This is a genomic window from Bacillus sp. G16 (genome assembly GCF_021282335.1).
Taxonomy (GTDB): domain Bacteria; phylum Bacillota; class Bacilli; order Bacillales; family Bacillaceae; genus Bacillus; species Bacillus inaquosorum.
The window spans coordinates 1-57671 of the sequence record NZ_JAJSOZ010000015.1; the positions used below are offsets into that span (position 1 = coordinate 1).

The following is a 57671-nucleotide window of genomic DNA, read 5'->3' on the forward strand; positions in this document are numbered from 1 at the left end:
AATACATTCATTATTATAACAATATTCGTATTCAAACCAAACTAAACAACCAATCACCGATAAACTATCGGCAATTGGCTGTTTAAAAGGTGTTTTGACCCCTGTCTCAAAAACGGGGGTCAGTCCCTCCGCTCCGGGTTTTTCTAATTAATAGCTGTACGTATTATAATCGCTGAAAAGGCCGTCAGCAATCCCAAGCATTAAAAAGATGAAGAATGCGATAATCGCAAGAATGGATACAGCAATGCTCACGATTAAATAAATCCCTTGCATCTTTACAAACTTCGCATAATTCTCCAGCATTAAGTCTTCAGATTGTCCGCTATTGTGTTCAGCCATTTGGCCTGCTTCTTTAGCTGACCGCATCAAAAAGATTCCGGAAATAATTTGCAGTACGCCCGGCACGGCACCGATTAGAAAAAAGAACGCGCCTGACAGCGCGGTAATTGCGCCCATAATAATAAATAAAATGCCTGTTGCTTTTCCCCATTTTGAAATGCTAATGAGGGTTTTGTTCATGGTTTCAGGATTCATGTACACTGGCTCCCCTTTACAAAAAAATACTCACTTTTCTTTTATACACTATTTGTGAGAAGTTTTGTATATAGAAAATAATATTTTAGGGATTGACCCTGACGCAGCGTAATTGTTTACGATAAAAAAGGAGGAGGCGGCAGTTATGAAATACCAAGTCAAACAAGTGGCAGACATAGCGGGCGTCAGCATTCGGACGCTTCATCACTATGACCATATTCAGCTCCTGAATCCTTCAGCGCTTACTGACGCAGGGTATCGTTTATACAGTGATGCAGATCTAGAAAGGCTGCAACAGATTTTATTTTTCAAGGAAATCGGCTTTCGTTTGGAGGATATTAAAGAGATGCTTGATCATCCGAACTTTGACCGGAAAGCGGCACTTCAGTCGCAAAAGGATATATTAATGAAGAAAAAACAAAGAATGGAAGATATGATTCAAACGATTGACAGGACGCTTCAGTCCATCGAGGGAGGAGAACATATGAATAAGAGGGATTTATTTGCGGGATTCAGCATGAAAGACATTGAGGAGCACCAGCAGACATATGCTGATGAAGTCAGAAGGCTGTATGGAAGGAAAATCGCAGAAGAAACAGAGACAAGGACATCTGCATATACGGCAGACGATTGGCGCGTGATCATGGCTGAATTTGATTCGATTTACAGACGAATTGCGGCGAGAATGGAGCACGGGCCTGATGATGCAGAGGTCCAGGCCGCTGTGGGGGCGTTTCGCGACCATATTTGTCAATATCATTACGATTGCACACTCGACATTTTCAGAGGACTTGCGGAAGTGTATATCACTGACGAACGATTTACTCATTCAATTAATCAATATGGAGAAGGCCTTGCCGCTTTTTTGCGGGAGGCGATGATCATTTACTGTGATCATCAGGAAAAACCCCGGCCGTAAAGGCCGGGGTTTTGGCACATCTTATAAGATCGGCGACAACAGCCGCGAGACGGATTCTTTAATTCGAATCCACAAGGAGCGCTGCAGATATTCCTCATAGGTGTATTTTTTGGATACGAGCAAATCTTCTTTAAATGTAGAAACCAGTTTTTTAGCAATGGTGATATCGTAAATAAATGCATTAACCTCAAAATTCAGCCTGAAGCTACGGACATCGATGTTTGCTGTGCCGACTGATGCAATTTCGTCATCCACTACGATGGTTTTCGCGTGAATAAAGCCATTATCGTAAATATAGACAGTGGCTCCGGCTTTCAACAGATCGCCGATGTACGAAAGTGTTGCCCAGTATACAAAGGCATGATCAGGCTTGTTCGGGATCATAATGTTGACGTCAATGCCTGACAGGCACGCGATCCTTAAAGCATCCAGCAGGCTTGCGTCCGGAATAAAATAAGGCGTTTGGATCAAAATGGAACGCTTGGCATTCGAAATCATTTTAATGTAGCCATTTTTAATTTGTTCCCATTCGGAATCCGGTCCGCTCGTGACAATCTGCATCCCGACGTTGCCTTTCGGGCCATAATCAGGAAAGTGATTCGGAATATATGTCAGCGTATGGCGATGGGAAGCTTGGTTCCAGTCAAGGATGAATCGTGTCTGGATGGCGTGCACGGCCGTTCCCTGCAGTCTGATATGCGTATCACGCCAATAACCGAATTTCGGATTAAGCCCGAGATACTCATCTCCGACGTTAAATCCGCCGACATAACCGGTCATTCCGTCTATAATGACAAGCTTTCGGTGGTTCCGGTAATTCAGCCGCAAGTTAATCGGCCTGAGTTTTGAAGGGAAAAAGACCTCCACATGCCCGCCAGCCTCGCGGAGCTCTTTAAAAAACTTTTTTCGCAGCGTTCTGGACCCGAGTTCATCATAAAGCACTCTGACCTGAACGCCTTCTTTCGCTTTTTGGATGAGAGCGTCCCGTAATTTTTTGCCTAATTCATCACCTTTATAAATATAATATTGTAAGTGGATATGATCCTTAGCCTTTGAAATGTCATTCAGCAGCCGCTGAAACTTATCCCGTCCATCTGTGATCACGTCAACTGAATTATCCTCGGTGAACACAGCATGGTTATTCATGATAAGCATATAGATTAAATCTTTGTTATCAAAGGTTGCCCGGTTGTTGAACTGAAATTGCTTGGTTTCTAAATCTTCAAGCTGATGCTTCAGCAGCTTTTCGATGCCGATCTTTTTTCGGTCCTCCCATTGAAACAAATGCTTGCGCCTGAGATTATGGCCGAATAACAAGTATAAAATAAAGCCTAAAACGGGAATAAAGAAAAGAACAAGCAGCCACGCCCAAGATGCGCTGGCATCACGCCGTTCTTTGAAAATGACAATGATGGCCAAAAGAATATTCAAAATGAAAAAAAGTGATAAAAGGATGGAAGAAATACTCACTTTGTAACCCCGCTCATTCATATTTATCAAGAAGATTGCCATTAGTATTCCATGAATAACAGCGATCTGATTCCCATTACAAATTATAACACTCACATTTTAAAAGAATAAAGAGCGGCGAACCAGATTCTTCGTGAAAAATACGGGCAGATTTCTTTAAAACCAGCTTGCACCTGCGTTAAAATAAGCACATATGATAACGTTCGTGAAGCCTTGCAACATCAAATAAAGGGGGAGGATTACAATGAACTTTTACAGAGTCGAACAAATGCCGGGGTTCATTAAAACAGAAATGCAAAAAATCCAAAAGGCCGTACAGCCTTTCATGAAAAAAACTGTCATGTACCGTTTTCTTGCTTTTCCGCTTGCTGCATTCTCTCTCTTTAATTTGGCTGCTTTTCTATTTCACGCTTCTGCTGACAGGGAGTCCCTGATCAGCGCAGGCATATTTGCGCTTCTGGCAGCGCTCGGCCTGGCATTTTTCAAAGAAGCAGGCTATCAGCATAAACAAATCCAAAAAACGGTTCACATCTATATGCTGAACAGGATCAAAAAGAGCGAAATCCTTTCAGAAGAGCGGAAAGACTCCTATACGCGCCAGATTAAGGAAGAACCGTTTGCGATGCGGAGTTTTGTGGAATTTTTGACTGAGGAAGACAGACGCAAGAAAATGCAATTTTAAAAAAGAGCTGAACACCAGAACTGCACCCCGATTTGCTGGACAGATCAGGGTGCAGTTTTTTATGGCCTTCTATAGTTCTTTAAAGCGGAGAGGGCGAGTATGTTCACAAAGAGGCGGTATATAAACTATATAGAATCCCATCTCAGCGGTGTTCCTGCTGCAATATGTTTCTTAGCTGTTCTGCCGATAATGACATCATAGAATTTTGGTTCCAACCCATAACCGGGTCGTACGACCTTAATATTGTCTTTTGTGAAAATCTCTCCGGCTTTTATATCTTTTTTTACATAAATAGAGCGGCGGAATTTAAGCGAAGCTTTTTCCTCGTCAGTGGGTCCGTACGTTATCTGTCCTAATGCTTGCCACGCCCTTCCAGTTTCAACGACAAGCTCCTTCAGTTCGGAGGGTTCCAGTGAAAAGGCAGAATCTACGCCGCCATCAGCTCTTGATAAAGTGAAATGTTTCTCAATCACAGTTGCGCCTAGGGCGACACTAGCGACAGCAACTCCTGTTCCCATTGTGTGATCCGATAAGCCGACTTGGCAATTGAATAATTCTTTCATATGAGGAATCGTAGAAATATTGGTGTTTTCCGGTGATGCCGGGTAGGTGCTAGTGCATTTTAGAAGTATTAATTCTTTACAGCCGGCTTCTTTGGCGGCCCTTATTGATTCATCAATTTCTGCTACTGTAGCCATTCCGGTGGAAATGATAATAGGCTTACCAGTAGCAGCAACCTTTTTGATAAGAGGGATATCGGTATTTTCAAATGAAGCGATTTTATATATAGGAACACCCAAGTCCTCCAAAAAGTCGACAGACGATTCATCAAATGGCGTACTCAAAGGGATCATTCCAAGTTCCCGGCATTTATCGAAGATTGGTTTATGCCATTCCCATGGGGTGTACGCTTGTTGATATAATGTATAGAGCGTTCTGCCGGACCAGAGACTATTCTCATCCTCAATTTTAAAATCTTTCGTATTCATATTTAATGTCATCGTGTCAGCGGTATATGTTTGTATTTTCAGAGCATGTGCACCTGCTTTGGCCGCTTCTTCTATAATGTTAAAAGCGCGCTCTAATGATTGATTATGGTTCCCGGACATTTCAGCAATGATAAACGGAGGATGATGCGGCCCGATTTTTCTTCCTTCTATATTGATTTCGTTCATTTTGCACCTCCTTCTAGTTTACAGTAATACCGGCAAAGCAAAGGACTTAGATCAAGTGATTTTTTTCAGATCATCAGTTCATTAAAATTTGTATCAAGGTCTTTTTTATCTATTCCTCTTTCAGCTAATTTCTTCATCACTTTCGGTTTTTCCGCTATCCATTCTTCCTTTAAAAGACCGTATCTGATTACATCAAGATAGTTGTTATTCCTTACGATATGGTTTCGGAAATGACCTTCTTTGCTAAAACCAAGTGATTGGTGATATGACAAGCTTTTTTCGTTATTCGACAGGACTTCTCCGTATACTTTCTCAACCTCTAACTGTTGAAACGCCCATTCTAATGCTAAAAATCCCATGACAGAACCGGAGCCTTTTGGACTCTGGGCCTCTCCGATGTAAAAACCCCAATAGCAATGGTTATTTTTATGGTCAACATCTTTAAAACTCACAAAGCCAGTGTCTGTATGATCAATTGTAAAGATAAAATAATGTTCTGTTTTGGAGGAATTCACATTCTTGAACCATTGCTGATGCTGTTTTTCAGTAATGATTTGGTCGTTATACATTGATTGCCTGATTCTTTCATCGTTCCGCCAACGGAGAACTGTGTCTAAGTCTTTTTCTTTTAATGTCCTAAGGGAGTATTTGAACACAGATTTATCCCTTCCTTACTTTAAAATTTCGAATAAGAGATTTTGGCGCTTATCCATATTTCCTTCTAGAAGCATGCGGGCTTTTTTTGACATTTGTATTAATGACGAGGGGTTATTTATCATTTCGTTAATGGCGGAGGCGATATCGGATTCCTTGACTGATTCTTTAGGCCCCAGATATTGAATAGCACCTAATTGATCGAGCGTTTGAGCGATCAGTTCTTGATTTTCAGCGACGGTGATGACGATGGCTGGAAGGCCAAGAAAGCAGCGCTCCCAAGCGGCAGTTCCGCCCGCACCTATTGCAAGGTCGGCATTGTACATTAATTCTGCAATATGATTCACTTGGCAATGAAAGCTGCAGAAAGCATGTTTTTTGCAAATGGATTCAATTTCATTCTTATGGGTATTGGTATTTCCAATCACGATGTCCAGCTCAATATCATGGGAGGAAAGCTGCTTAAAGGCATTAATGGCCTTTTTCGTTTCATTGGTGGGATCAGTGCCTCCAAAAAAGACAAGAATCTTTTTTACACTTCCATCGCAGTTTTTGTTACTGGGATGAAATGAATAAAATTCGTCTCGCAATAAGACGTATTCCGGTCCTAAAAATTGTTTGCAGCTTTTGGGGACCAAATTGACATAACGGTCTTCATAATGAGGATAAAGATTCTGGTCTAATAAAATATCACAATCATGTAAACGATCAGCCAGGTCATCAACCACCATCATTTTTTTCACATGTTTTTTCACTTTCATCTCCCAATTGATATCAATTGCGTAGTGATCAATGATAAGGAGGGAGATTTCCTTGTTTATGTCTTTAATTGCACTAATGGTTTCAGCTGAGTCGACATGCCAAGGGACACCAAGCCAATCAGAGTGGGGAGTTGCTTTAGGAATGAAAACATTCTTTTTAGGTTCTGAGAGCATAATGAGATCAAACTGCTGATCGCGAATCACCTCAGCTAGATGACCCTGTAAGTTTCGGCAAACAAATGTAATATTAGCTCCCTTTTTACGCAAAGCATTAGCAAGCGTGAGGCACCTCATGACATGACCTGTGCCTATTTCAATTGAAGCATCTGTTCTGAAAAGAATGTTCATAACAGCACCTCATCATCACTTGTATTTGTCATTGTTGTCATTGAAGATTTCTTTTTGTTCTATTCGGGCGTTGAGTAAAGACCACTCCGGAAACGTGTTCAATAATGCTAAAGTATCCTCTAAGCTAAAGTCAGGTTTAGTTGGATATAGTTTTTCAATGATTTTTTTGATTAATAAAAAGTCTTCAGGTGTGTCCACAGTCCATCTATGTTGTTTCTGATTTTCGGTATAGGTGATATTAGCCAATTTGAACCGGCCGGGATTCAGGAAAATAAAGGGTGTCACGTGTTCCCGTTCATGTTCAAGACTGGACTCGGCATGAGCCTTCTCTAACGACGAAGCTGAAAAAACTTCTATGTCCATACCGCGGGGATATGTTCTATTTAAAGTGTTAGACACATAATCATATTGGCCATTTGAATCTAGATAAAATTTAATTACTTTGTCAATGACACGATGATCAATAATAGGGCAGTCAGAGGTTAAGCGGACGATCGTTTCCGCTTTGCTGATTTTTGCAGCTTCGTAATATCTTGATAAGACATCATTTTCTGACCCACAATAATAAGTAAGAGATAATCTCTTACTTAGCTCAACAATTGGTTTATCTATCGCATTTGTCGTTGTGGCGATCACAATATCATCAATAAGTGCCGCTCTTTTTATTCTTTCAATTTGATATTCAAGCAGAGGTTTATTCAGAACTTTTTTTAATACTTTGCCTGGCAATCTGCTGGACCCCATCCGTGCTTGGATAATAGCCGTTACTTTCAACTGATCACCTCCTACGAATAAAAATCTACTACTTTTTTTAATGCTTTGATCACGTCATCTGCATCTTTTTCGTTCATTGATTGAAACAGAGGTAAGGTGATAATTCCTTTATAAAGGTTTTCTGCATTTGGACATAGGCCGGCTTGATAACCTAAACGTTGATAGTAAGGGTGTAAATAAACAGGTATATAGTGAACGTTAACTCCTATATTTTCCTGTTGCATAGCGTTGAAAATATCATCGCGATTTCCTTTTAGCTGATCCAGCTTTAAGTTGATAATATAAAGGTGCCAGCTTGAAGTTGAGGCTGCATCTTGACTTGGGAGATGAATGTGGGAGATGGTTTTTAACTTTTCGTTATAGATCCTGGCAAGATGATTTCGTGTTTCAATAAAATCATCTACTTTTTTCAATTGGCTGATCCCTAATGAAGCTTGGATATCTGTCATCCGATAATTAAAACCAAGGAAGTGCATTTCATAGTACCACGATCCGTGGTCTTGTGATAATTTTTTAGAATCACGGGTTATACCGTGACTGCGGAATTGGAGCAGCTTCTCATAATAAGTTCTATTATTCGTCGTTATCATTCCGCCCTCGCCTGTTGTAATATGTTTAACAGGGTGGAAACTAAACATTGTCATATCACTGATTGAACCGATTTTTTCACCTTTATATGAAGCGCCTAATGCATGTGCACCATCTTCAATGACGATCAAGTTATTGGCTTTTGCGATTTTTTGAATCCGATCGTGATTCACCGGCTGTCCTGTGAAGTCTACTGGTATAATGGCCTTTGTTTTTGGAGTGATCAGCTTTTCGATAGAATCAGGGTCGATATTGTATGTGAGCGGGTCAATATCTGCGAAAACCGGTTTGGCGCCCATGTACAAAATACAATTGGCGCTTGCCGCAAATGTGATGGGTGTAGTAATGACTTCATCTCCCTGTGAAATTCCCGCAGCAAAGCAAGCTGCATGCAAAGCAGCAGTTCCGCTGGAAAATGCAACAGCATAGCTGCTGCCAGCATATTCAGCGACTTTTTGTTCGAATAAGTCAATTGTTGGTCCCGTCGTCAAATAGTCTCCTCGTAAAACATCGACTACCGATTGGATATCTTCTTCATCCAGCCATTGTCTGCCGTATGGAAGATAAGAATCTCTGACGGGCTTACCGCCTGTAATTGCCAATTTATTCTCACTTGTCATATTCAATTCTCCTATTAAATAAGATTCGTGCCCTTAATCCATTCTTCTGTTTTTCTTATTCCTTCCTCCAAACTGACCTGCGGGCTCCAATTAAGGATTTTCTTTGCTTTTTCGTAGTTGCATAACAATTTTGGAATTTCACTTTGAGGATGTATGTGCGCTACATGGCGAATGTTTTGTTTATCGCCTGCGATTAATTCTGCTAAATCATTAATAGAGATATCTCTTCCAAGGCCTGCGTTTATAATTTCACCGTTTGCTTTTTGGGAATAACCAGCCTGCACGACGAAATTAGCACAATCCTCTACATATAAAAGATCACGGGTTTGAGTGCCATCACCATATATATGCAGCTTTTTGCCGTCCAATTTATTTTTTATAAAAATAGCGACTACTCCGCCTTCACCACCTGTTTTCTGGAAAGGCCCATACGTATTAAACGGACGTATAACCACCGCTGGGAGACCATACGCGTGATAATAAGAGAGCACCATGTTTTCAGCCGCGATCTTTGCTCCTGCATAAGGAGAAGCGGGTTTAATAGGATCTGTTTCTTTGATGCCTTCAGCAAATGCAGCTCGGTCGTACACCATACAGGTACTCATAAAAACAACTTTCACATTATGCTTTTTACATAATTCTAAAATGTTAAAAGTACCGATTGTGTCATTTGCAAATGTGGTTTTCGGATCGTCAATGCTGTCTTGTACGTTTATGCTTGCACCCAAATGATAGCAAATGTCAAATTGTTTCAAGAAAAGATCTTCTAATGTGTTTAAATCCTTTATATCTCCATTAATAAACTCGATAAAACCCGGGGCGTTTTTCAGCTCTTCGAGATTTTCTAAACGCCCATTCGATAAATCATCCAGCACCCATACCTGATGACCGTCTTCTAATAACTTTTTCACAACCCATCTGCCAATAAAACCTGCTCCGCCGGTAACGAGAATATTCATGCCCATCTTCCTTCCCAGATTAAATTAGTTTTTGCGATTGTAATAATGTAAGGACTTCTCCTTTTGAAATTTGCTCCTGATCATTTGAACTATAGGTTCCTTCAGCTGCTTTTTTTGCTTGAGTATAATGATTTCTTTTCCCAAATGTTGAAGGGATCACAAACATTTCAGGCAGCTCAAAAGCCATTGTCGATTCATCATGCGTCATAAGTTCTTCATACATTTTTTCTCCGGGCCGCAGCCCGATTTCTTGTATTTCAATTTCATTAATATTCAAATTGTGTTTTTTGCATGTTTCTTCAACAACGACTGACACTAAGTCGCTCAGTGAGATAACCGGCATTTTTAATATGAAAATTTCTCCGCCCTGAGATTCTTTAAGCGCGCTAATTAATAATGACGTCGCCTGATCCAGTGTCATCATAAAGCGGTTCATGTTTAAATCCGTAACAGTCACTTTTTTTTGCTTTAAGATTTGTTCTGTAAACAAGGGAACTACGGAACCCCTTGAACCCATTACATTTCCAAACCGAACACAAGAAAAAACCGTCTCGGCTTTTCCCTTGCTGTACTCTGCTGCGGAAATTAATCTTTCAGCTGTGAGTTTTGTTGCTCCATATGCATTCGTTGGTGATATTGCCTTATCTGAACTTGTAAAAACGACTTTTTTCACGTTTTGGGCAACGGCTGCTTTAATGACATTATTGGTTCCTATAATATTTGTCAGGACCGCTTCATAGGGATTGTATTCGCAAGCGGGAACATGCTTCATGGCAGCAGTATGGAAGACGTAGTCAATGCTGTCCATTGCATTTAACACCCGGTCATAATCTCGCACATCTCCTATTAAAAATCTAATATTTTTTCTGGGCCCGATTTCGTTTTCTAGCATAAATTGTTTATATTCATCCCTGCTGAATATTCGAACAACCTTTGGTTGGTCCTTAAGAATTTGTTTTAGAAGGCTTTTTCCAATCGTACCTGTTCCACCAATTATGAGTATTTTTTTATCTTTGAAAAACACAAGTAACCCACTTCCTTTTTCTTGAATGGATAAAACAATGTCGGTTATTGGAGTATATGCTTGTTAGATAACTCTGTGTTTGCTCTAGCCTATTTGGATTCAACTATTATTTTGTCAATGGTGCGGCAGTAACAGTAGATCCTGTCGGCCGGAGAAAACAGTCTTTCTCTTAAGAATGAAATGGAGAGATTGCAGGGGAGAAACATCCTGATTGGAGAGCGTGTCATGGAGGAATGGCGATAACGCAGAGATACATAATAAAAAGGCATGAGCCTGGTTCATTCAATACCAAACTCATGCCTTTGCTATTTGTGTCTATCTTTTTGAATCTCTATTCGAACACCGGATCATCCTCATAATAGTAAGAATCCGGATCTTCATACGTATTGGTGTTTTCAAAAGCGGCAATGCCGATGATCACCAGCATGAAAATGACTAAAATGATCCCGATCAGGCCAGTGACAATGCTGGATGCTGCGTAAAACAGCTGCATTTTAATAAATTTCCCGTAATTCTCAAGCATTCTTTCGCCAGCAGTGCCGGTAAGATTTCCTTCAGCTTCCGCGGCTGCTTTTGCTGAACGCATCAGAAAGACGCCTGAAATAATCAGCAGTACGCCCGGAATGGCGCCGATCACTGTCATCAAAGCAGACAGAGTGAGCAGCGAGCCCATAATGATCAGCAAAATGCCTGAAATTTTGCCCCACTTGGCAATGTCTGATAGCGACTTGACAGCAGAGGCGCTCAGCTGGCGGCTCTCACTTTCCGCAGGCACAATCTCCTGTTCTGCGGTACTGCTTTCTTCATTATGATGTTCAATCTTGTTTTCATCTTTATCCAGACTAATCATGACAGCTCTCTCCCTAAAATTTTTAAATCGTATCTTTTGCCGTCCATTTCGGCAATGCCGGGGAATAGGCCCCATTCTGCAAACCCGTGCTTTTCAAACAGCTTCAGGCTTGGTTTATTATGTCCGAAAATGAAGGCCATAAGTGAGCGGATTCCAAGATTCGGCGCAATGCGAAGCGCTTCTTGGAGCAAATACGATCCGACGCCTTTGCCGCGGCATGCTTCGTCAATGTATATGCTGACTTCCGCTGTTTTATTATAGGCGGGTCTTCCGTAAAATGTTTCAAAGCTGATCCAGGCAGCAACGTTCCCGTTTTCGTCCTCGGCAACATAGAGCGGACGTGCCTCTGTATGCCCTAAAAACCATTCCATCCGGTCTTCAAGTGTTACCGGCTCGGTATCGGCTGTTACCATTCGAGAAGTAATCGTTGAATTATAAATCGCAACAACTGCCTCCAGATCTTTATGTTCAGCAAGACGCAATGTCATGTTCATAAGTATTTGGCACTCCTCTCAAAAAAAATGACATATTTTCGTATCAGTCTGCGCAAACTACATCTAAAAAAGTTTTTTGTATAGGTGTATATATTTTCAGAAAAGTGTTCAGAATGTTGCTGAGGTGATGAAACAATGAGAGAGGAAGAAAAGAAAACTTCTCAAGTCAAAAAACTTCAGCAGTTTTTTCGTAAACGCTGGGTGTTCCCTGCAATTTACTTAGTCAGTGCGGCCGTCATTTTAACAGCTGTCCTTTGGTATCAATCTGTATCAAATGATGATGTAAAGGATCAGTTGGCTGATAACGGCGGAAACTCCGCATATGACAACAACGACGATGCAGTTGAAGTAGGAAAGTCAATGGAAAATGTCGCAATGCCGGTTGTTGATTCTGAAAACGTTTCTGTTGTGAAAAAGTTCTATGAAACCGATGCCGCAAAAGAAGAGAAAGAAGCAGCACTCGTTACCTATAATAACACGTACAGCCTAAGCAAAGGAATTGACTTAGCTGAGAAAGACGGAAAAGATTTCGATGTTTCTGCTTCTCTGAGCGGTACGGTTGTCAAAGCTGAAAAAGATCCAGTGCTGGGATATGTTGTAGAAGTTGAACATGCCGACGGCTTATCAACTGTATATCAATCTCTTTCTGAAGTAAGTGTTGAGCAAGGTGACAAGGTGAAACAAAACCAAGTGATCGGAAAGTCTGGCAAGAACCTTTACAGCGAAGACAGCGGAAACCACGTGCATTTTGAAATCCGTAAAGACGGAGTCGCTATGAACCCGCTGAACTTTATGGACAAGCCGGTTTCTTCTATTGAAAAAGCAGCAGCTGCTGAAGAAAAAGCTGCAACTGAAGAAACAGAAGAATCCATTCAGCAATCTTCCGAGAAAAAGGATGGATCAACTGAAAAAGGAACAGAAGAAAAATCCGGTGAGAAAAAGGATGATTCAACTGACAAATCTGGTTCCAAAGAAAGCAGCACAACAGAAGACACTGAACAGTCTTAATGAAGAAAACGTCTATCCGTGTGATGGGCGTTTTTTTTGTTACTTTTTGCTTTGTTTCACCGTCTATGTAGTTACACAAAGGCACGTATGTTATAAAGGAGGTTATGGCATGAACCGCCTACTGCTCGCAGTCTGGATCTTTTTTATTCTGCTCTCTGTCTGTACGGAGAGCTTCAGCGGCATGGTCGTATCGCAATCGGTGGCTTTTCATTTTCAGCCGCACCCTGATCTGTCTCAGTTTTTAGACTTGGATTTTACTGAGCTTGCTGTACCTGTAGCGCTTATTCAAAAAATCGGGCACGCGTTTTCCTTCTTTGTGCTTACATATTTGCTGTGGAAACAGCGGGGCAGCATAAAATCAGCTGCAGCCGGCTCGTTTGCGTTTGCTTTTTTCACAGAAGTTCTTCAGCTCTTCTTCAGCAGGAACGGATGTATTCGGGATGTGCTCATCGATACTGTTGGAATTGTATTGTTTTGTGGTTTATATGTGTTGGCGAAGCGGAGAAAACATGAGATGTACGAAAAATTTTAAAGCCGGCTGTCTTGGATTCAGACGCCGGCTTTTGTCTTTTCTAGAAATTTTGATCGGTTGGTTTTTTCGTCAGTTTATTAATGATGGCTTCATAGATTTTCACAATCAATTCGACGAATGGGCGAAGCAGATCTGAAAATCTAAAGAATAGGAACCCGATAATGATGGCGACAACAAGGCTGCCTAATACATCTACCGGATAGTGATGCCCTACCCAAATTCTCGAAAAACCTGTCAAAAGCCCGAAAATAACAAGGGGCCAGCCGATTTTGCGGTTTCTGAAAAGCATCGCAATAGAAATCGCTAACGCACCTGTCGTGTGGTCACTCGGAAATGATGCATCCGCATCATGCGGAATCAGCGTATGCACTGTGTGCGCAACGAACGGGCGCGGTTCGAAATAAACTTGCGTAATCAAAAAGTTGATGACAAGACCCGCAATTCCTGTAAGGCCCGCGTAAAGCACATTTTTTCTGCTTTGCGTGTTCCCGAACAGCCAGATTGCCAATAGGATAAGGGCATAGGCGACAATGGCATATTCTGTTATGAAGACCATAATAGAATCGAGAACCGAATTGTGATGAGATAGTCCATGAATAGCTTTAAAAATTTCGTAATTCAAATAATCACCTTTTACATTTTTAATAATAGACTCATTATACTCATAAAAAGTTTCAAATCAAAAAAGACTTTGCTAAAATGCGTGACGCTTGAAGAGAATTCGAAGGGGAGACAGCGTTTCTGGGGGTTTTTTCTATACGCAAAAAAAAGAGATCCGGAGTTCCGAATCTCTTCTAAACAATTACAGTGCTTCAGGTCCTTCCTCGCCGGTGCGGATGTTGATCGTATTGCTGATTTCATAGACAAATATTTTTCCGTCACCAGGTGATCCTGTTTTCAGGACCCTTTTAGCGGTCTCAGTCACTTGATCAACAGGAACCTTGCTGACCACGATTTCAATTTTTAAACGTTCATATACATTGCTTTCTATTTTTACCCCTCGATAGAGCTCCGTATGTGCTTTTTGAAGGCCGCAGCCGTGAACATTGGAGAAGGTCAGAGAGGTGACCCCGATTTTTCCGAGTTCCTGCTTCAGCTTTTCAAAATTTGCCGGACGCGTTACAATTTCTACCTTGAACATTTGACCGCTCATAGCGTCACTCCTCACATAGAATCTTGATATGCTTTTTCCCCGTGCATCGTTAAGTCAAGCCCAAGTGATTCTTCTTCTTCGGTTGCGCGAAGGGGAAGGAAGAGGCCTACAATTTTAATAATAACGAAAGTGACAATAAATACAAAAACATAAGTGGCGGCGATGGCTACGATTTGTTTCCAGATTAAGCTTGCATCTCCGTAGAATAAGCCGTCCGCACCCGTTGAATTAACAGAGGTTGTCGCGAATAATCCTGTTGCGATTCCGCCCCATGTGCCGCCGATGCCGTGCAGGCCAAAGGCGTCGAGCGCATCATCGTATCCGAATTTCTTTTTAAGTGAGAATACGCCCCAGAAACAAACCGCTCCGCCAATGATGCCGATAATAATGGAAGAGAACGGTGTGACAAATCCGGCAGCCGGCGTAATCGCCACAAGCCCGGCGATTGCGCCGGATACCGCTCCGAGCATCGTCGGTTTTTTGTTAATGATCCATTCTACTAAGATCCAGCCGGCAATCCCAGCTGCTGCGGCAGTGTTTGTGTTGATGAAAGCGTACATGGCCACACCGTCTAAGGTCAGGGCGCTGCCGACGTTAAAACCGAACCAGCCGAACCAAATCAAAGCCCCGCCTAAGAACGTATAAATGAGGTTGTGCGGAGAAGACGCTGTGCCGTCTTTCCGTTTGCCGAGCACAATAGCGAGAACAAGACCTGCCACACCGGAGGAAATATGAACAACGTTGCCGCCGGCGAAATCGAGCGCGCCAAGCTGGCCGATCCAGCCGCCGCCCCATACCCAGTGCGCAACCGGCGTGTAAACCAAAGAAGCCCATAAAACCGAGAATAAAAGAAAAGCGCCGAATCGCATTCGCTCTGCGAAAGCCCCGGAAATAATTGCTGTTGTCAGAACAGCGAACGTCATTTGAAACATCATAAACAATGAGTGGGGAATGGTATCGCTATAATCTCCCGGATCAAATCCAACCCCTTTCAGACCGGCCCACTCCAGTCCGCCAATGATTGAATTGCCTGGTGCGAAGGCAAGTGTATATCCGAACAGCACCCAAACGATGGAAACGATGGCAATGGAAGAGAAACTGTGCATTGCAGTGCTCAGCACATTTTTGCTTTTTACCATTCCTCCATAAAATAACGCTAATCCCGGGGTCATCAGCCACACGAGTAAAGCGCAAAAGAACATAAAAACTGTATCGCCCATTTGCATGTCTCATTCCTCCGTATCTTTCAGAATTATTATATTTCTTCATTATAGAGAAAAAAGAATGATAAAACATTTTCATGTAAGATTTCCTAACATGGTTTTTTAGGGAATGTTATCGAGGGATGTAAAGAATGGAAAACGGCATTTTTTGTGATATAAGACTTTATATCTATAAAAGAAGCTGTCCATATGAGCAGAAAAGAGAATTGACAATTATTAGAATGTTTTATACTGTATTAAGTGTACTAACTCAAATGATACACTAGGGGGAGATGTGTTATGAATAAAGGGGGCAGGCTGAGGAGAGCGGTAAGTAAATCGATTCCGGCGACGTTCCGATTGTTTTTAGCCTTTAATTTTTTCGTGTACGGCCTGGCGAAAGTGGTGATAGGCCAGTTTGGCGAAGTAACGCCTGAAATTGAGGCAGCCGCTGGAAAGGGGTTTACCATTGTGTGGACATTTTTCGGTTATTCTCATGTTTACGAACTGTTTATAGGTTTCGGTGAAATCCTTGCAGCTGTTTTATTACTGATTCCGAGAACATCTGCATTAGGGGCAGTTGTTTTTATGCCGATTATTGTGAACATCGTCTTGATTAACTATTGTTTTAATATTGGTGTGCAGGATCTTAGCACGATATTAATGGTCATGTGTCTCATCCTGCTTTGGGTGGACCGCCGCAAATTCATGGGCATTTTCAGACAGGAGCCGTTAAACGGCGGGCAGGTGATGAAGCGATGACACCTCTTATGATTACAGTGCTTGCCGGTCTGTTCGTATGTACGACCTGTTACTATTACATAAAAGAAAAATCATAAGAAAAGCGCTCCTTCTGAGAATTTCACAACCATACTAAAAGAACTTAGGCAGAGTAAAATAAGCAATGTGAGAAACACTAACAGCATCAGGAGGAGACGTATGATGAATACACTCAACATTGATTTTCAAAAAACAGCATTGGTTATCATTGATTTGCAAAAAGGAATTGTGCCGATAGATCAAAGCGGACAGGTTGTCCCAAATGCGAAAAAGCTCGTAGATGAATTTCGAAAACATAACGGGTTCATCAGCTTTGTGAATGTAGCCTTTCATGACGGAGCGGATGCGCTGAAGCCGCAAACAGATGAGCCTGCGCAGGGAGGTTCAGGGGAAATGCCTGCGGACTGGGCCGAATTTGTTCCGGAAATCGGTGTGCAGGATGGAGATTACACTGTAACAAAACGGCAGTGGGGTGCATTCTTCGGCACGGATTTAGATTTACAGCTGAGGCGCCGCGGCATTGACACGATTGTATTGTGCGGCATCGCGACGAACATCGGGGTGGAAAGCACAGCACGCGAGGCATTCCAGCTTGGCTATCAGCAGATTTTTATTACAGATGCCATGTCCACGTTCAGCCAGGAAGAGCATGAAGCCACACTGCGCTTTATTTTTCCGAGAATCGGTAAATCGCGGACAACGGAAGAAATTCTAGCGCAAGTGAAATGATGATATCGAAAAAAAGCCGTGCTGTTTTTTTAACAGCGGTGGCTTCGGGAACGATGCTGAATCCGCTGAATTCGTCTATGATTTCTCTTGCGCTCCATAGCATCCAGCATGAGTTTCACCTGTCGTTTACAACGGTTTCCTGGCTGATTTCCTCGTTTTACCTGGCGAGTGCCGTGGCTCAGCCTGTAACGGGAAAGCTCGGCGATTTGATCGGGCGGAAACGCTTGTTTTTATTTGGGCTCATTCTTGTTGCGGTTTCTGCCATCGGGGCACCGTTTGCGCCAACATTTATGACATTATTGATCATGCGGCTGTTTCAATCGGTAGGAAGCAGTGCGATTTATCCGTCGGGAGTCGGGCTGATTCGAAGTCATATTCATGAGCGGCAGGCATCAGCCTTGGCTGTGCTCTCTATTTTTGCGTCTGCCATGACGGCGCTCGGGCCGACAGTCGGCGGTTTTTTGATTGTGTGGGGCGGCTGGCCGGCGATCTTTATCGTCAATTTGCCGTTTATTATCCTCAGCTTCTTATTGGGCATGTATATGTTCCCGAAAGATCAGAAAAAAGGGGCAGGAATCAAAACAATTATCCGGCAGCTCGACATTCTTGGCATTGTTTTATTTGCCGGAGGAATCATTTTGCTTCTATCCTTTCTGCTTTCGTTCAGCACGTCGCCGCATGCGGTTGAGGGTGTGCTTGGGATGCTTCTGCTCGGTGCTTTTGTCTGGCGTGAGCTGAAAACGGATAAACCGTTCATTGATGTCCGTCTGTTTAAAACGCAGCGAAACCTGTCAGCCGTATATGTTCAGTTTATTTTACTGAATGTTTTCTTCTATTGTTTATTTTTTGGGCTGCCGAGTTATTTTCAAGACGAAATGCATCTTTCTGTTCAAATGAGCGGTCTGTTTATGCTGTTTATGTCAGGAATGAGCATCGTTGTGTCACCTATTACGGGCAAATGGATCGACCGATCAGGCGTCGTCAAGCCGATCTTTGCGGGCGCGCTTTTGATGACGGCTGGAGCTGTACTCTTAACCATCTTTTTTATCAATGCTCAGGTCATCGGGAAAGGCTTTATACTGTCAATCTTGGGTATAGGGTACGGACTTGGAAATGTCGCGCTGCAGGCAGCAATGCTCAAAACGAGTCCTTCTAACATGGTAGGGACGACTTCAGGGCTGTTTCAAACCTGCCGTTACTTAGGGTCGATTTTGTCTTCGGTGATCCTTGGTCTTCTTTTTGGAAAGGAAATCACGGCAGCCCATTTTGATATGATGGGAATCATCATGATCATAGCGGGCGGAGCGAGCCTGTTTATGGCTGTGAGATTTGCTGCATTAATGAAAACTGCATCATGAGAAAAAGAGACAGACACTGCGTCTGTCTCTTTTTCTTGTTTAGACTGTTCAAATAGAAACGGGAAAATTGTATATCATAGCCAATGTTATTGTCTGACTTTTTAGTTATATTAAGTGACATCGAATGTCAGAAGACTGAACATGTGACGTAAAACAGACAATATTGAAAGGGGAGCCGGCTATGAAATTAAAAGAGAGCCAGCATCAATCCAACAAACTGAGCAATGAAGATCTGCTGCCTTTAGGACAGGAAAAACGGACATGGAAAGCAATGAACTTTGCCTCTATTTGGATGGGATGTATACATAATATACCGACCTACGCGACGGTGGGCGGGTTAATTGCGATCGGTCTTTCGCCTTGGCAGGTGCTGGCGATCATAATTACGGCATCGCTTATCTTGTTTGGTGCTCTGGCCTTAAACGGCCATGCAGGGACAAAATACGGGCTGCCGTTTCCTGTGATCATCCGGGCTTCTTACGGAATATATGGCGCGAATATCCCTGCGCTTCTAAGGGCGTTTACAGCGATCATGTGGCTTGGCATTCAGACCTTTGCGGGAAGCACGGCGCTGAACATTTTGCTTTTGAATATATGGCCGGGCTGGGGAGAAATTGGCGGCGGGTGGAACATTCTCGGCATTCACTTGTCAGGTTTGCTTTCTTTTGTATTCTTTTGGGCCATTCATTTACTCGTATTGCATCATGGCATGGAATCGATTAAGCGTTTTGAGGTGTGGGCAGGTCCTTTAGTGTATGTCGTCTTTGGCGGCATGGTATGGTGGGCCGTCGATATTGCCGGAGGGTTGGGGCCAATTTATTCTCAGCCAGGAAAGTTCCATACATTTTCAGAAACATTCTGGCCGTTTGCTGCCGGGGTTACCGGTATCATCGGCATCTGGGCGACATTGATCTTAAATATCCCTGATTTCACACGGTTTGCTGAAACGCAAAAAGAGCAAATCAAAGGGCAATTTTACGGTTTGCCGGGAACCTTCGCGCTGTTTGCGTTTGCCAGTATTACCGTGACTTCCGGATCGCAGGTCGCTTTCGGCGAGCCGATTTGGGATGTTGTCGATATTTTGGCGAGGTTTGATAACCCTTATATCATCGTATTGTCCGTGATTACGCTCTGCATCGCCACGATCTCTGTAAACGTCGCCGCGAACATCGTATCGCCGGCTTATGATATAGCGAATGCCCTGCCGAAATATATCAATTTCAAACGCGGCAGTTTTATCACTGCGTTGCTCGCTTTATTTACGGTTCCGTGGAAGCTGATGGAGAGCGCGACAAGCGTATATGCGTTTCTCGGCTTAATTGGAGGCATGCTTGGTCCGGTGGCAGGCGTGATGATGGCTGATTACTTTATCATTCGCAAACGGGAGCTCTCGGTAGATGACCTGTATTCCGAAACAGGGCGTTATGTGTATTTTAAAGGCTATAATTACCGTGCATTTGCAGCCACGATTTTGGGTGCGCTGGTCTCGCTGATTGGCATGTATGTTCCTGCATTGAAAAGCTTATACGATATTTCCTGGTTTGTCGGTGTGCTGATTTCATTTCTTTTCTATATTGTTCTGATGCGTGTTCACCCTCCGGCTTCATCGGTGATTGAGACGTTTGAATCTGAGCAGGTTCGTCAGGCTGAATAAGATCTATCTCACGGTATATTTTCATATTTTTGAAATGGTTTTCCATAAATAGAACATTTATAATTGTTTTAGACATCTATTCTAAAACGAAATGGGAATCGAATATGAGAAAATGGTATTTTATTCTTTTGGCAGGTGTGTTAACGTCCGTCATCCTTGCCTTTGTTTTTGATAAGACAAAAGCGAATGAGGAAGAGCAAGGGAACTGCATCTATGTTTCGCCAGAGGGCAGTGATCAAAATGAAGGCACGAAAGATAAGCCGTTTCGTACACTGGCACATGCTTCAGAGGAGGCTGCCGCCGGCACAACCGTCATGATTCGGGAAGGCACGTATCATGAAACCCTTGAGGTAAAGCACAGCGGTACGGACGGAAAGCCTATCACGTTCCGAAACTATGAAAATGAAAAAGTCGTGATTAGCGGAGGATCCGTTGCGGACGCAGAATATGAGACACCGCTCATTCATATTCACGATAAACATGACATTGCCATCAGCGGTTTAACGATTCAAAATCTTACTGTTTCATCTGAGGAAGCAACTGCTATGGGGATTTATGTATCAGGCTCCAGCAGTCATATTGCCATTAAGAACAATCATGTCCGGGATATAAAGACAACAGCAGATGAAGGAAATGCCCACGGAATCGCAGTCTATGGAACTGGCAGCATGAAAGACATTCAAATCAAGGACAATACGGTTGAGAATCTGACGCTTGGAGCAAGTGAAGCGGTTGTGCTAAACGGAAATATTGACGGCTTCACCGTTGCGGGCAATGTGGTCCGCAACAATAACAACATCGGGATTGACCTTATCGGTTATGAGGGAACCGCGGACAAAAATGATTACGTGCGAAATGGAGTCGTAGAAAACAATACGATTTATCAAAACTCGACTTACGGAAACCCTGCTTATGGAGATGATTACTCAGCAGGCGGGATTTATGTCGATGGCGGACACAGCATCGAGATTAAGAAAAACACAGTTTACGATAACGATATTGGGATTGAAGCAACGTCTGAACACAAAGGGAAATATGCAAATGATATTCAGATAACAGACAACAAAGTATACAACAATGCCTACACCGGTATTTCAATCGGAGGATACGACAAAAAGCGGGGCGGCACCAGCAATTCTCTGATTGCACACAACATTATGTACCGGAATGACACAAAGGGGCTGTATGGCGGACAGCTGCTGTTGCAGTACGATACGAAAAACAACACAATCGAAAAGAATATTTTGACGGCCAGTGATTCCAGATTATTTATCGGAAACGATTTTACTGCAAATGAAGGCAATACAGTCAACCATAACGTGTACCATAAGGAAGCGGATCAAGACGGTATATGGATGTGGAAAAAGAATGAATACGATTCATTTTCGTCGTATCGAAAAGCAACAAATAACGATCAGCAATCCATTTATGCCGATCCGATGTATCGTGATGAAGATTCCTATGACTTTACGTTAGATCCTGATTCACCTGCGCGGCCTGTCATTGAATAATTGCCATAAGCGGCGTTCTCTAAGAGAGCGCCGTTTTTTAAATGAAAAAAAGACTGCCGGCAAATCCCGACAGTCTAAAATTTATTCTGCAATAGACACTTTTCCTTCAGCCTCAGCAGGTTTTTTCTGGCTCCACGCATAGAGAAGCAGAGCAATCAGAACGAACAGCCCCGCTGATAAATAAATGGCAGAGAAGCCGGCAGATGCTACAAACAATCCGAATACATACGACCCTACAGCAATTCCGCTGTCAAAGAAGGTAAAGAACGTTGCCGTCGCAAAACCTGAGCGGTGAGCCGGAGATTTCTGGATCGCCAATGTTTGCATGCAAGGAACGATTGATCCGTATCCGAGACCGATAACCGCTCCTGAAAGCAGAAGCATCAAGCCGCTATGTGTGAAGGACAGCATGCAGAGCCCCACTGAGAAAATCAAGATTGATGGGTAAATGACAATGCCCGGTCCGACTTTGTCGAACAATTTTCCTGTGAATGGGCGTGCAATCATCATTGTCACCGCAAAGCAAACAAAGAAATATCCGCTAATATTCGAAAGATCAACTGATTTGGCGAATACAGACAAATACGCTGTGACAGTTGAATAACAGAAAGAAATAAATAAACCGACCGTCGCAATCTTAAGTGCGCCTTTTTCAAACATATCCGAGAACGAAAAACGAAATACAGTTGTGCCGCTGTCTTGGTTTTGAGGCACCTTTATCAAGAACGAAACAAGTAAGCCTGCAACCATAAACAGCGCAAAGGCTGTAAAGAATACAGAGAAGCTTACGACCTTCATCAAATTCAGTCCAAGGAAAGGCCCGATTGCCATGGCGAGGTTCATAGACATGGCAAAGTATCCAAGCCCTTCACCGCGGCGTTTGGCTGGAATAATGTCCGCTGCAATTGCACCTGTTACAGTCGTTAAAATGCTGAACCAAATCCCTTGGAAGAACCGCAAGCCGAGCAATAAGTATAAATTATGAATCGGCATATACAGAAAAGATGAAAGGGCGAATAAAGCCATTGATACAATCGCCATTCTTTTCTTGCCGAAACGCTCAACGATGGCTCCGGAGAAAGGCCGTGTAATGATTGCTGACAGAAGGAACAGGCTGATTAAAAGCCCGCCTTGTGATTCTGTGCCGCCAAGCTCTTGAAGCGTATAGATCGGCAGTACAGTTAAAAATGTATAAAAGAACACAAACACAAATAAATTGACAAGCAGGACCATAATAAAATCCTTGGTCCATATCGCATCCGCTTTTTTCAAATGTATGTCACTTCCTTATTTTCATTGTTGTAAAAACATGCGAAATAAATGAGAAAAAGCTTCCTTATCTTCATCCCGGAAATCTGCAAGCAGTTCTTCCTCGAATTTCAGCATTTTCACATTGATTTCTTCGTATTTTTTCTCGGCTTCTTTTGTGAGGACAACAAGTTTTTCCCGTTTGTCTTCACCTTGCCGTCTCTGAACCCAGCCGTTTTCCTCCAGGCGTTTGATCGTCCGTGTTACAGTCGGCGCTTCCACATTTAAATAGGACCAAATCTCTTTTTGAGTCATTGGTCCGATCGTACGCAAACAATATAAAACTGACCATTGAGATGAATAAAGGCCGAATGGCTCCAGCTGTTCATTGGCTTTCTTGGCAATCAGGCGGGCGCTTTGGTTGATTTGATGAATGAGGTGTCTGTTGACGTAGGTCATTTCGGTCTCCTTCTAAAAAACTTACCTAAGTAACTAATTGCTTTTTTTATTTTACAGGAGCGCTGAATGGATGTAAAGATAAAAATTTAGTGACGCGAAATAGTTTGCCGAAGCTGAAAAAGTTCGTTTCACCCCTTGTCCTTATTGAGTTTTTAGCATATTCCCAAAAGAATGCTAATACACTGTTACAAACCTAACAAAGAGAGTGTTTGAGGTGAGGGATCGTGGGCACATTTCACAAACTTACTTTTAAAACCATACAACGAAGAAGCGGCATAATGAATGACTCTTTACAGAATACGGATCTCATTTCACACTTCTCACATCCATTTTAGGGAGGTCGAGTGGTGTGCACGATTACATCAAAGAGCGAACAATCAAGATAGGGAAGTACATCGTGGAGACAAAGAAAACCGTTCGTGTCATTGCGAAGGAATTTGGTGTTTCCAAAAGTACAGTACACAAGGATTTAACAGAGCGTCTGCCTGAAATTAACCCTGACTTGGCAAACGAAGTGAAAGAAATACTCGATTATCATAAATCTATCAGGCATTTAAGAGGAGGAGAAGCGACAAAACTCAAATATAAAAAAGATGAAATTCTCGAAGGAGAGCCTGTTCAGCAATCATAATCACCTGCTATCATCAGCTGGCATTGTCTTCTTGAAATCGTTCATAAAACATCCGCAAAAAATTGTAAAGAACTTAATGCGCTTCCAACTTTTTTTCTATATTTTATGATAATATATATAATTAGGGCACAATGTGGATATTTACTGTGAAACAGATTTTCAAGGAGGATATAAATAGATGTTTGCAAGGGATATTGGTATTGACCTCGGTACTGCAAATGTACTGATCCATGTTAAAGGTAAAGGAATTGTTCTGAATGAACCTTCCGTAGTAGCACTTGATAAAAACAGCGGCAAAGTGCTGGCGGTTGGCGAAGAGGCAAGACGAATGGTTGGACGTACACCTGGGAATATTGTTGCGATTCGCCCGCTGAAAGACGGAGTTATTGCTGATTTTGAAGTAACAGAAGCAATGCTGAAGCATTTTATTAACAAGCTGAATGTAAAAGGCCTGTTCTCAAAACCGCGCATGCTCATTTGCTGCCCGACGAATATTACATCCGTTGAGCAAAAAGCAATCAAAGAAGCTGCAGAAAAAAGCGGCGGTAAACATGTATACCTTGAAGAAGAACCTAAAGTTGCCGCTATCGGCGCGGGTATGGAAATATTCCAGCCAAGCGGTAACATGGTTGTAGACATCGGAGGCGGGACGACGGATATCGCGGTTATTTCAATGGGCGATATTGTCACCTCCTCTTCTATTAAAATGGCTGGGGACAAGTTTGACATGGAAATCTTAAATTACATCAAACGCGAGTACAAGCTGCTGATCGGCGAACGTACTGCGGAAGATATTAAGATTAAAGTCGCAACGGTTTTCCCAGACGCACGTCACGAAGAAATTTCCATTCGTGGACGGGACATGGTTTCCGGTCTTCCGAGAACAATTACAGTAAACAGTAAAGAAGTTGAAGAAGCCCTTCGTGAATCTGTCGCTGTTATTGTGCAGGCTGCGAAACAAGTGCTTGAAAGAACACCGCCTGAACTTTCCGCTGATATTATTGACCGCGGCGTTATTATTACTGGCGGAGGCGCACTCTTAAACGGCCTTGACCAGCTGCTTGCTGAAGAGCTGAAGGTACCGGTCCTCGTCGCTGAAAATCCTATGGATTGCGTAGCCATCGGCACAGGTGTCATGCTTGATAATATGGACAAGCTTCCTAAACGCAAACTAAGCTGATTTCACAAACCTCATTCTGAAAAAGAATGGGGTTTTTTTATGAAAAAGCCTTCACGAATGGATAATATATGACGATAATAGGATAAAATACTGATTTTTATCATAGAACGAACGTTCCTATATGACAACTGGAAAAAATGCCATTTTAGAGGTGGGAAATTTGTTAAAAGGATTATATACAGCAACATCCGCAATGATTGCCCAGCAGCGAAGAACGGAAATGCTTTCAAATAATATTGCAAATGCAAATACATCCGGATATAAAGCAGATCAAGGCTCCATGCGCGCGTTCCCTGAGATGCTGCTCAGCAGAATAGAATCAAAATCTCCAGCCGGAACAACGAGGACGGAAGTCGGTTCCGTGAATACCGGTGTGTATATGCAGGAGCTTAAGCCTCTTTTCACACAGGGAAGCCTGAAGTCCACAGATCAGCCTACAGATATCACATTGGTTGAAAATCAAGTTCCGGTTCATGCGGAAACCAATGAAAACGCGGCTCTTTTTTATCCGGTTCAGACAGCGGACGGAATCCGTTATTCAAAAAGCAGCACATTTTCACTAAATGAGAATAATCAGCTTACGATCAACGGAAATCCTATTTTATCAACGGATGGCCAGCCAATCACTGTGGATAATGAAAATTTTACTGTATCTGAAAACGGTACTGTGACAACGAACGGACAGACAGCCGGCCAGATTGATGTCAGAATGGCGGAGGATGTCCGCAACCTGAAACGGGACGGAAATAACTTGTACAGCACCGCGGACGGCAATGATCTGCCAAGCGCAGCTGATAATAACCAGGTATCCTATTCATTAAAACAAGGCGTCTCTGAGCTTTCAAACGTGGATGTGACAAGCGCCTATACAGAAATGACTGAAGCGTACAGATCGTTTGAGGCCAATCAGAAGGTTATTCAAGCTTACGATAAAAGTATGGATAAAGCAGCTAATGAAATCGGAAAAATCTAAGATAACGGAAGAAAAAACGGGGGACATCAACTATGCTCAGGTCAATGCTAACGGCATCAACAACCTTAAACCAGCTGCAGCAGCAGATTGACACAATCAGCAGCAACCTTTCAAACAGCAACACAACCGGCTATAAGGCAAAAGATACGAATTTTTCTGAGCTAGTCAGACAGCAATTCGATCAGGTTGATGAAAAAAATGAGGAAGTGGCAAAAGCCCGAAAAACGCCGCCCGGCTTGCGCCTCGGCGTCGGAGCGATGATGAATTCACGCCTTGTATCTGATCAAGGAAGCATTCAGAAGACGGATCGCGATCTGGATATCGCGTTTACGTCTCCATACCAATATCTTCAGGTGAACGTGAATGGAAACCGGCAGTATACGAGAGACGGAGCGCTGTACTTAACGCCGTCAGCTGCGAATGCCAACCAGCTTCAGCTCGTTACTGGTAATGGAAATCCGGTGCTTGATGAAAACGGAAATACAGTCAACATCGACAGCTCAATGAAGAATATCACCATCAATAAAAACGGCACCTTAACCGCATCTGACGGAAACGCAGTCCAGCGGTTTAATCTCGGGGTTGTCCAAGTGAATAACCCTCAAGAGCTGAAATCGGAAGGGAATAACCTTTTCTCTATTGATAATGCGGCAGCTTTTGAAGAGCTGAATGGCGCGAATAGACAAAACATCGGCATGCAGCAGGGCTCGCTTGAGATGTCTAATGTCGATATTTCTGAACAAATGACAGATTTGATCACGTCCCAGCGTTCATATCAGCTGAACAGCAGAACGATTACAATGGGAGATCAAATGCTCGGTTTAATTAATTCAGTCAGATAAAAAGAAATGGGCGTTTTCAATCAGCCGCGCATGATAAAAAAAGCGGCTTTTTCGAAATCGTCCTTTTTTTTGTAGTATTCCGTGATATCTTCCAAAAGCACCTCTAAATCCACCCACGCTTCAATTTTTTCTAATTCAAGCACATATTCAAGCAGCTGATCATAGGGGTCTTCAACTGATGTGTAGAGCGCTTCAAGCGTTTTTAATTTTAAGTAAATGGTTTGAATGTCTACCTTTTCAGATAATTCTTTCCCTTTTTCCAGGACGGCTTTCGCTTCTGTGACCTTTCCTGTTTTAAAAAGCGCTCTGACAGATTCGTACACACAATGCAGATACGAGACTGGAGAATTCGTTTCAAATTCTTGATTCTTTAATACCTTTTTAAAGTAAAGAAGCGCTTCCTGGTCTTTTTTTTCGGTTGCTTTTAAAAAGCCAAGGTTATAATAAGCGTGGCATAGCAGGTTTTCGTCATGTAATTGCTGGGTTTTCCTAATGATGTCTTTGAAAAGCTGTTCAGCTTTTTCGTAGCGCTCTTGATCAATATAATTAACGGCGAGCAAAAGCTTGCAGGTGATCACCTTTTTTATATAGCCGAATTGATGTAAATAGATGTGTAATGCTTTTTTGACGTATTGGATGGAAAGCGGCGGTGATTTCATCAAGTAATAGGCGCCGGCGGTTTGATAATATAAATCAGCGGCTTCAAACGTATTTTGAATGGCGGCCAGGTACTGTTCAGCTTTTTTAAAATGATTCACTGCATGTTTCGGAGCTGTTTTTACCATTTCGTATAATCCTGAGAAAAAATACAGATAATATTTCAATTCATCATCCATTTTGTCTTCCAGACCGTACAGATCATCGAACAATGAATCAAGTCCGTTCTGGTTTTCAAAAAGCAGCTGATGGCGGGCCTGAAACAATTGATAACGCATCCAAAGTTTTGTATTCTTTTTGAGCTTCGGAAGGTGCTGGTCAATTTTCTCTTTCAGTGTGCAAACGTGATTCATTTTGCGCTTGCTCATTGCGGAATACCACTCGTCTAACATGTTTTGCATCCTTTTTTCAATAAACTTCGAAATCATTTTCCTACCTCTTTGCTATTGGTAAAATCTATAATTATCATATCATAACTTTTGACGGCTCTCATTGACAGTTGGTTACATTTTAGCGCGGTTGAAAAAGAGATTAATTCATAATATACTTTTCAAATGTACAGATTTGATCTTCGATGATTGCTATACATACTAATGCAGATGAAGGAGATGTCAAGAGAATGCTTGATACTCAGCAAATTAAAGAAATTATTCCTCACCGTTATCCGTTTTTGCTTGTAGACCGGATTACGGAAGTTGAAGAGGGCAAACGGGCAAAAGGCTATAAAAATGTAACTGCTAATGAAGAGTTCTTTAACGGACATTTTCCACAGTATCCGGTAATGCCCGGCGTATTAATTGTAGAAGCGCTTGCTCAAGTCGGAGCTGTTGCGATGCTGATTAAAGAAGAAAACCGCGGCAGACTGGCGTTCTTTGCGGGCATTGACAATTGCCGGTTTAAAAAACAAGTCAAGCCTGGTGATCAGCTTCATCTTGAGGTTGAAATCACTCGTGCGCGCGGCACAATCGGGCGCGGAAAAGGCGTTGCCACAGTTGATGGCGAAGTTGTTTGCGAAGTCGAACTGACTTTTGCTCTCGGAGAATAACTGAAATAAGGCAGATGGGCAGCGGCACATTTGTCTTTTTTCGTTCAAAACATGAAAAAAGCAGGTGATTGTATGTGGAAAGAATTTAAGGCCTTTGCCATGCGCGGGAACATTGTTGACCTCGCAATCGGTGTTGTAATAGGCGGCGCGTTCGGCAAGATTGTCACATCTCTAGTCAATGATATCATCATGCCTTTGGTGGGCTTGCTGCTGGGCGGGCTTGATTTTTCAGGCTTGTCGTTTACGTTTGGCGAAGCTGTAGTGAAGTACGGCAGCTTTATACAGACGATTGTAAACTTCTTAATTATATCGTTCTCCATTTTTATTGTTATTCGGACTATGAATGGGTTGAGACGCAAAAAAGAAGCAGAGGAAGAGGCGGCGGAGGAAGCGCCGGATGCGCAAGAGGAGCTGCTGAAGGAAATCAGAGATCTGCTGAAGCAGCAAACAAGGTCGCCGGAATAAAAAAGACTGCCGTTCTGAAACGGCGGTCTTTTTTATTTTCAATTCCTTTCACTTAATGCTGCGGGGTTTTCCGTTGTTTCAGCAAGATGAATAAGCATGGAAACAGAGGTGCCGGCTTCCGGAGTGCTGCTGATTTTCAACTCGCTTCCGCAAAAATGTTTCAGCCGCTGGTTGATATTTTTTAAACCGACGCTGCGGTCGAAACCCGAAGATAAGAGATCTTTTCGTTTTTCCGGAGCCATGCCGACACCGTTATCTTCTACTTTGATGTAATACTCGTTCCTGTTTTGTTTTTTAGCTGTCAGCTTGATCCATCCTCCGCCTCTTTTCTTGCTGACGCCGTGAAGAACGGCATTTTCCACCAAGGGCTGAATCATTAAAGGCGGAAGGATAAAGTCAATGTCATTGTCTATATCGAAAAAAACCTCAAGCCGATCGCCGAAGCGCGTCTTTTCTATGGAAAGATAGGAACTGATAATAGAAAGCTCATGTTTGAATGAACTGATGGCTGATGTATTTTGGAAGTCAAAACTCATTCTTAAATAGTTGGTAAATTCCTCTGTTACCTCCCGCGCTTTTTCAATATCCAAATGACTGAGAGAAATGATCGTGTTTAATACATTGTAAAGAAAATGAGGCTTGATTTGCGATTGGAGAAATGCCATTTCCATTCTTGTGGCTTGATTTGCTGTATGTTTCATCATAATCAGGTTTTTGATACGCGCCATAAATTCAGAGTAATGAAAAGGCTTTTGCAAAATGTCATTCGCTCCGGCATGAAAAGCCTTGTATTTGTCATGGCCGATAATGGCTGCTGTAATCATCAGAACCGGGAGATCAACCATGCTGAATCGTTCGCGAATTCTCATACAGACTTCGAAACCAGTCATATCCGGCATCATCAAGTCCAGAATAACCAAATCAAGCTTGGTGCAAGAGACAACTTCTAATGCCTCCATTCCGTTTTTCGCAGCAATCACATTGTAGGGAACGCCTTCCAGCATATCGATTAAGATTTTTAAACTGTCGATGTTATCATCGACAATCAAAATTGTTGGAGCGTCAATTTTCTCAGAATAATAAGGCGTGCTCATAGAGATATCTGACATATCTATCCCGGATTGTAAATCAGGAAGACCCTTCTTTGTTTCAGGTACAGGTTCATTTTGAGCAATCGGCAATGTGAAATGGAATGACGAACCTTTTCCCTCTTCCGATTCGACCCAAATGTCTCCGTTTTGTAGCTGAACCAGCTGTTTGACGATGCTTAGGCCAAGACCGGCTCCGTCGTCTTTATTTGTTTCGGCTTGCTGAAAAGAGTCAAATATGGTTTGGCAATCGTCTTCTGAAATGCCGCTTCCGGTATCCGTTACTGTCACCTTGATCATGTTATCGTTCAGTCTTGAAGCAGAAAGTGTGATTTGGCCCTCCGCTGTATACTTGATTGCATTGTCTACTAGATTGGTTACAATTTGCCGAAAGCGGTTTTCATCTGTGAGTACCAAAGGAAGGCTGGCTGGAATATGATTTATAATGTTCAAGTTTTTATGTCTGGACAAGAGATTGTAGAAATTCATTTCCGAACAGATTAAAGTATAAATATCAACAGGAACCGGGTGAATCTGAAGCATGCCTTGCTTTATGTTTTCTAAATCCAGAATGTCATTCACCAGATTGGACAGCCTGTAGCCCATGCGGATGACAAGCTGCATGTTTTCTTTCTCTTCTTCTATGGTTCTTTTTCCTTTGCCGGCCAGCAGCGTTTGGCATATATTAATAATGCTGTTCAGCGGCGTTTTGAATTCATGTGATGTTTTGGCAATAAACTCATCCTTTAGCCGGTCAATCCTGAGTAATTTCCACGACAGCACTTCATTTTCGCGGAAAGCGCCGGCAAATTGCTGTGCCATCAGAAGAACAATCGCCAGCAACGCAATGACGGTTGGCAATGAATAAATCGAATTAAATGAAAAGGCTGTTTTTCCGCTGTAAGCGGAGATGGTCGTTAAAATGACAAAAGCACTCATTGAAATAGAAGCGATTGTCAGATACAGGCTTCCTTCCATTTTGCGAATCGCTGCAATTGTAAAAATATATGTGATATAAACCAGGGTCGAAACGGCTAGCACAGAATGTAATATGTATGAGCCATGGCCGATAAAACCCACTGTTAAAAAATCTGTGATCAAGACCAGCCCGGAAGAAACAGTGGCTATGAGAATAAAACGTTTTGATACAATCTGCCGGTAAGCAAAATAGAGATAGAGAAAAACCGCTATACTGACAAACACGGTTGAGATTGCCCTCATTGAATTTAGCAATGAAAATGAAATTGACGGATAGAGGAGAAATATAATCCGCTCTTTTCCGATCATCAGAATAATGAATGAAAACAGAAGACACATAACAGAAAAAAACAACAAATGTTTATCCTTTTTTCTTTGCAGGAAAAAGCCCAGAAAATATAATCCGGTAACGAAAAATGCTGTAATCATGACCGAATCATTCAGAAAGGAAATTTTGTTCTCCCGCAATATTTGGTCCTGCGTTCCAAAGGTAATCGGCTTTGCGATTCCCCACCCCGGCGTTTTTCCGAAGTTTGAAAATTGTACCACAAGTTCATTGTCACCCTTGTGAAGCGTAAAAAAGCTCGTATACGGTCTGTTTTGCGCCGTGAAATCAGGTTTATTTGAAGGGCTGCCGCTCTGTCCAATGGATTGTCCATTGAAATAGATGCGATTTGCACTGTAAATAAACGATGTGCTGATCCCAAAAAGCTGATTATCTTGATTTGATCTGATAATTAGCTTGTACGTTCCGTAATCCACATTGATGCCCTGTTTGGTCACCTTCACATTGCTGGGAACATCAACGAAGACGGGATCTTTTCCTTTTGCTGAAGAAATCTCTTTTGGTGACAGCAGCTGATTGGGATATAATGTCCACTTTCCATTCAGCTGTACATTTCCATCCTTCTGAAAATCCCAGTTTTCCAGATTCATGACTCCATGCCTTGCCGCAGGAAGTGTTGATCCCGAAAAATGGTCAATGCCTATAAAAATCATAAAGAAAGCGGCATAACCAAAAATAATCGAAATAAAAATGAATTTTTCTTTCATATCAGTGCTCCTTTATCCCAATAGGATCATTCTTAATTCCCATTTTTTATAAATATTTTAAATGCAAACTTTCAAAAACTACAATAGAAAGAAAAAGAATCCAGATAAAGGGGCAATTTGGCATGATATAATAGAAGTTATTTACTGATATCTCGATTTTACATACAGGGTGTGATGTTTTGTGAAAGCGTTAATTGTTGATGATGAGCACCTGGCATTGCTTCACTTTAAAAATATGCTTGAACGGACAAACGCCTTTCAATCTATTATGGCGTATCAAGATCCGATTGAAGTACTGGAGCATCCTGAGGTTGCTGCTGTAGATGCAGTGTTTCTTGATATTGAAATGCCGGGGGTAAACGGCATTGAGCTTGCTGAAGCGATTCAATCGATGAATGAAAACATCCAAGTCGTTTTCATCACGGCCTATAATGAATTCGCTATCAAAGCGTTTGAGCTGAATGCTATTGATTATTTGTTGAAGCCTGTTATTTACAAGCGGCTTGAGACAACTGTTGAGCGAATCAGAACGAATAACAAGCTTAGAGCATCTATGGAAAATACCGAGGCGCATTATTTGATCCAATGTTTTGGGAACCTGCAGTTTCATCAGATCTTAAAGGAAGTCAAAACAAACATTCCCGTCAAGTGGAGAACGTCCAAAGCACGCGAAATATACACCTTTTTACTTCATAATCAAGGGCGTGTTGTCAGTAAAGACACGCTAATCGATCTTTTTTGGCCTAATTATGATGTCTCAAAAGCAAGCACCCAACTCTACTCTACCATTTATCAGATAAGGAAATTGCTCAGCCAGATCCCTTTCAGCCAAACAATCGAGAAGACCGACACAGGATATATTCTTCGACTTTCAGGCGCAAAAATCGATGTTGTGGAATGGGAACAGTCACTAAAAGAGGCGCCCCCGCTCAATACAGCTACATTACATCTGCACATGGATATTTTCATGTCCTATCAAAATCATTATCTGATGGAGCATGGCTATTTGTGGGCAGAACCGGAAAAGACGCGTCTAGTCCAGCTTTGGCTAGGAAAGGCTTATGAACTGATCGATTTTCTCATTCGTGAAATGAAAGATCATCAAGCGATGGACATTTGCCTGCAGGCCGAGAAAATGGAGCCTTTTGATCATAAAATTATGCAATATAAGCTGCAGCTATTTAACAAAAGCGGGAAGGTAGAAGAGGCGATAAAAGAATATCAGCGCTACAAACAAATGAAGGATCAAATTAATTAAAGTATAAATATAGCAAAAATCCATATCCATCCAGTGTGTGTCGATTGCCCTATCGAAGCACACTGGTTTTCTTTTTGTACATGTCATCTTCATGGAAAACCCTCGCCATACGTCTCCATTGAAACTTTAAATCTCCAATTCATTCAGTTTTTAGTTGTACAGAATTTGTATAGTTCCATTTCATACAATGTAGTTTGGTTCGGCTTCGTTTTTAAACTCATTCGGCATTAACAATGGGGGGATGAGACATGATTCTATGGTCTCGCGGATCAATCGGCAAGTGAAAAATAGATATGAAAGGGAGGAATGGAAAGTTGAGAGCGAGGAGTTTTCCCTTAGGGCTGAAGAAAAGCGGGCGGATATTCATGATCATAAGCCTGGCCATCTTTTTCTTCTTCAGCCAGATTGCCAGCTATACTCTTACAGCAGAGGCTGTGGGCGTATCAGCAAGCGACAGACAATTTTTCGATTCAGTGACAGTCAAAGACAGCAATCAGCAGGTTGTTGACGGGTCAAAAGGAAACGAACCGGCATTAAAGCCGGGGGATGAAGTGACACTGACATATGAATGGTCATTAAAACATGATAAAGAAGCAGTAAGCGAACAGGACATCAATGTGGAGATACCTAAAAGCTTTACATTTGATAAAGGTGCAGAAGGTGAGATCAAATCTGCTGATCAGGTCATCGGCAGCTATCAAGTGCCAGCGGGCAGCAGCACTCTGACGGTGAAATTAAATAGCACGTCCGCGGATTCTCCTGATGCCAAGGGGACTATTACACTGTCAGCTATGTTTACTGCAGATGTAAAAGACGATGAACATACAGTAGCAGCCCTTTTTCAGCTAGGGGGAGGCAACACCCAACAGGTGATCATCCCTGTCAAGAAAGATGAGATACCAGATGCCGAGGCGGAAGAGCCAAAAAACGACTCTTCTGATACTGCGGGTGATCAGAAAGGGACAGATGACAAATCTGCACCTTCAGTCAGCAAGGATCAAAAAGAAGAGGAACCAAAACCATCGGCAGACTCTAAGAGCAGTGATTCTCCTAAGAGCGATGATTCAAAAAAAGTGTCATCCTCAAGTCAATCAGCTTTCAGAAGTCTGGAAACTGAAGAAAAACAAATCACGCAACATATTCTAACCGACGTGACATTGACGGACGAAAACGGAAAGCCATATGACAAGGGCAATCGCGCCGATACGAATTCTCCGGTGAAAATTTCAATTGATTGGGCTATTCCTGATGATTTAGGAAAAACAATCAATGCCGGCGATAAATATGAATTTGATTTGCCTAAAGAATTTATTATGCATAATGACATTTTGAACCTGCCGTTAGGCGCCGGAGATACCACCTACGGGACATTTTCTATTGATACGAACGGACATGTGGTGATGACATTTAACGGCGAGGTAAAAGAAAGTTCTAATGTCAAAGGCACATTGGTTATCAATACGCAGTTCAACGAGAAAAAAATAACGGGATCGACAACACAAAAGATTCCATTCCCTGTAAATTCCGATACGCCTGAAACAACGGTTTATTTTAAGCCAAATGTGAGTAAAACCATTGATAAATCAGGTGTTCTGGATAAAGGCATCAACCCCGGTAAAGTAACATGGACGGTCGATGTCAATAAAAAATTGGATCAAGTCAAAAATGCCAAACTCACGGAAAGCCTTCCAGAGGGCTTAACTTACCGTTCAGTTAAAGTGTATGAACTCAATGTGAACATTGATGGTTCTGTCAGCAAAGGAAATGAAGTTTCTTCCGGCTACAGCGTTGATTCAAAAGGAAACGTCTCATTTGATGGGACAATTGATTCAGCCTACCGCCTTGTATACGAAACTGACATTGACAATAGTGCGAAGCCGAGTGAAAGCGGAAATCTAACGCTGACGAACAAGGCAGCATTCAGCGGAGACAACCTGGAACCCATTTCTGCCGAAGCCACTGTTGCAGCCAAATATGGAAAAATGATTGCGAAATCATCGACCGGCTATGATGGAGAATCTCAAACATTCAGCTGGGCTCTTTCATACAACTACGGTGAGAAACAGATCGATCAATCCAAGGCCAGCATTAAAGATTCTTTTGGAACTGGCGATTTGCACCTTGTGAAAGATTCTTTGAAGGTTACCCCTATTACCTTTGGACAGAACGGCAGCGAGCAAGCCGGAACGCCTTTAAAGGAAGGCGAGGACTATACGCTGATCGATAATGGAAGCGGATTTGAAGTCAAATTTAATAAAACCATTACCAGCGCTTACAAAATCACATATCAAACAAAGGTCAACAGCGGAGTGATCATTGATAAATCAACAACATACACCAACAGCGTGGTGACCGGAACAGGTGATTCAAAAGAAGCTTCTGGAATAGCCATTCAACAGAACCTCATCAAAGGGTATTCAAATGTTGATTATGAGAAGAAGACGGCTGATTGGACGATTACAGTTAATAAAAACAAATATGAGATGAACAATTGGACGCTGGATGACCAATTCGAAAGCGGCGGATTGGTTCTGATTGATGACTCGTTCAAAATTCAAGACATAACGAACAACAAAACATTGCAGAAAGACAAAGATTACACGTTGACAAAAAAACCCGGCCATAAAGGCTTTACTTTGGCATTGATCGGGGATTACGCAAAAACCGACAGTCAATTTAAGATTACTTACACAACAACATTCAATGCTGATTATTCTAACGAAAGCGTCAAGAATACAGCTCAGTCAACATGGACTGATCAAAACGGCAACGAGCGCACGAATAAGGTATCAAGCGGTTTTACGCCGAATCATCAGACTACAAACAATGGTTTCAAAAACGGTTCATACAACGCGGTTTCAAAGGAAATCACGTGGAAAATCGGCGTCAATTATAATGGCGAGCCGACGAAAAACCCTTATATCAAAGATGTCATAACAGATCCTCAGCAATTTATGCCGGGTTCCGTTGTGGTTAAGAGCTATACGATCAATAAAAACGGCTCCATCACAGAAGGAGACGCACTTGATCCTTCCAAGTATGATGTCGAAGAACCTTCTGCGAATAATGAACGCACTCTGACGGTACACCTTAAAACAGGCGATTCTGTACCATATCTGATTGAGTTTAAGACATCACTCAAGGGGCAGGTCATTGATCAGAACCAGTACACAAACAAGGCAACATACTATAATGACGGTTATGCAGACCGCACGTTGACGGGCTCTGTTTCAGTTACGAACGGAGGAAATCTGGTTTTCAAAGGCGGCAAACAAAATGGAAGCTACATCGATTGGAACATTAATGTCAACTCCAGCCAATCAACGCTGGATGACGTAAAAGTTACTGACACGCCGGATGAAAATCAAATACTAGATGCAGATTCTTTTAAAGTATATCAAGCAAAATATGATGAAAACGGTGTGGTCAAAGACAGCAGCGGAAATCTGACCGCGGGCGATGTCGAGCTTCAAAAAGACAAAGATTACACGTTAGACATCAAAACCAACAATACAACAGGTGAACAATCGTTTGTCCTGACATTCATAGGCAGCTATAAGCAAATTGACCGTGCCTATTTGATCAAATACCGTTCTCTGATTAACATAGCCGGAACGAACGGCCACGTTAAAAATAAGGTGTCCATTTCAGGAACAAATGTGAAAGAACAGACTCAGGAAAACAGCAGCTCGATCTTTGTTGCCATTTCAAGCGGCGACGGTTCCGGATCTGGAGAAAAAGGAAGCCTGACGATCTTTAAAACAGGTGAGGACGATAAAGCTCTAGAAGGAGCAGACTTTCAATTATGGTCTGAGGACGCCAAGCAGCTCCTGCGCAAGGGCACGACAGATGCTGGCGGGAAACTTACATTCGGAAATATCCGCTACGGTTCCTACGTATTAAAAGAAGTAAAAGCGCCTGACGGATATACGATCAGCGATGCTTATGTAAAAGGGGTCCCTGTAAAGATAGACAGCAATTCCTCTAAGACAGGAGCGCTGTACAAAGTCGTAAATCAACAGAACAAGGTGACGCTTATCAAACAAGATGAACAACATAAGCCTTTGGCGGGTGCTGTTTTCAAGCTGGAGAAAAAGTCAAATGACGGCACCTATACTCTCATACGAACTGATATAAAATCTGATAAAAACGGAAAAGTGGAAATGAACGGTTTGCCGGCGGGCTACTATCGCCTGACAGAAACGAAAGCTCCGGCAGGATTTATCGTGAATACAAAAGCGATTCACTTCTCCATCGCAAAAAATGAACAGAATCAATTGTCCGACGTTAATTTGGGAGCAATGACCAACTACCAAGGAAAAGTCTCTCTGACGAAGGAAAATGCTGAGGGCGAGAAACTTGAAGGCGCAGTATTCAACATTGTCGATCAGGATGGAAATGCCGTTCAAGAGGGTCTGGCCTCGGATAAAGACGGAAAAATCGAGGCTTCGGGCCTTGCACCGGGACGTTATGCTTTTGTTGAAACGAAAGCGCCATCCGGCTATGTGCTGAACACGGAGAAAAAAGAATTTACGATCTCAGAATCAGCAGCAGGAAAGCCAGAATCCGCAGATGCCGGGATTGCCGTGAACGATAAAGGTGCAGTTGAGTTAACGAAGGAAGATGGCGACGGCCAGAAACTTGAAGGAGCCGTCTTTAAGATTATCGATAAGGAAGGGAAAACGGTTCAAGAAGAGCTGGCATCGGATAAAAACGGTAGAGTCACAGCTTCAGGCCTTGCGCCGGGCCGCTATGCTTTTGTCGAAACAAAAGCGCCAGCCGGCTATGTGTTAAACACGGAAAAAATAGAGTTCACGATTTCTGAATCAGCAGCAGGAAAGCCTGAACCAGCAAAAGCCGGGATCGCGATTAACCATAAAGGCTCTGCTCAGCTGACGAAGGAAAATGCTGAGGGCCAAAAACTTGAAGGGGCCGTCTTTAAAATCATTGACCAAGAAGGAAATACGGTTCAAGAAGAGCTGACTTCCGATAAAGACGGGAACATCACAGCTTCAGGCCTTGCGCCGGGCCGTTACGCCTTTGTTGAAACAAAAGCGCCAGCCGGCTATGTGTTAAACAAGGAGAAAAAAGAGTTTACCATTTCTGAATCAGCAGCAGGGAAGCCAGAATCTGCAGAAGCCGGGATCGCCGTAAACGATAAAGGCTCGGTTCAGCTGACGAAGGAAGATCAAGATGGAAAAGGCTTAGCCGGCGCAGTATTCAAAATCACTGACAGCAATGGGGAAACAGTGAGAGACGATCTAGTTTCAAAAGAAGGCGGCAAAATTGAAGTTGACGGGTTAGCACCGGGAAGCTATCAATTTATTGAAAAAGAGGCGCCAGATGGATATCTTTTATCCGAAAAACCAGTGTCATTCACCATTAAAGCTGAATATAGCGGCAAACCTGAACAAGTGAAAGTGACAGCGGTTAATATCAAGAACCTTGTTGTTCTCACCAAAGTGGATCAGCATGATAATAATAAAGTTCTGCAAGGCGCGGAGTTCAATCTGACAGACGCCAACGGAAAAGTGCTGAAATCCGGCTTGACGACGGATGAAAAAGGTCAAATTACCGTGCACGGCCTTAAAGCTGGCGAATATCAGTTTGTCGAAACAAAAGCGCCTAAGGATTATCATTTGGATCAAACACCTATATCGTTCAAGATTACAAATACAGAAACGAAACCAATCGACATCACCGTGGAGAACATATTGGCACCAGGTGACGTGAATGTGACGAAAGTGGATCAAGACGATAAAAATACAGTTTTGGCGGGCGCTGAATTCAAGTTATTGGACGCAAGCGGCAAGCCTGTAAAAACTGACGGCTATGGAAAAGAGCTTTCTGAACTCTGGAAAACGGATAAACAGGGGCAGTTTACAGTAAAAGACCTTGCGCCGGGAAGCTATCAATTGATTGAAACAAAGGCACCAGAAGGTTACAAACTGGATGAAACACCGATTGAATTCACAATAGAAAAAGGACAGCCAAAAGCTGTCGAGATCGTGGTTTCTAATCAGAAAGTAAAAACGCCAACGCCTGACAAACATGACAAACCTGCACCGGGTGGAAATGTGAAGGAAGATGGACATCATTCGAAAACCAATGGTACATCGGGTGATTCGAAAACAGAAAATCCCCTTCCGAAAACCGGAGATGCGGACAGCACGCTGACAGTAATGATCGGTATTCTGCTGCTTATGGCAGGCGGAGGCTTAGCTGTTGCCTCAAGAAAGAAGCAAAGAAAGGGATAAATATGAAAGCACCTGATCATTGAAGAATCGATCAGGTGCTTTTTTAAAAGTGACACAGCTCATTTTGAATGAAGCATAAGAAAGGAATTTTTGCATGTACAAGAAAATGATCATTACGGTGTTCATTCTTTTCGGACTGTTGCTTATCTGTGCCCCTTTTTTGAAAGGAGGAATCATAGCCTACCTTAGCAAAAGCCAGAATGAGTCGGCATTAACTGTGGAGCAGCTGAAAAAAAATAATGAGAAAGAAGCTGCTTTTGAATTTGACTCAATCCAGCCGCCTGATTTGATGGAAGCCATAAAGGCTGGCTTTGATCACGATCAGAAAGCGATCATCGGACGGATAACCATTAAAAGTGTCGATCTGGAGCTTCCGATCCTAAAAGGCACTACCAACGAAAGTCTTCTGATCGGGGCGGCAACAATGCGCCCGGATCAGAAAATGGGCGAGGGGAATTATCCGTTGGCGGGCCATCATCTAAAGCAAAAGAGTCTTCTGTTTGGACCTCTGTTGAATATAAAAAAAGGCGCCAAAATTGTGATTACAGATTTTAAAAAAGACTATATTTACTCAGTGACATCAACAGAAACGATTTCAGAAATACATGCAGATGTGATTCAGAATACAAAAGAAAAGGAAATTACGTTAATTACCTGTGACAAAGCTGTGGAAACGAAAGGACGTCTAGCAGTTAAAGGGAAATTGATTGATGCTGTCGGCCATACAGATGATATCAATAGCGAAATGTAAGTTTCTTGATGTCTTTCTTTTGCAGTGGATATTTACAGAAAAAAGACTGCCGTTTCCTAACGGCAGTCTTTTTTAATGCAGAACATATTTCTTCAAAATGTCCATTGTGATGCTTTTCGCTTCTGTTCCGGTTCCGTCAATGTTTGTCACGAAGCTGTACGCCCCGTGCTCGGTTTTAACAAAGCCGGCATACCAGCCGATGCCTGAGCCAGAACCGGTTTTTCCATAAAGCGTATAGTGGTCTTCGTCTTCTTGAATCATCATCCGTTTTACCGTCTTCATGACGCTTTTGTCAAATGGTAGTTTTTCTTTGTATAACGATTCCATAAAATCTGTTTGTTCTAAAGGAGAGATTTTGAGAGTGCTGCTTAGCCAGAATTGATCAATTCCGCCGCTGATGTCTTGGTTGCCGTAACCTGTTTTTTCAATCCATTCCTTCATTCGCTCTTCTCCGATGTCCCGGGCCATTGCTTGGTAATACCAAACCACTGAATATCTCATAGCAGAGCCGAGCGTATGGTCTTGGTTCCAAACGTCAAGTTCCCGTTTCACGCCATCCCAGTATTTGATGTCATATTCATCTTTAACAGCGCCTGTTTCTAATCCGATAAGCGCATTAGGAACTTTAAACGTCGACTGCGGCGCAAATCTTTGTTTTGCGCGCTGATCGTTGTAGACGAATGTTTTTTCGTTTTTTAAATCCCGCAAGATAAAAGTGCCGTCGAGATCTGTGAAAAACTCATCAACCTTCAGCTTTTTCGAATTTATGTTTTTCTCTGCAGCTTCAGCTTCTGTAGGTGTCTGTAAACTTGATGTCATGAGCAGAGCCGCACCGATAAGTGATAAAAAGAGTGCTTGCACCTTTCCCTTGCTCAATATCTTCACCTCAGAAATTTTTTATATGTTTTGCTTAAACGCCTCAATCAGTTTTGTTCCTGTATAGCCCTCTTTTACAAGGGACTCCAGAATGGTTTCAGTGCCTTGCTGTTTTCTTGTCACCATTTGTCCGTAGATTAAAACCTGTATACTTTCTTCCAACTTGACAATATTTTTCACTGCCGCTGTCAGCTGGGCGGGGCGGTTGCTTTTTTTCGTGATCGTTACAAATACTTTGGCTTCAGTTTGGCTGTTTTGAAGCTGTTCAAAAAAAGACAGGTGTTCTTTCGATACAAGCGCTTCAATCAGCCAGTGGTTTTCACCGTCTTCTTTATTTATAATCAGTCCGTCAATTAGGGGAAACTGTTCAATTGATTTTTCTTCCTTGTCCACTCGTTCCACATTCAGGTCAACCAGTTTAAAGGTTTTCATTTCTTTTCTCACCCCGATTACTTCCAAAGATTTCTTGCCTTCCATTATAACATAAACTTTTTAGAGGAAAAAACGCTGTAATGCCGGGGCTAAAGAATTTCATATTGGTGAAACATTTAATAATTTCTATTTTTTCATTATACTGTAACTGACTATGGATTACGGAGAGATGTGTATGAATCAATTTCGTTTAAAAGAAATTTACATTGACGGCACTCCTTCTGAAAACCGTTTGATTCAAAAGGATGAAGCATATATATTAAGCCGTAAAGAAGTTTTTGAAGTCCATTTGAACACAAAAGGGAGGATGAGTTTTTTATACGAAACACACGACGGCATGGAGCAGTATAAAATTGAGGTGTCATTGCCGGAAAAAAAACTGAGCTTTCAGTGGTTTGCATGGGATGGTTCTTCCTATGTGTGCATGAATACGCAAAATTGGCTGACAAAGCAAATCTTTTTCCGTTTTTTAAAAAGTACATATTTCTTTAAAGGGAAAAAACAAAAGATGTTTTTAGCTGAAGGAAAAATGAAAACGAAAGATAAAAACAGAGGCTGAAAGTCATTTTTAAGCGTTTTTCTTTTCTCATTGCATCATCTACAATACATATAACCGCAAGGAGAGGAGGAATCGCATGTTCAATCAGGTCATGCTTGTCGGACGTCTTACAAAAGATCCTGAGCTTCGCTACACTTCCGCCGGTGCGGCAGTTGCACACGTTACGCTCGCGGTAAACCGCAGCTTCAAAAATGCTTCAGGTGAAATTGAGGCCGATTATGTCAATTGCACGCTTTGGAGAAAAACTGCTGAAAACACGGCGTTGTATTGCCAAAAAGGTTCTCTCGTCGGCGTAAGCGGACGGATCCAGACAAGGAGCTATGAAAACGCAGAAGGCGTTAACGTGTATGTAACGGAAGTGTTGGCTGATACTGTTCGTTTTATGGACCCCAAACCTCGGGAAAAAACGGCCGATTGACATAACCCCTGCTCCTCCCGATTTCTATCCATTCACGATTATCCGTATCTCCGCATCATCCCCCTCAAAACTGACCAGTCGACCAGACTGGTTTTTTCTTTTTAGGAAAAATTGGTTCTTATGATGCATTTTTGCTTAAATTCACTTAATAATATTGATTGTAACTTAATAAAAACTTATAATTACTTAAAGATGATTGATAAGAAAAGGAATGAGGGCGTGTACCAAGAAGAAAGATTAGTAGCGATTTTGGATTTTTTAAAACAGCATAACCGAATTACAACGGAGCAGATCTGTACGCTCCTTCAAGTGTCAAGAGATACAGCGAGAAGGGATCTCGTGAAGCTGGAGGAACAGAATGCCATCATCCGCACAAGGGGCGGTGCCATTTTGCCGACTGTGCAACAGAAAATTCAAAGTTATTCAGGCCGATTGAAAACAGTGTCCGAGGAAAAAAACAAGATCGGCAGGCTTGCCGCATCGCTCATTCATGATGGTGACCGGGTGATTTTAGACGCCTCTACAACCGTACAGGCATGTGCAAAGCATTTGAATGCGGATGATTGTACGGTGATTACCAACTCGATTAATCTCGCGGAAGTGCTGTCCGATAAAGAGGGAATTGAAATCTATCTGCTCGGGGGCAAGCTGGAAAAGGAGCACCGGTTTCTGTACGGCGCCTCAGTGATTGAAAAGCTTTCAAGCTATCACGTCGATAAAGCGCTGATCGGTGTGGTCGGCATTTCCGAGCATGGCATTACAATTGCGCATGAAGAAGATGGCATGGTAAAGCGAAAAATGATTCAGCAGGCAAAGCAGGTGATCGCACTTGCAGATCATTCGAAACTCGGAAGCACCAGTTTTTATCAGTATGCGGAACTGAGTGAAATCGATCTCTTGATCACAGACAGGCTGCCGAATCAGGCGTTTTGTGACTTGCTTGACCGTAACGGTGTGGAACTTCTCGTGACAGAGCAGGATGAAGGAAAGGGCTGACAAACGTGAAATTAATTGCGATTGACTTAGATGGAACCTTACTCAACAGCAAGCATCAGGTAAGCTTGGAAAATGAAAGTGCGCTGCGGCAGGCACAGCTGGACGGCATTGAAGTGGTGGTGTCAACTGGGCGCGCTTATTTTGATGTTGAATCGATTTTTGAGCCGCTCGGGATCAAAACGTGGGTCATCAGCGCAAACGGCGCCGTCATTCACGATCCTGACGGCAGGCTTTATCATCAGGAAACCATTGAGAAACAACGGGCGTATGACATTCTCTCATGGCTTGAGTCAGAAAACTATTACTACGAGGTATTCACAGGTTCAGCCATTTATACGCCACAAAACGGGAGAGAGCTTCTTGATGTTGAGCTGGACCGATTCAGAAGCGCGAATCCGGAAGCAGATCTTTCTGTCCTTATGCAGGCGGCCGAGGTGCAATACAGCCAATCCGGCTTCGCTTACATTGGCTCGTTTCAAGAGCTGTTTGAGGCTGATCAGGAGATCGACTTTTATAATATTCTCGGTTTTTCTTTCCTCAAAGAGAAGCTTGAGGCAGGCTGGAAAAGATATGAGCATGCTGAAGATTTGACGCTTGTCAGTTCGGCTGAGCATAACTTTGAGCTTTCTGCCCGCAAAGCTTCCAAGGGACAGGCGCTGGAGAGGCTTGCGAAACAGCTGAATATTCCGATCGAAGAAACCGCAGCTGTAGGTGACAGTTTAAATGACAAATCGATGCTGGAGGCTGCGGGAAAAGGTGTAGCAATGGGCAATGCTCGGGAAGATATCAAAGCGATGGCCGACGCTGTCACCTTGACCAATGACGAACACGGTGTCGCACATATGATTAAGAATTTGCTGTAGGTTTATATGCTGCACCAAACGTGTATCATGTTGATAACCGGCGTAACGGATTCTTTGAAAATCCGGCGTGACGGCTATGAACGGAAAAAAGCTGGCTCTTTTAGGAGCCAGCTTTTTTTATAGTCAATTATTGCGCTGAGGCGCTTAATGTAAACAATTCTTCGAGTTCCTGTGTGGAAAGCTCGGTAATCCAGTTTTCACTTTGGATAATTTGATCGTTTAGGGTTTGCTTCGATTCGAGCATGACATCAATTTTTTCTTCGATTGTTCCCGTTGTAATCATCTTATGAACGTGGACAAAGCGCTCCTGGCCAATGCGGTATGCCCGGTCAGTCGCTTGATTTTCAACCGCCGGGTTCCACCATCTGTCATAATGGATAACGTGATTGGCGGCGGTCAAATTAAGTCCGGTGCCTCCAGCTTTGAGTGAAAGAATGAGTGTCGGGTATTCTTTCTTCTGGAATCTCTCAACGAGTGAATCCCGCTCTTGCTTGGAGAGGCTCCCGTTTAGAAATTGCACAGGTTCGCCGAACGTTTTTTCAAGCAGCCTTTTCATCATGTTCCCCATCTGAATGTATTGCGTGAAAATGAGGCAGCTTTCGTTTTGGGCGCGAATCGCTGTCATGAGTTCCAGCAATTTTTCGAGCTTGACTGATCTGCCGGCCAGCAGCTCGGTTTGATCTTCTTTTAAATAGAGTGCAGGATGGTCGCAAATTTGCTTGAGCCGTCCGAGCATGCTGAGAATCAGCGCTTTTCGCTGCATGCCGGTCAGTGACGTCATATGGTCAAATGTGTCTTTGACAAGCTGTTCATAAAGTGACGCCTGTTCAGCTGAGAGCGGGATAAATTCTTTTTCTTCCAGCTTCTCAGGAAGATTAAGCGCGACCTCCTCATCCCGTTTCGTCCGCCGGAGAAGGAACGGCCGTATTAACTGCTGAAGCTGACCGATTCTCTTTTCGTCCCGGTCTTTTTCAATCGGCAGCACATACCGTTTATGGAAGCCTGTCAAACTGCCGAGGTAGCCTTTATTCATGAAGTCAAAAATGGACCACAGCTCGGTCAAACGGTTTTCCATTGGAGTCCCGCTCAGCGCGATATGGTGAAGCCCTTTGAGTTTTCTGATTGCGCGTGATTGCTTCGTATGCGCATTTTTAATATTTTGCGCTTCATCAAGGCAGATCGTGTTCCATGTCACAGAAGACAGCTCTTCAGCATCGGCATGCGACAGCCCGTATGAAGTGAGTACCACATCTGCGGTTTCATAATGCGCAGCGAAATCATCACCCTTTGGACGGCGCGGCCCATAATGGAGCGCGACAGACAGATCAGGGGCAAAGGTTTGAAGCTCCCGCTGCCAGTTGCCGAGTACGGATGTCGGCGCGATAATCAAATTCGGCGTTTTTTGCCGGCCACTTTCCTTCACGTGAAGGAAATAGGCGATCATTTGAATCGTTTTCCCAAGACCCATATCGTCAGCCAGACAGGCGCCAAAACCGCTTTCCCGCAGAAACAGCAGCCAGTTCATGCCGTATTTCTGATAAGGTCGGAGTGTCCCTTTGAAAGAAGGACTGACTTTGTGCTCCGGCAGGTTTTCCGCGGCAGTGAGCTTCCGAATCAGTGACCTAAGCTGTTTGGACAGATCAAATTGAATGCCGGCAAAAGCGGATGTATCAATCAGATCTGAATCCTCAAGCCCGCCTTCCTGCTGATCCATTAGCTCGCGGGCCAGAATATCAGACATGTGGAGTCCTTCTGATTCCGCTTTTTCCATCAGTCGCTTCATCTGTTTAATAAACTGCGGATCAATTTTCACCCATTGCCCGCGGATATTAACGAGGCGTCTGTTGCTGGCGACAAGCTCATTAAATTCAGCCTCAGTCAGCTCAATTCCATTTGTCGCAAACCGCCAGTTGAAATCAAGCAGCGCATTCATGCCGACAAATGACTCGCCGCGCGGGGCGGACGACACCTTTGCTTTCAGCATCATGTTGCTGTCTCTGACAATCTGCCACCAGGACGGGAGGAGAATTTCAACGCCCATATCGACAAGCGTCTCACTCGCCTCTGACAGGAAGATCCAAGCTTCTTCCTCTGAAATCAGCGTTGTCCCGGAATCAAATGAGAGCCACGGAACCGTTCTGTGAAAGCGGTCCTGTTCACGCGCGATTTTATCGCTGTATGCCTGCCACGATCTTTTGAGGCTCTTCAGCCCGTCAAAGAATTCAACAGCGCCGGTCTTTTTATCGCGTAAAAACATTTCGATTTTCCAATCGTCTCCGTCAAAGTCTGGTTCATTTAAGCGCAGGCCGACTGTAAATGGAGATTGATCGTCAATCCAGCCGATCCCTTCAAGAAAATCCTCTTCATCGAGAAAATGTCCGCGGAATGTCGTGACCGCAGGCGATTTCTCCTTGATGTGTTCCCATTTCTCCCGCAGGTCATCGTCGTATTGGATGTAGTCCTGCACTGCAGCGGAAAACCAATCCGCAGTAAAGCCATCCAGTATATTGTCGCGGTCCTTCCAGCGAAAAACACCGTTTGTCCATGCTTCATAGTCAGGCAGAAAATCGCCGTCTGCGATAAATTCATAGATGGTCGATGCCGCCTCGATCAGCGGCTCCGTTTCTTCAGTAAGCTGTACGGAGCTGAATGAGTTGAACGAGTTTTTGCCAAGAAGCTCTACAGTCATCCATGGAGAAAGCAAAACAGCGGTTGTCCCGATGAAGCTGACATCCTCAAGAAAGGTTCCGTAAAATGACGATTCGTGCCATTGGAACAAATGCTTTTTCATATGGCTGTAGGGAAGAGGCTGCTCATTCTCATCAAAAGCTGAGAGTGTAAATGACCCATCTTCCATTTGTTCGACGTGAATGAGAATTTCTTTAAGACTCGCCATCAATCAACTTTCCTTTCTGCAGTTCTTCTTGAAGTGCGCGCAGGCGCTTGTAATGCGAGCTCAGCTGCTGAATATACCGCTCCCATACCTTCAGTTTCTTCGCTTTTCTGTACAGGGTGCGCAGTTTTTTCAAATACCGGGCGGCTTCCTTGTACGAGCTGCGGTTCTTCTGATCGATGAAAAAGGCCACTTCTCTGTGATAAGCCGGTATAAGCGCCTCCGGGTCGCTCGCTGCAATTTCCTTCAGCATGATTTTATCCATTTCATAGATGGAAAAGCCGACAAGGCTGTGAATCTCGATCCACTCGGCATATCGTTTCTTCTCATATAAATGATGGCTGTATTCTGTGAACGTATACGGCAGACAGCCCGCAGCATAGCGTTCAAACAGCGCTTGGTCATTGGTTTGCTTCACATAGGCATTCAGCAGAAGGAACAGCTCGCCGATTACGTCGCGAATCTCTTTAAACGGCTTATCCAGCTTCGTATAACCCATCGCAATCGGTTCAATCCGCTGGTACCATGTTTTCAGCCGTTTCCAATCCTTCTTGGCAGTGATTTCACTCAGCCACTGAAACGTATACGGCAGCGCTTCCGGCGGGAATTGATCAGCTTCCGCAAAAATAACCTCATCATTTTTCTGCAGGAATTCCAAATGCAGGCGGCCGAATTGTAATTCAGGAGAAAAACGCCGTCCGGCTTCTTTTTTCAAAATCTCCTGTTCGCGCGCCACCCATTTTGGCCGCGACAGCAGCGCACTCCAAATTTCACCGAAGATGCGGATGCGTTCATATTGAAAAATTTCTTCTTTCAACAGCAAGTTTCGAACAACATCCGGTGTTTTTTCCAAAAATGGATCAAGCGCAAAAGACAGCGCGTATGTTTTTAATTTATCAATAGAGCTGTAGATTGTATCCATCAGCTGTTCAACGTACGGATTGAGGGAATAAAAGTCTTGCTCGGGGTTTAGCTTGCCCGCTTCAATCAATGTGAACATGCGAAGCCAAACCGCAATTGCGGAATGAATCTGATACAGGCTTTTCAGCTCCGGCTTGTTCGGCGCATGCTTTTTTAATGCGGACAGGTAGCCGTAATAGAGGCCCTGCATGTTTTGGCTGCCTTCCGGCGTGCGCGCCTGCCAGAGAGAAAACTCTGAATCAAAAAAAGCAAGCCAGCTTGAAAGCGATTCTTCATTAGGCAGCACCTTTTCCTGAAACTGGCGGCGGACGAGCTCTTTGCTCTCCTCAAGCTTTTCCCTCTCCAGCCAATACTCTGTAAAAGTACCCACTCGCTCGAACATTGCATATACATATAAAAACACAGCCAGCATATGGCGGCAGATTCTTCCGGACGGACATGAACAGCCGCTTTTGACTATAACAAACAAGTTCAATGTGACCCGCACAGGCACAACATCCTGCACATAAGCCGTAACTTCCGTCGGACTCACTGCTTGTAAACGATAGACTGAATCCTGCCGATATAAAATAAGGGCTTTTTTGATCAGCTGAACATTTTCTTCATTGTAAGGAAGAAGTTCTTTTAGCTGTTCAGCAGATGCCAGCACATCGTCTTTGGAAATCATATTCTGAAGCATGATTATCGCTCCTAACCGAGTCACGTAATAAAAAGATCCAATTTCTCTATTATATCGCAACCCATCGGCCTGAAAAAGTTTTTCCTAAAAAAGGACATAAAAAATGGGATGTGTCGAATGATGTATTAGAGATTGCAAATTGATAACCGGCATCATATAATAATCGTGTTTTCAACTTAATGGAAGCTGAAAGGAACAAAAAGATGAGTGAAAAGAAATTGAATCAAGAGGAATTTCTGAAAATTTTGATGCATGCACATGAAATTGGTGAGCGGTCATCTGAGATGACGACGAAGGAAATGCTTGAAAATTTGATTTCTCATATTAAAAATGGATATGCAACATAAGAATCCCGCACGCCTTTTGCGGGATTTTTTTTATGCGAGATTACGTGGCTGCCTGAATAGGAGAAAAAGAGACAGCATTGTCAAAACAGTAAATATAGCGCTTACATAAAAAGTCGCAACATAACGTTTTGTAAAAAAATGTCGAATCATGTCACGTGAAAAGCTGGAGAAAAGCGGTTTCTACGTTGTATAATCGTAGATGGAAAAGGATGCTATAAGAGATTTGGAGGTATCATGGGAGAATCTACTAGTTTAAAAGAGATATTATCAACGTTAACAAAACGCATACTTTTGATTATGATTGTAACCGCAGCTGCGACTGCTGCCGGCGGACTCATCAGTTTCTTCGCACTTACACCCATCTATGAAAATTCAACTCAGATTCTGGTCAATCAATCGAAAAACGACCAAAAAGAAGTCCAATTTAACGATGTCCAAACCAATCTTCAGTTAATCAATACGTATAACGTCATCATTAAGAGCCCTGCCATTTTAGATGAAGTCATTAAAGAAATGGGCCTGTCGATGACATCTCAAGAGCTGAATGACAAAATTACCGTATCCAGCGAACAGGATTCCCAAGTGGTCAACATATCAGTCAGGGATGAAAACGCGGAAACAGCGGCTCATATTGCCAATACCATCGCATCTGTCTTTAAAGGCAAAATCACATCCATTATGAATGTTGACAATGTCAGTATTCTGTCAAAAGCCGAGGTTTCAGAACATCCGTCACCTGTATCGCCAAAGCCGCTTCTTAACATTGCCATCGCGTTTGCGGCCGGATTGGCGGGAAGCATCGGACTGGCCTTCCTGCTTGAGCATTTGGATAATACGATCAAATCGGAAGAGCAGCTCGAATCCTTGCTGGACATACCGGTTTTAGGGACGGTTTCCACCATTGCGAATGAGCCGAAAACAGCGAAGAGCTTACACGGTATCCAATCTGAAAAAGCGGGGAGTGGACATTTTGGCGTTTAAAAAAAGCAGGGGCTCTTGGATGCGCAGGAATATCATTGCGATGACAGAGCCAAAATCCTTGAACTCTGAACAATATCGGACGATTCGTACGAATATAGAATTTGCTTCAGTGGACCGCCAGATGAAATCAGTGATGATCACATCGGCCTGTCCCGGAGAAGGAAAATCAACGACGGCCGCTAACCTGGCTGTCGTATTTGCCCAGCAGGGAAAAAAAGTGCTCCTGATTGATGCTGATTTGCGAAAACCCACAGTACATACGGCCTTTCATCTAGAAAATATGATTGGCTTAACATCTGTTCTATTAAAGAAAAGCTCACTGGAACAGGCTGTACAAGCCTCAAATGAAAAACATCTTGAAGTGCTGACGAGCGGCCCGATCCCGCCAAACCCGGCCGAGCTACTCTCCTCGAAGTGGATGAAAGAGCTTGCAGATGAAGCGTGTGCGGCGTATGATATGGTCATTTTTGATACACCGCCTATTCTCGCCGTAGCGGATGCGCAGATTTTAGGCAACGTAGTAGACGGTTCTGTTTTGGTCATTTCAAGCGGAAAAACAGAAAAAGAACAAGCGGCAAAAGCAAAAGAGGCGCTCGAATCATGCAATAGCAAGCTCCTTGGGGCGATTATGAACGGCAAAAAGCTTTCGAAGCACTCTGAATACGGATATTACGGAAACAAGGAAAATTTCATACAAAATAAATAACGTGCATCTTGCCCGTTATTTATTTTTGCGAAAAAAGGGGGCTAAGACATGATAGATATTCACTGTCACATTCTTCCGGCAATGGATGACGGGGCAAGCGATTCAGCCGACAGCATAGAAATGGCAAGAGCCGCTGTTCGTCAGGGAATCCGGACCATCATTGCGACGCCGCATCATAAGAATGGGGTGTATGAAAACGAGCCAGCCGCAGTCAGAGAAGCGGCAGATCAGTTAAACAAACGTTTAATTAAAGAAGATATCCCTTTAACCGTGCTTCCGGGGCAGGAAATCAGAATTTACGGCGATTTGGAACGAGACCTTGCTGAACAGCAGCTGCTTTCGCTGAACGATACGAAATACATCCTGATTGAGTTTCCGTTTGATCAGGTTCCCCGATATGCGGAGCAGCTTTTTTATGATTTGCAGCTGAAAGGATATATTCCGGTTATCGCCCATCCTGAACGCAACAGGGAAATTCGCGAAAACCCGTCCTTGCTGTATCATCTTGTGGAAAAAGGAGCGGCATCTCAGATGACTTCAGGAAGTCTTGCGGGGACTTTCGGAAAACAGATGAAAGCATTTTCTCTCCGGCTGGCTGAAGCCAATTTGATTCATTTCGTAGCCTCAGATGCCCATAATGTGAAAACGAGAAACGTTCACAATCAAGAGGCCCTTTATATTCTAGAGAAAGAATTCGGTCCGGAATTTCCTTATTTGCTGACGGAAAACGCCGAGCTTCTTCTGCAAAATCAAACGATCTACAGGCAGCCCCCGCAACCGGTCAAAAGAAGAAAATTATTTGGGCTCTTTTAAACAGCCGGTTCTCATTTCACCACTTTCTTTCTGAGAGCGATATAATAGTATACTGTATGATTGAATCACATTTCAGAAATCTGTACAGGCTGTACCCGACAGGCTATGCGGGAGATCATCCGCATTCATGATAGGATGTTCTCATACGATAATACGAAAGCTGCAAAGCAGCAATTTAACTGTTGGAGGGAAACAATGAATATAACAGTCATCGGAACAGGCTATGTCGGTCTTGTGACAGGTGTTTCTCTTTCTGAGATTGGACATCATGTAACCTGCATTGATATTGACGCTCACAAGATTGATGAAATGAGAAAAGGCATTTCCCCCATATTTGAACCGGGTCTTGAAGAGCTGATGAGAAAAAATACAGCTGATGGACGGCTGAACTTTGAAACGAGCTATGAGAAAGGCTTAGCACAGGCAGATATTATTTTTATAGCGGTCGGCACACCGCAGAAAAGCGACGGGCACGCGAATCTGGAGCATATTACAGATGCGGCCAAACGCATCGCCCGGCATGTCAAACGGGATGCCATCGTGGTAACAAAAAGCACAGTGCCCGTCGGGACAAACGATTTGATTGAGGGGCTGATCTCTAAACATCTTGCGGAGCCTGTCAGCATTTCGGTCGCATCCAATCCTGAATTTTTGCGTGAAGGGTCAGCGATCTATGACACGTTTCACGGCGACAGGATCGTGATCGGAACAGCGGATCAGACAACAGCCAAGACGCTTGAGAAGCTTTTCCGCCCGTTTCAAATTCCGATTTATCAAACGGATATCAGAAGCGCCGAAATGATTAAATATGCCTCAAATGCATTTCTTGCCACTAAGATCAGTTTTATAAATGAAATTTCGAATATATGTGAAAAGGTCGGCGCCGATATTGAAGCAGTCGCGTACGGCATGGGGCAGGATAAGCGGATCGGGCGCCAGTTTTTAAAAGCGGGCATAGGCTACGGCGGCTCTTGTTTTCCAAAGGACACAAACGCTCTCGTGCAAATTGCCGGCAATGTCGAGCATGATTTTGAACTGCTGAAATCGGTCATCAAAGTCAACAACAATCAGCAGGCGATGCTGGTGGATAAAGCGCTGAACAGGCTCGGCGGGGTGACGGGAAAAACGATTGCCCTTTTAGGTCTGTCATTTAAACCGAATACGGACGATATGAGGGAAGCGCCGTCGATTGTCATTGCAGACCGTCTCGCTGCGCTCGACGCCCGTATGAAAGCCTACGATCCCATTGCCGCAAGCCATGCGAAGCATGTTCTCCCGCAAGCTGTTGAATATAAAGAGACGATCGAGGAAGCTGTCAAAGGTTCCGACGCCGTCATGATTTTAACCGACTGGGCTGACATTAAACAATTCCCGTTAGCAGCCTATCGAGATTTGATGGAAACGCCGCTCATATTTGATGGCAGAAACTGCTACACATTGGATGAAGCTGCGGCTGCAGGGGTGGAGTATTATTCTGTGGGGCGGAAGGCGATTGTTCCGTCGGGGGCAATTCAATAGATGTAAAAAAAGACTGGTTGTGAACCAGTCTTTTTTTGTTTATTGCGGATGATAAGTCTATTCTCCTGCTTGTGGAGGCTGGATACATTTGCTACTATTTAACTATTGTTTGAAAATTTAGATAGGAATAGTGACTTTATGAATATGGAAAGCCTTCGTGAATCTATGTAAATATAACTGTTTGGAATCATGAAGGATTTTAGGTGATGGTATTGGACCGTATGCAGAATATGATTAATTGAAGCATACATACCATAAACAACAGCTTGAAAAAGCGGAAAAACATTAGAAGAAACAAAAGAAAAACTAGAAAAACAAGAGCTGCCAAAATCATTTGGAGATGCTGGAAAAGGAGAGTAATCGTGAAGAAACATCTGCCTGAAAAAATGGGAACGTATCGAGATATGCTGGAGAAATCAGCAAAAGAATACGTGAAATTGAATGTCCGAAAAGGGAAAACAGGGCGATATGAGAGCAAAATTGCCGGTGAGCCCTATTTTCCCAAGCATGAAACATACCCGACTGACGAAAATGGACAGCCGATGAAGCTTCTGGCGCAGATTAATTTCTCGCAAATTCCCCAGCTTGACGGCTTTCCTTCTGCGGGTATCCTGCAGTTTTACATTTCTGTTCATGATGACGTGTATGGGTTGAATTTTGACAATCAATGTGAACAAAAGAATTTCAGAGTGATCTATTTTGAGAATATCATAGAAAACGAGGACGAGCTTGTTTCTGATTTTTCATTTATCGGCACAGACGAATGTGATTTTCCGATTTTATCAGAAGCAGCAGTCGAGCCTGAGACATCTGCGGAATGGGTGCTGCCTACAGATTTTCAATTTGAGCAATATGCGGGCATGGAAACAATGAAATTCTTTGATCAGTTCGGCGAGGATGAAGAAGACATTTATAATGAGCTGGCTGAAAACGGGTTCGGCCATAAAATCGGCGGGTACGCTTCTTTTACACAGAATGATCCGAGGGAATACGCGTATAAAGAACATACTGTTCTCCTTCTGCAAATTGATTCAGACGATGATATCGATTCAATGTGGGGAGACGTCGGCATCGCAAATTTTTTCATCACACCTGACGATTTAAGGAAAAAAGACTTTTCAAACGTTCTGTACAACTGGGACTGCAGCTAATACAGGCTTTTGATCCAAAGGGTCACCACTGCCGCCAATAGGGTCAGAAGCGGAAATGAAATAAGCCACACAACAAAATCAGGCGTTGCCGAGTCAATGCAGAACATAAATATGACCAATAAGCTGAGCACCGTAAGAGGCATTGACCAAAGGCCGTGTTTTTTAAACAGCAATGTGCCTGCAATACCGAAAACAAAGAAGGACAGAAAAGGAAAGACAACAAAAAATAACATCATCGGACTGAAAAAACTCATCATCATCACCCTTTTTTTTAACTTTATATTACAGTAATTACCATTACGCGGAAAGAGACAGATCATCAACATCTGTCTCTTTCAAGTGTCTTTGTAACTATGACTTCAGGCATTTCAATGTTATAAAACGCTTTTATTGGCTGTATAACGAACAAAAACAAGATCATAGACCTACATATCGAGAGCGTTATAAGCCTAAATTAAGCCATTTACCCTATTTAAGCCGCCTTCTGGCTATTTTAAAATATAATATATGGAAATAAAGTATGGAAAAGTCTATCTTCATCAGCCCCTCCATACGACTTTTTGAGTATTAAGAGGTGATTCAGATGGGTTATGAAAGTGTATTAGCGGATATCAAAAGTTCGCTCAACGGAAAAATTTCCGACGTGGAAGACAAGATCGAAAAGCTGAAAAAAGCAAAAAAGGACATAGACACACTGCAAGAAGAGGCAATCACTGAAATCAAAGAAATTGTGAAACCGGAATTGGGCAAGCACTGGACAGGAACGAAAGCGGATGATTTCGACAAGGGCAGAGAAGAGGCAAAATCGGAAGCATCCAAGATTGTGAATGATAAATATAACGATTATATGTCTTCAATTCAATTCAAAATATTCACTCTTGAAGCAGAGAAATTTGAGCTGAACTTGACCAAGAGCGCAGCGAATGCCGCAGGCGATCTTCTTGCTAAGGGAGAAGAGTTCGTGGAAGAAGCAGGAAAACAAATTAGTAAACTAAAATGGTGGTGATCTCTTTTTATGTCAGAAATTAAGCTGAAATACGGCACAGTCATCAAAACATTGGATTCTGTCAAAGATGCGCTTGCTGACGTATCAATCGGCGCCGCGGGCTCCAATGGAAAAAACAACCTTGATTACACGAAAAAATATCATGAGCGTGAGGAGAACATCAAGACCATGCTCGGAGATTATAAAAAAGCGGTACAGAAAAATATCGAGGACACAAAGGATAACGTTGATTCACTCAAAGAGCAGGACGAGGCGATAGCTGTAAAATAGAAAAGAAAGGGCAGTGCGATGAGCAAAGTATTTGAATCACAATCTTTAATCGATGAAGCAAAGAGCAGAAAAAAGCAATATGAGACGCTTGAGGAGCAGCTGAATACGCTGAAAAAAGCGTTTCAGGGAGTTGCAGATTTAGGTGACGATTTTAAAGGAAAAGGCGCGGACAATATTAAAGCTTTCTTTCAGGGACAGGCGGAAATCGTCGACAGCTGGCTGACGCTTGTCTCTGCTCAAATTGCGTTTTTAAATGGCATTTCAGGAGATATTAAAGATCAAGAACTGAATGATTCATATGTGGAAACTTCTTTTTTGGATCATGAGCTGCCCAATGGAGACTTGAAAGCCTCAGAGATTGTCTCCGCTCATAAAGAAGAAATCGATTCTATTTTGTCAGGCATCAGCGATATTATTGATCTCGACATGTACACGCTTGACGACTATGCAGATAAGATGGGCGATGCCCAAAAAATCAGACGTGACACGATCACGGCAGTCGATAAGCTTGATGAATCCCTGACCACTGAATATCAAAATTTAGAATCTCTGGACAACGCAGTGCTCACCAAATATTCTGTTCTCATGCAGGCCACCAGCAACGGGAAGAGCGCATCTCCTATGTACTATGACAAAAAAGCCTTCCACAGCAATGAAGTCTACAAAAGCGTCATTGAAGTAGAAAAGCAAGGAACGACCTATATCGATGCAAAAGCCCAGCAAGGCGAAGCAAGGCGGCTTCAGGAAAAGGCTGAAGAAGAAGCTAACAAACCTTGGTACGAAAAAACATGGGATGGAGTTTGCAACTTTACTGGAGAAGTCACTGGCTATTATGATTATAAAAGAGCAACCGAAGGCGTTGATCCGGTTACTGGCGAAAAGCTCTCCGCCGCAGAACGGGTGACAGCAGGAGCTATGGCCGCAGCTGGTTTCATACCGGTCGTCGGCTGGGCAGGCCGCGCTTTCAAAGGCGGAAAAGCCATCTACAAAACCGGAAAAGCGGCTATCGCAGCCGAACACGCTTTAGACGCCTACAAAACCGGCAAATCCTTAGACATTCTCAAAATGTCAGAAATGGGCGCATACGGCCTTGTTGCGTCAAACGGATTCTCTGAAGCCGTGACAGGTAGAGATATGTTTGGAAACAAAGTGTCTGAGGAGAAGCGGAAATCGGGTGCGCTGGAAGCGGCATTAAGTTTGGTTGGTGCTGGTGCATTGGCGAAACATATAGACAAAGGCATACCGCTTGCAAAATCGCCTCAAGCAGCAAAAGTTGAACTAGGGAAAAAGATTCTAGACCAAGTAAAAGAATTCAAAGTGCCGACGAATGTAAAAATTCGTGTCCACAAGACTGTCACACCGGATGGGACAACTTTCCCAATAGTTCACGCTGATGTGAAAACGAAAGCTGTCAAAGATCTGGGGATTGTGAAGATGGTGGGAAGAGGTAGCAGTGGAAGCACTACCACAAGATTAATTCCAGGGACTCCAGGAAAGGTTACAGGGGGGAGTTCAACTAAATTAGGTAAAAATATGTTTGAGCAAATGGGACTTCCACGCTCAACAAAACGTACTCCA

The 57671-nt window shown here is 43.1% G+C and carries 56 protein-coding genes and 1 pseudogene (1 of these 57 running past the window's edge); 33 read left to right on the forward strand and 24 right to left on the reverse strand.

Annotated features, from left to right (window positions below; genetic code table 11):
• Window positions 1-86, forward strand: an 86-nt coding sequence (locus LWH95_RS16640) for an IS3 family transposase (protein ID WP_131121716.1), incomplete at its 5' end; no start/stop codon positions are given.
• A gap of 61 nt (window positions 87-147) precedes the next feature.
• On the opposite strand, the gene LWH95_RS16645 is transcribed toward LWH95_RS16640, so the two are convergent.
• Window positions 148-534, reverse strand: a complete 387-nt coding sequence (locus LWH95_RS16645; protein ID WP_019259711.1) for a DUF5362 family protein — start codon at window positions 532-534, stop codon at window positions 148-150.
• A 145-nt stretch (window positions 535-679) separates the two neighbouring features.
• Here LWH95_RS16645 and LWH95_RS16650 point away from each other — a divergent pair, with 145 nt between their 5' ends.
• Window positions 680-1453, forward strand: a complete 774-nt coding sequence (locus LWH95_RS16650) for a MerR family transcriptional regulator (RefSeq protein ID WP_133485678.1) — start codon at window positions 680-682, stop codon at window positions 1451-1453.
• Between the two features lie 21 nt (window positions 1454-1474).
• Here the strand turns inward: LWH95_RS16650 and cls are convergent, their stop codons facing one another.
• Window positions 1475-2923, reverse strand: coding sequence for a cardiolipin synthase (cls, locus tag LWH95_RS16655; protein ID WP_060399687.1), 1449 nt, complete (start codon window positions 2921-2923; stop codon window positions 1475-1477).
• A gap of 244 nt (window positions 2924-3167) precedes the next feature.
• Between cls and LWH95_RS16660 the strand changes: the two genes are divergently transcribed.
• Window positions 3168-3605, forward strand: coding sequence for a DUF5392 family protein (locus LWH95_RS16660; protein ID WP_003235711.1), 438 nt, complete (start codon window positions 3168-3170; stop codon window positions 3603-3605).
• A 125-nt stretch (window positions 3606-3730) separates the two neighbouring features.
• On the opposite strand, the gene pseI is transcribed toward LWH95_RS16660, so the two are convergent.
• From pseI to LWH95_RS16705, 9 genes are all read right to left on the reverse strand, one after another.
• The gene (gene pseI / locus LWH95_RS16665) at window positions 3731-4780 is read right to left on the reverse strand and encodes a pseudaminic acid synthase (RefSeq protein ID WP_060399686.1); all 1050 of its coding nucleotides are present in this window, start codon (window positions 4778-4780) and stop codon (window positions 3731-3733) included.
• A gap of 65 nt (window positions 4781-4845) precedes the next feature.
• The gene (gene pseH, locus LWH95_RS16670; RefSeq protein WP_060399685.1) at window positions 4846-5436 is read right to left on the reverse strand and encodes a UDP-4-amino-4,6-dideoxy-N-acetyl-beta-L-altrosamine N-acetyltransferase; all 591 of its coding nucleotides are present in this window, start codon (window positions 5434-5436) and stop codon (window positions 4846-4848) included.
• Window positions 5437-5451: 15 nt separating this feature from the next.
• Window positions 5452-6543: a UDP-2,4-diacetamido-2,4,6-trideoxy-beta-L-altropyranose hydrolase gene (gene pseG / locus LWH95_RS16675; protein ID WP_232920014.1), complete on the reverse strand. Its 1092-nt coding sequence runs from the start codon at window positions 6541-6543 to the stop codon at window positions 5452-5454.
• Between the two features lie 15 nt (window positions 6544-6558).
• Window positions 6559-7317 (reverse strand): cytidylyltransferase domain-containing protein, encoded by a 759-nt coding sequence (locus tag LWH95_RS16680; RefSeq protein ID WP_060399683.1) that lies wholly within the window; start codon window positions 7315-7317, stop codon window positions 6559-6561.
• Between the two features lie 11 nt (window positions 7318-7328).
• The gene (gene pseC, locus LWH95_RS16685) at window positions 7329-8525 is read right to left on the reverse strand and encodes a UDP-4-amino-4,6-dideoxy-N-acetyl-beta-L-altrosamine transaminase (RefSeq protein ID WP_232920015.1); all 1197 of its coding nucleotides are present in this window, start codon (window positions 8523-8525) and stop codon (window positions 7329-7331) included.
• Between the two features lie 14 nt (window positions 8526-8539).
• The gene (locus LWH95_RS16690; protein WP_088111923.1) at window positions 8540-9484 is read right to left on the reverse strand and encodes a dTDP-glucose 4,6-dehydratase; all 945 of its coding nucleotides are present in this window, start codon (window positions 9482-9484) and stop codon (window positions 8540-8542) included.
• 19 nt (window positions 9485-9503) lie between these two features.
• Window positions 9504-10508, reverse strand: coding sequence for an SDR family NAD(P)-dependent oxidoreductase (locus LWH95_RS16695; RefSeq protein WP_133485686.1), 1005 nt, complete (start codon window positions 10506-10508; stop codon window positions 9504-9506).
• A gap of 331 nt (window positions 10509-10839) precedes the next feature.
• Entirely contained in the window at window positions 10840-11358 is a 519-nt protein-coding gene (locus LWH95_RS16700; RefSeq protein ID WP_232920016.1) for a DUF5362 family protein, read from the reverse strand.
• A complete protein-coding gene (locus LWH95_RS16705; RefSeq protein ID WP_080030786.1) occupies window positions 11355-11846 on the reverse strand; it encodes a GNAT family N-acetyltransferase in 492 nt (163 codons plus the stop codon). The genes LWH95_RS16700 and LWH95_RS16705 overlap by 4 nt, the downstream gene beginning before the upstream one ends.
• A 141-nt stretch (window positions 11847-11987) precedes the next feature.
• Between LWH95_RS16705 and spoIIQ the strand changes: the two genes are divergently transcribed.
• Window positions 11988-12860, forward strand: a complete 873-nt coding sequence (spoIIQ, locus tag LWH95_RS16710) for a stage II sporulation protein spoIIQ (protein WP_003235692.1) — start codon at window positions 11988-11990, stop codon at window positions 12858-12860.
• 109 nt (window positions 12861-12969) lie between these two features.
• The gene (locus LWH95_RS16715; protein ID WP_060399678.1) at window positions 12970-13392 is read left to right on the forward strand and encodes a VanZ family protein; all 423 of its coding nucleotides are present in this window, start codon (window positions 12970-12972) and stop codon (window positions 13390-13392) included.
• 40 nt (window positions 13393-13432) lie between these two features.
• On the opposite strand, the gene bcrC is transcribed toward LWH95_RS16715, so the two are convergent.
• From bcrC to amtB, 3 genes are all read right to left on the reverse strand, one after another.
• Window positions 13433-14014, reverse strand: a complete 582-nt coding sequence (bcrC, locus tag LWH95_RS16720) for an undecaprenyl-diphosphate phosphatase BcrC (protein ID WP_232920017.1) — start codon at window positions 14012-14014, stop codon at window positions 13433-13435.
• Between the two features lie 180 nt (window positions 14015-14194).
• Window positions 14195-14545, reverse strand: a complete 351-nt coding sequence (locus LWH95_RS16725) for a P-II family nitrogen regulator (protein WP_003221829.1) — start codon at window positions 14543-14545, stop codon at window positions 14195-14197.
• An 11-nt stretch (window positions 14546-14556) separates the two neighbouring features.
• Window positions 14557-15771, reverse strand: coding sequence for an ammonium transporter AmtB (gene amtB / locus LWH95_RS16730; protein WP_232920018.1), 1215 nt, complete (start codon window positions 15769-15771; stop codon window positions 14557-14559).
• Window positions 15772-16047: 276 nt separating this feature from the next.
• Here amtB and LWH95_RS16735 point away from each other — a divergent pair, with 276 nt between their 5' ends.
• The 5 genes from LWH95_RS16735 to LWH95_RS16755 all read left to right on the forward strand — a co-directional run bounded on the left by LWH95_RS16735 (window position 16048) and on the right by LWH95_RS16755 (window position 21779).
• Window positions 16048-16509, forward strand: a complete 462-nt coding sequence (locus tag LWH95_RS16735) for a hypothetical protein (protein WP_225514375.1) — start codon at window positions 16048-16050, stop codon at window positions 16507-16509.
• Window positions 16510-16686: 177 nt separating this feature from the next.
• Window positions 16687-17256 carry a hydrolase gene (locus tag LWH95_RS16740; protein WP_232920019.1) on the forward strand — a complete coding sequence of 190 codons (570 nt, stop codon included), beginning with the start codon at window positions 16687-16689 and terminating at the stop codon, window positions 17254-17256.
• Complete coding sequence (locus LWH95_RS16745; protein WP_232920043.1) at window positions 17256-18614, forward strand: MFS transporter; 1359 nt, start codon at window positions 17256-17258, stop codon at window positions 18612-18614. Before LWH95_RS16740 ends, LWH95_RS16745 begins: the two co-directional genes overlap by 1 nt.
• A gap of 181 nt (window positions 18615-18795) precedes the next feature.
• Window positions 18796-20268, forward strand: a complete 1473-nt coding sequence (pucI, locus tag LWH95_RS16750) for an allantoin permease (RefSeq protein ID WP_133485692.1) — start codon at window positions 18796-18798, stop codon at window positions 20266-20268.
• Window positions 20269-20372: 104 nt separating this feature from the next.
• Window positions 20373-21779, forward strand: a complete 1407-nt coding sequence (locus LWH95_RS16755) for a right-handed parallel beta-helix repeat-containing protein (protein WP_232920020.1) — start codon at window positions 20373-20375, stop codon at window positions 21777-21779.
• An 81-nt stretch (window positions 21780-21860) separates the two neighbouring features.
• Here LWH95_RS16755 and LWH95_RS16760 read toward each other — a convergent pair whose 3' ends face one another.
• Window positions 21861-23051: an MFS transporter gene (locus LWH95_RS16760; protein WP_060399671.1), complete on the reverse strand. Its 1191-nt coding sequence runs from the start codon at window positions 23049-23051 to the stop codon at window positions 21861-21863.
• A gap of 21 nt (window positions 23052-23072) precedes the next feature.
• Window positions 23073-23486 carry a MarR family winged helix-turn-helix transcriptional regulator gene (locus LWH95_RS16765; protein WP_003235672.1) on the reverse strand — a complete coding sequence of 138 codons (414 nt, stop codon included), beginning with the start codon at window positions 23484-23486 and terminating at the stop codon, window positions 23073-23075.
• Window positions 23487-23710: 224 nt separating this feature from the next.
• On the opposite strand from LWH95_RS16765, the gene LWH95_RS16770 reads away from it, so the two are divergent.
• The 5 genes from LWH95_RS16770 (at window position 23711) to flhP (ending at window position 27112) form a co-directional block, all read left to right on the forward strand.
• On the forward strand, window positions 23711-23821 hold the full coding sequence (locus tag LWH95_RS16770; protein ID WP_080010888.1) for a protein usd: 111 nt from the start codon (window positions 23711-23713) through the stop codon (window positions 23819-23821).
• A 14-nt stretch (window positions 23822-23835) separates the two neighbouring features.
• Window positions 23836-24117, forward strand: coding sequence for a sporulation transcriptional regulator SpoIIID (gene spoIIID, locus LWH95_RS16775; protein WP_003221804.1), 282 nt, complete (start codon window positions 23836-23838; stop codon window positions 24115-24117).
• Window positions 24118-24295: 178 nt separating this feature from the next.
• Window positions 24296-25297, forward strand: coding sequence for a cell shape-determining protein Mbl (gene mbl / locus LWH95_RS16780; protein WP_003227776.1), 1002 nt, complete (start codon window positions 24296-24298; stop codon window positions 25295-25297).
• Between the two features lie 160 nt (window positions 25298-25457).
• A complete protein-coding gene (gene flhO, locus LWH95_RS16785; protein WP_084991078.1) occupies window positions 25458-26270 on the forward strand; it encodes a flagellar hook-basal body complex protein FlhO in 813 nt (270 codons plus the stop codon).
• A 32-nt stretch (window positions 26271-26302) separates the two neighbouring features.
• The gene (gene flhP, locus LWH95_RS16790; RefSeq protein ID WP_225514381.1) at window positions 26303-27112 is read left to right on the forward strand and encodes a flagellar hook-basal body complex protein FlhP; all 810 of its coding nucleotides are present in this window, start codon (window positions 26303-26305) and stop codon (window positions 27110-27112) included.
• Window positions 27113-27132: 20 nt separating this feature from the next.
• Here flhP and rapD read toward each other — a convergent pair whose 3' ends face one another.
• Window positions 27133-28197 (reverse strand): aspartate phosphatase RapD, encoded by a 1065-nt coding sequence (gene rapD / locus LWH95_RS16795; RefSeq protein ID WP_003235665.1) that lies wholly within the window; start codon window positions 28195-28197, stop codon window positions 27133-27135.
• Window positions 28198-28388: 191 nt separating this feature from the next.
• Here rapD and fabZ point away from each other — a divergent pair, with 191 nt between their 5' ends.
• Together fabZ and mscL are read left to right on the forward strand one after the other, a co-directional pair.
• The gene (gene fabZ / locus LWH95_RS16800) at window positions 28389-28814 is read left to right on the forward strand and encodes a 3-hydroxyacyl-ACP dehydratase FabZ (RefSeq protein ID WP_003235662.1); all 426 of its coding nucleotides are present in this window, start codon (window positions 28389-28391) and stop codon (window positions 28812-28814) included.
• Window positions 28815-28886: 72 nt separating this feature from the next.
• A complete protein-coding gene (gene mscL, locus LWH95_RS16805; RefSeq protein WP_232920021.1) occupies window positions 28887-29279 on the forward strand; it encodes a large conductance mechanosensitive channel protein MscL in 393 nt (130 codons plus the stop codon).
• A 38-nt stretch (window positions 29280-29317) separates the two neighbouring features.
• On the opposite strand, the gene LWH95_RS16810 is transcribed toward mscL, so the two are convergent.
• Both LWH95_RS16810 and LWH95_RS16815 read right to left on the reverse strand, forming a co-directional pair.
• Window positions 29318-30388: a response regulator gene (locus LWH95_RS16810; protein WP_326924032.1), complete on the reverse strand. Its 1071-nt coding sequence runs from the start codon at window positions 30386-30388 to the stop codon at window positions 29318-29320.
• A gap of 72 nt (window positions 30389-30460) precedes the next feature.
• Window positions 30461-32398, reverse strand: a pseudogene (locus tag LWH95_RS16815) (sensor histidine kinase); the annotation flags it as partial.
• A gap of 181 nt (window positions 32399-32579) precedes the next feature.
• Here LWH95_RS16815 and LWH95_RS16820 point away from each other — a divergent pair.
• The 3 genes from LWH95_RS16820 (at window position 32580) to LWH95_RS16830 (ending at window position 40664) form a co-directional block, all read left to right on the forward strand.
• Entirely contained in the window at window positions 32580-33656 is a 1077-nt protein-coding gene (locus LWH95_RS16820; protein WP_003235654.1) for a response regulator, read from the forward strand.
• A gap of 314 nt (window positions 33657-33970) precedes the next feature.
• Window positions 33971-39913: a SpaA isopeptide-forming pilin-related protein gene (locus LWH95_RS16825; protein WP_232920022.1), complete on the forward strand. Its 5943-nt coding sequence runs from the start codon at window positions 33971-33973 to the stop codon at window positions 39911-39913.
• Window positions 39914-40007: 94 nt separating this feature from the next.
• Window positions 40008-40664: a class A sortase gene (locus tag LWH95_RS16830; protein WP_232920023.1), complete on the forward strand. Its 657-nt coding sequence runs from the start codon at window positions 40008-40010 to the stop codon at window positions 40662-40664.
• A 72-nt stretch (window positions 40665-40736) separates the two neighbouring features.
• On the opposite strand, the gene LWH95_RS16835 is transcribed toward LWH95_RS16830, so the two are convergent.
• Together LWH95_RS16835 and LWH95_RS16840 are read right to left on the reverse strand one after the other, a co-directional pair.
• Window positions 40737-41540, reverse strand: coding sequence for a class D beta-lactamase BSU-1 (locus LWH95_RS16835; RefSeq protein ID WP_003235647.1), 804 nt, complete (start codon window positions 41538-41540; stop codon window positions 40737-40739).
• A gap of 21 nt (window positions 41541-41561) precedes the next feature.
• The gene (locus LWH95_RS16840) at window positions 41562-41972 is read right to left on the reverse strand and encodes a YwpF-like family protein (protein ID WP_032731815.1); all 411 of its coding nucleotides are present in this window, start codon (window positions 41970-41972) and stop codon (window positions 41562-41564) included.
• Window positions 41973-42147: 175 nt separating this feature from the next.
• Here LWH95_RS16840 and LWH95_RS16845 point away from each other — a divergent pair, with 175 nt between their 5' ends.
• From LWH95_RS16845 to LWH95_RS16860, 4 genes are all read left to right on the forward strand, one after another.
• Entirely contained in the window at window positions 42148-42531 is a 384-nt protein-coding gene (locus tag LWH95_RS16845; RefSeq protein ID WP_003235643.1) for a hypothetical protein, read from the forward strand.
• Window positions 42532-42607: 76 nt separating this feature from the next.
• On the forward strand, window positions 42608-42949 hold the full coding sequence (ssbB, locus tag LWH95_RS16850; protein ID WP_003235640.1) for a single-stranded DNA-binding protein SsbB: 342 nt from the start codon (window positions 42608-42610) through the stop codon (window positions 42947-42949).
• Between the two features lie 219 nt (window positions 42950-43168).
• A complete protein-coding gene (gene glcR, locus LWH95_RS16855; protein WP_232920024.1) occupies window positions 43169-43945 on the forward strand; it encodes a transcriptional regulator GlcR in 777 nt (258 codons plus the stop codon).
• A gap of 5 nt (window positions 43946-43950) precedes the next feature.
• Window positions 43951-44808 (forward strand): Cof-type HAD-IIB family hydrolase, encoded by an 858-nt coding sequence (locus tag LWH95_RS16860; RefSeq protein ID WP_232920025.1) that lies wholly within the window; start codon window positions 43951-43953, stop codon window positions 44806-44808.
• A 127-nt stretch (window positions 44809-44935) separates the two neighbouring features.
• Here the strand turns inward: LWH95_RS16860 and LWH95_RS16865 are convergent, their stop codons facing one another.
• The gene (locus LWH95_RS16865) at window positions 44936-47704 is read right to left on the reverse strand and encodes a DEAD/DEAH box helicase (RefSeq protein ID WP_232920026.1); all 2769 of its coding nucleotides are present in this window, start codon (window positions 47702-47704) and stop codon (window positions 44936-44938) included.
• Window positions 47691-49301, reverse strand: a complete 1611-nt coding sequence (locus LWH95_RS16870) for an SWIM zinc finger family protein (protein ID WP_232920027.1) — start codon at window positions 49299-49301, stop codon at window positions 47691-47693. The genes LWH95_RS16865 and LWH95_RS16870 overlap by 14 nt, the downstream gene beginning before the upstream one ends.
• 203 nt (window positions 49302-49504) lie before the next feature.
• Between LWH95_RS16870 and LWH95_RS16875 the strand changes: the two genes are divergently transcribed.
• From LWH95_RS16875 to LWH95_RS16900, 6 genes are all read left to right on the forward strand, one after another.
• Window positions 49505-49648, forward strand: coding sequence for a hypothetical protein (locus tag LWH95_RS16875; RefSeq protein ID WP_003221769.1), 144 nt, complete (start codon window positions 49505-49507; stop codon window positions 49646-49648).
• 234 nt (window positions 49649-49882) lie between these two features.
• Window positions 49883-50629, forward strand: coding sequence for a protein-tyrosine kinase activator TkmA (gene tkmA / locus LWH95_RS16880; protein ID WP_232920028.1), 747 nt, complete (start codon window positions 49883-49885; stop codon window positions 50627-50629).
• Window positions 50619-51335, forward strand: a complete 717-nt coding sequence (locus LWH95_RS16885; protein ID WP_133485714.1) for a CpsD/CapB family tyrosine-protein kinase — start codon at window positions 50619-50621, stop codon at window positions 51333-51335. The genes tkmA and LWH95_RS16885 overlap by 11 nt, the downstream gene beginning before the upstream one ends.
• A gap of 48 nt (window positions 51336-51383) precedes the next feature.
• Complete coding sequence (locus tag LWH95_RS16890) at window positions 51384-52148, forward strand: tyrosine-protein phosphatase (protein WP_133485716.1); 765 nt, start codon at window positions 51384-51386, stop codon at window positions 52146-52148.
• Window positions 52149-52343: 195 nt separating this feature from the next.
• Window positions 52344-53666, forward strand: coding sequence for a UDP-glucose 6-dehydrogenase UglF (gene uglF / locus LWH95_RS16895; RefSeq protein WP_232920029.1), 1323 nt, complete (start codon window positions 52344-52346; stop codon window positions 53664-53666).
• A 386-nt stretch (window positions 53667-54052) separates the two neighbouring features.
• Window positions 54053-54817, forward strand: coding sequence for a YwqG family protein (locus LWH95_RS16900; protein ID WP_232920045.1), 765 nt, complete (start codon window positions 54053-54055; stop codon window positions 54815-54817).
• Here the strand turns inward: LWH95_RS16900 and LWH95_RS16905 are convergent.
• A complete protein-coding gene (locus tag LWH95_RS16905; RefSeq protein WP_232920030.1) occupies window positions 54814-55053 on the reverse strand; it encodes a hypothetical protein in 240 nt (79 codons plus the stop codon). The two genes, LWH95_RS16900 and LWH95_RS16905, sit on opposite strands and share 4 nt — an antisense overlap.
• A 347-nt stretch (window positions 55054-55400) precedes the next feature.
• Here LWH95_RS16905 and LWH95_RS16915 point away from each other — a divergent pair, with 347 nt between their 5' ends.
• The 3 genes in view from LWH95_RS16915 to LWH95_RS21640 are tightly spaced (at most 18 nt apart) and all read left to right on the forward strand, a layout consistent with a single transcriptional unit that may run on beyond the window.
• A complete protein-coding gene (locus LWH95_RS16915) occupies window positions 55401-55823 on the forward strand; it encodes a YwqH-like family protein (protein ID WP_148982462.1) in 423 nt (140 codons plus the stop codon).
• Window positions 55824-55832: 9 nt separating this feature from the next.
• A complete protein-coding gene (locus LWH95_RS16920) occupies window positions 55833-56093 on the forward strand; it encodes a YwqI/YxiC family protein (protein ID WP_232920031.1) in 261 nt (86 codons plus the stop codon).
• Window positions 56094-56111: 18 nt separating this feature from the next.
• Window positions 56112-57671: the 5' portion of a T7SS effector LXG polymorphic toxin gene (locus LWH95_RS21640; protein ID WP_269802385.1), read on the forward strand. Its footprint extends 447 nt past the window's final position; 1560 of the gene's 2007 nt are visible here — the first part of the coding sequence; the start codon lies at window positions 56112-56114; its stop codon lies beyond the right edge, outside the window.

What these genes read in the sequence shown, in the direction of transcription:
- LWH95_RS16645 (WP_019259711.1), bottom strand. Translation starts at nt 534, where the DNA reads ATGAATCCTGAAACCATGAACAAAACCCTCATTAGCATTTCAAAATGG.
- LWH95_RS16650 (WP_133485678.1), top strand. Translation starts at nt 680, where the DNA reads ATGAAATACCAAGTCAAACAAGTGGCAGACATAGCGGGCGTCAGCATT.
- LWH95_RS16660 (WP_003235711.1), top strand. Translation starts at nt 3,168, where the DNA reads ATGAACTTTTACAGAGTCGAACAAATGCCGGGGTTCATTAAAACAGAA.
- pseI (WP_060399686.1), bottom strand. Translation starts at nt 4,780, where the DNA reads ATGAACGAAATCAATATAGAAGGAAGAAAAATCGGGCCGCATCATCCT.
- pseG (WP_232920014.1), bottom strand. Translation starts at nt 6,543, where the DNA reads ATGAACATTCTTTTCAGAACAGATGCTTCAATTGAAATAGGCACAGGT.
- pseC (WP_232920015.1), bottom strand. Translation starts at nt 8,525, where the DNA reads ATGACAAGTGAGAATAAATTGGCAATTACAGGCGGTAAGCCCGTCAGA.
- LWH95_RS16690 (WP_088111923.1), bottom strand. Translation starts at nt 9,484, where the DNA reads ATGAATATTCTCGTTACCGGCGGAGCAGGTTTTATTGGCAGATGGGTT.
- LWH95_RS16700 (WP_232920016.1), bottom strand. Translation starts at nt 11,358, where the DNA reads ATGATTAGTCTGGATAAAGATGAAAACAAGATTGAACATCATAATGAA.
- LWH95_RS16705 (WP_080030786.1), bottom strand. Translation starts at nt 11,846, where the DNA reads ATGACATTGCGTCTTGCTGAACATAAAGATCTGGAGGCAGTTGTTGCG.
- spoIIQ (WP_003235692.1), top strand. Translation starts at nt 11,988, where the DNA reads ATGAGAGAGGAAGAAAAGAAAACTTCTCAAGTCAAAAAACTTCAGCAG.
- LWH95_RS16715 (WP_060399678.1), top strand. Translation starts at nt 12,970, where the DNA reads ATGAACCGCCTACTGCTCGCAGTCTGGATCTTTTTTATTCTGCTCTCT.
- LWH95_RS16725 (WP_003221829.1), bottom strand. Translation starts at nt 14,545, where the DNA reads ATGAGCGGTCAAATGTTCAAGGTAGAAATTGTAACGCGTCCGGCAAAT.
- amtB (WP_232920018.1), bottom strand. Translation starts at nt 15,771, where the DNA reads ATGCAAATGGGCGATACAGTTTTTATGTTCTTTTGCGCTTTACTCGTG.
- LWH95_RS16735 (WP_225514375.1), top strand. Translation starts at nt 16,048, where the DNA reads ATGAATAAAGGGGGCAGGCTGAGGAGAGCGGTAAGTAAATCGATTCCG.
- LWH95_RS16740 (WP_232920019.1), top strand. Translation starts at nt 16,687, where the DNA reads ATGATGAATACACTCAACATTGATTTTCAAAAAACAGCATTGGTTATC.
- LWH95_RS16745 (WP_232920043.1), top strand. Translation starts at nt 17,256, where the DNA reads ATGATATCGAAAAAAAGCCGTGCTGTTTTTTTAACAGCGGTGGCTTCG.
- pucI (WP_133485692.1), top strand. Translation starts at nt 18,796, where the DNA reads ATGAAATTAAAAGAGAGCCAGCATCAATCCAACAAACTGAGCAATGAA.
- LWH95_RS16755 (WP_232920020.1), top strand. Translation starts at nt 20,373, where the DNA reads ATGAGAAAATGGTATTTTATTCTTTTGGCAGGTGTGTTAACGTCCGTC.
- LWH95_RS16765 (WP_003235672.1), bottom strand. Translation starts at nt 23,486, where the DNA reads ATGACCTACGTCAACAGACACCTCATTCATCAAATCAACCAAAGCGCC.
- mbl (WP_003227776.1), top strand. Translation starts at nt 24,296, where the DNA reads ATGTTTGCAAGGGATATTGGTATTGACCTCGGTACTGCAAATGTACTG.
- flhP (WP_225514381.1), top strand. Translation starts at nt 26,303, where the DNA reads ATGCTCAGGTCAATGCTAACGGCATCAACAACCTTAAACCAGCTGCAG.
- rapD (WP_003235665.1), bottom strand. Translation starts at nt 28,197, where the DNA reads ATGATTTCGAAGTTTATTGAAAAAAGGATGCAAAACATGTTAGACGAG.
- fabZ (WP_003235662.1), top strand. Translation starts at nt 28,389, where the DNA reads ATGCTTGATACTCAGCAAATTAAAGAAATTATTCCTCACCGTTATCCG.
- mscL (WP_232920021.1), top strand. Translation starts at nt 28,887, where the DNA reads ATGTGGAAAGAATTTAAGGCCTTTGCCATGCGCGGGAACATTGTTGAC.
- LWH95_RS16810 (WP_326924032.1), bottom strand. Translation starts at nt 30,388, where the DNA reads ATGTCAGATATCTCTATGAGCACGCCTTATTATTCTGAGAAAATTGAC.
- LWH95_RS16830 (WP_232920023.1), top strand. Translation starts at nt 40,008, where the DNA reads ATGTACAAGAAAATGATCATTACGGTGTTCATTCTTTTCGGACTGTTG.
- LWH95_RS16840 (WP_032731815.1), bottom strand. Translation starts at nt 41,972, where the DNA reads ATGAAAACCTTTAAACTGGTTGACCTGAATGTGGAACGAGTGGACAAG.
- LWH95_RS16845 (WP_003235643.1), top strand. Translation starts at nt 42,148, where the DNA reads ATGAATCAATTTCGTTTAAAAGAAATTTACATTGACGGCACTCCTTCT.
- ssbB (WP_003235640.1), top strand. Translation starts at nt 42,608, where the DNA reads ATGTTCAATCAGGTCATGCTTGTCGGACGTCTTACAAAAGATCCTGAG.
- LWH95_RS16865 (WP_232920026.1), bottom strand. Translation starts at nt 47,704, where the DNA reads ATGGCGAGTCTTAAAGAAATTCTCATTCACGTCGAACAAATGGAAGAT.
- LWH95_RS16870 (WP_232920027.1), bottom strand. Translation starts at nt 49,301, where the DNA reads ATGCTTCAGAATATGATTTCCAAAGACGATGTGCTGGCATCTGCTGAA.
- LWH95_RS16875 (WP_003221769.1), top strand. Translation starts at nt 49,505, where the DNA reads ATGAGTGAAAAGAAATTGAATCAAGAGGAATTTCTGAAAATTTTGATG.
- tkmA (WP_232920028.1), top strand. Translation starts at nt 49,883, where the DNA reads ATGGGAGAATCTACTAGTTTAAAAGAGATATTATCAACGTTAACAAAA.
- LWH95_RS16890 (WP_133485716.1), top strand. Translation starts at nt 51,384, where the DNA reads ATGATAGATATTCACTGTCACATTCTTCCGGCAATGGATGACGGGGCA.
- uglF (WP_232920029.1), top strand. Translation starts at nt 52,344, where the DNA reads ATGAATATAACAGTCATCGGAACAGGCTATGTCGGTCTTGTGACAGGT.
- LWH95_RS16900 (WP_232920045.1), top strand. Translation starts at nt 54,053, where the DNA reads ATGGGAACGTATCGAGATATGCTGGAGAAATCAGCAAAAGAATACGTG.
- LWH95_RS16905 (WP_232920030.1), bottom strand. Translation starts at nt 55,053, where the DNA reads ATGATGTTATTTTTTGTTGTCTTTCCTTTTCTGTCCTTCTTTGTTTTC.
- LWH95_RS16915 (WP_148982462.1), top strand. Translation starts at nt 55,401, where the DNA reads ATGGGTTATGAAAGTGTATTAGCGGATATCAAAAGTTCGCTCAACGGA.
- LWH95_RS16920 (WP_232920031.1), top strand. Translation starts at nt 55,833, where the DNA reads ATGTCAGAAATTAAGCTGAAATACGGCACAGTCATCAAAACATTGGAT.